Raw genomic sequence first — 57,406 nt, 5'->3', positions numbered from 1 at the left:
GCCCCGCCCACGATGAACATCATGGTGCCGAGCTGCATGGTGCGCGACTTGTTGCGGTCGGCCGTGGGTACGTCGACTTCGAGAATGGGGCACCCCGACCATCCGATCAGCCCCACACTCAGTGCCACAAGCGACGAAGCGACCCAGAACAGCAGCCGCACACCGCCCGTCAGCAGAGCAGGTCGCCAGCCCGAAGCGAGCAGCAGGCCGAGAACAACGGCGATCGAACCGACAGCGGCAGCGAACCACACTGTGCCGGTCTTCATGATGCGCTGAACGTTTTCTTCTGGAGACATCAGGTAGTGCTTTTCAACAGCCGTCTGTTGGGTGGTCACTGCTTCGGCTTTCTCTTGAGGCTTGTCGACAGGAGGCGAGTCGGCACTTGATGAAAGGTTGTACATACAAAATATATTCCGCCTCAGGCGTGCAGGCGTAGCATTGCGGAGGTGATGCGACCAGCCTTGACAACCGTCGGCGCCCTCCGTACAGGGGGGCATGTGCAGAAAACCCTGCGTGCAGAGATTCGTGACAACCTGCTCTCTGCGCTTCGCGAGGGGCGTGATACGTGGCCGGGCCTGCACGGGTTCGAGTCGACAGTGATACCCCAGGTCGAGCGGGCCCTGATAGCAGGGCACGACATCGTGCTGCTGGGTGAGCGCGGCCAGGGCAAGACGCGGTTGCTCCGCACGATGGTGGGGCTGCTCGACGAGTGGTCGCCGGTGATCGATGGGTCTGAGCTCGGTGAACACCCGTACGAACCCATCACGAGCGAGAGCCGGCGCCGGGCATCCGAACTCGGCGATGACCTGCCGGTGGCCTGGCGCGCGCGGGAAGAGCGGTATTTCGAGAAGCTCGCGACGCCCGACACGAGCGTGGCCGACCTGATCGGCGATGTCGACCCGATGAAGGTCGCCGAGGGGCGGAGCCTGGGTGATCCCGAGACCATTCACTTCGGTCTCATTCCGCGCAGCCACCGGGGCATCGTGGCGATCAACGAGTTGCCCGACCTGGCCGAGCGCATTCAGGTCGCGATGCTGAATGTGATGGAGGAGCGCGACATTCAGATTCGCGGGTACGTGCTGCGACTGCCGCTCGACGTGCTCGTGATGGCCAGTGCGAACCCCGAAGACTATACGAACCGCGGGCGTATCATCACGCCGCTGAAAGACCGGTTCGGCGCAGAGATTCGCACGCACTACCCCACCGAGCTGGCCGACGAGATCGCAGTGATCCGGCAGGAGGCCGACCTGGTCGCCGAGGTTCCCGACTACCTCGTCGAGATTCTCGCCCGGTTCACTCGGGCGCTGCGGGGTTCGAGCGCCGTCGACCAGCGGAGCGGCGTGAGCGCGCGCTTCGCCATCGCGGGCGCCGAGACGGTGGCCGCGGCGGCCATTCACCGGGCCACGCGGCAGGGCGAGGAGCAGGCCGTGGCGCGGCCGATCGACCTCGAGACGGCTGTCGACGTGCTCGGCGGCAAGATCGAGTTCGAGTCGGGCGAAGAAGACCGGGCCGACGAGATTCTCGACCACCTGCTGCGAACGGCCACGGCCGAGACGGTCAGGGAGCACTTCAGGGGAATCGACTTCAGTGTGCTGGTCGATGCCCTCGAGAGCGGTGCCATGGTCACGACCGGCGAGCAGGTCGCCGCCCGCGACTTTCTGGCGGGCCTGCCGGCCCTCGGTGAGTCGGAGCTGTACGACGAGATCGCTGGGCGGCTGGGCGCGAGTACCGAGGGTGAACGGGCCGGCGCGATCGAGCTGGCGCTCGAGGGTCTGTACCTCTCCCGCAAGGTGAGCAAGGAGAGCGGCGGGGGAGAGGCCATCTATGGCTAGAACGAACCGGCGGCTGTCTCGGGCCACCCGTTATGCGAGGTACGCCGGGGGCCCCGATCCGCTGGCGGCGCCCGTCGACCTCACCGAGGCCCTCGATGCCATCGGCGAAGACGTCATGGCGGGCTACTCGCCCGAGCAGGCGATGCGCGAGTTCCTGCGTCGCGGGAGCAAAGACCGCGCCGGGCTCGACGACCTGGCCCGCCGGGTGGCGGAGCGCCGGCAGGAGCTCGCTCAGAAGCACAACCTCGACGGCACGCTGCAGGAGATCAAGCAGTTGCTCGATTCGGCCGTGCTCGCCGAGCGCAAGCAACTCGCCCGCGATGCAGGGCTCGACGAGGGCGATCGGGCCCTGGCCGAGATGCAGCTCGACAACCTGCCGGCGTCGCCTGCCGCCGCCGTGAGTGAACTGAACGGCTACGACTGGCAGAGCGGCGCTGCCCGGGCCGACTTCGAGAAGATCAAAGACCTGCTCGGCCGCGAGATGCTCGACCAGCGTTTCGCCGGCATGAAGAACGCGCTCGAGAACGCGACAGATGACGACCGCGCGGCCATCGCCGAGATGCTGAACGACCTCAACGCGCTGCTCGACGCCCACACTCGCGGCACAGACACCCCCGAGCAGTTCGACGAGTTCATGCAGAAGCACGCCGACTACTTTCCGGAGAACCCGCAGACGATCGACGAGCTGCTCGACACGCTCGCCCAGCGCGCCGCGGCGGCCCAGCGCATGCGCAACTCGATGACCCAGGAGCAGCGCGACGAGCTCGACGCCCTCGCCCAGCAGGCCTTCGGCAGCCCCGAGCTGATGCAGTCGCTCGCTCAGCTCGACGAGAACCTGCAGTCGCTCCGCCCGGGCGAGAACTGGGGTGGCTCCGAGCGAATGGAAGGTCAAGAGGGCCTCGGGCTCGGTGACGGCACCGGCGTCTTCCAAGACCTCGCCGATCTCGACGAGCTGTCTGAGCAGCTGTCGCAGTCGTACAACGGCTCGCGGCTCGACGATCTCGACCTCGACAAGCTCACACGCCAGCTCGGCGATCAGGCCACCGTCGACGCCCGCGCCCTGCAGCAGCTCGAGAAGGCGCTGCACGAGTCGGGCACCATGAAACGCGGGTCTGACGGGCAGTACAAGCTGACCCCGAAGGCCATGCGTGCGCTCGGGAAAGCACTGCTGCGCGACGTGGCCGAGAAGCTCTCGGGACGCCAGGGCAACCGCGACCTGCGGCAGGCTGGGGCTGCGGGCGACCGTTCCGGTGCGACCCGCGAGTGGGCGTTCGGCGACACTGAACCGTGGGATGTGACGCGTACGATCACGAACGCCCTCACTCGCACGGCGGGGGAGGGGCGACCGACAGGTTCGGGCATCCGCATAGAAATCGGTGACGTCGAGGTTCACGAGACCGAGGCGCGAACGCAGGCGTGTGTCGCGCTGCTCGTCGACACGTCGTTCTCGATGGCGATGGATGGTCGGTGGGTGCCCATGAAGCGCACCGCGCTTGCTCTGCACACGCTCATCACGAGCCGGTTCCGCGGCGACGAACTGCAGCTGATCGGATTCGGGCGGGCGGCAGAGGTGATGCAGATCGAGCAGCTCATCGGCCTCGATGCCATGTGGGAGAAGGGCACGAACCTGCACCACGCCCTGCTGCTCGCCAATCGTCATTTTCGTAAACATCCCACTGCGCAGCCGGTGCTGCTGATCGTCACCGACGGTGAGCCCACGTCGCACCTCGAACCGAACGGCGAGGTGTACTTCAACTACCCGCCCGACCCGGTGACCGTGGCGTATGCGGTGCGCGAGCTCGACAACTCGATGCGGCTCGGAGCGCACACCTCGTTCTTCAGGCTGGGCGACGACCCGGGCTTGGCCCGGTTCATCGACTCGATGGCCCGGCGGGTGGGCGGCACGGTCGTCGCGCCCGAAGCCGACGATCTCGGTGCGGCGGTGGTCGGTTCGTACCTCGGTTCACGCAAACCGGGCGGCGGTTTCGGTGCCGCCGGCAGCGGGTTCGATGAGCTGTTCGGCCGTTCGGGCGGGCTCTGGGCGCGCTGAGCGTATCCGGCTCGGCTCGGGCGAACTGGGCCAGGTCAGAACAGTGGCCACGGCATCGCGGGCATCTGCCCCCGCGGCGCCGGAAACCGTGGGTTCGCGAGCAGCCGGTCGCACCGGCGGCCCAGAGCTAGCAACTCGACGGGGCTGATCAGCTCTGCGAGTCGTGCGCCGAGGTCACCGGCCAGACCCTCGCGCACCCGCTCGACCCCCGCGACCTCGTCAGGCTCGAGGTCGTCGCCCAGCCAGCCCCACAGCACCGTGCGCAGTTTGTGTTCGACGTGAAAAGTGAGGCCGTGGTCGACGCCGTGGCGGTGCCCGTCGGGCATCGCCAGAATGTGATACCCCTTGCGGTCGGCATTGTTCACGACGATGTCGAACACGGCCATGCGCCTGAGGGCGACTGAGTCTTCGTGAATGAGGGCAACGGGATGATCGTCTTCGTCTCGCCCCTCGAAGACGTGCCGCCACCCCACCTCTGGCACCGCGTCGAGTGCCACGAGGTCGACGGCCTCCTGCTCGGGGTCGGCCTCCTGCCACAGCTGAACCATGCCCTCACCGAACGGCCCGTCGCGCAGCCACGTGCGCGGCACCACGTTCCAGCCGAACGCCTCTGAGACGAGGTAGGCTGCCACCTCACGGTTCGCCAGGTTGCCGCTCGGGAAGTCCCAGAGCGGGCGCTCGCCGGAGATGGGCTTGTACACCACGTCGACATCGCCGAGCTGGGCGAGAAACGTTCCATTCGAGGCCGTCGTGATGCGACCGGTGATGTCGAGGGCACCGTCGAACACGTCGGCCTCGGGCATCAGACCTCGCCGGGAACCGGGCAGATGTGCCCGTCGCCGTCGATGGGATTGCCGCAGAGTGGGCAGAGTGGCCGGCCAGCCCCGACCACCTCGCGGGTGCGCTTCGCGAACGCCCGCGCGGTGCCGACGGGAATGCGAACCAGCAGCTTCTCGGCCGGCTCGTCGGTGTCGGGGTCGAAACCCTGGCCCTGATCGGTGTCGGTTTCGACCAGGGGGTATGCCTCGATGACGACCTGCGCGGTCGACGGATCCCAGCCGAGGCTCATCGCGCCGGTACGGAACTCCTGCTCGACCGGCTGGTCGAGCGGCTCATTGTCGACCAGTTCGATCGGGGTGATGGTGGGCACGCTGTAGGGGTTACCCTCGCCGGCCATCAGCTCATCGAGAATCTCGTCGACCTTCTCGGCGAGCAGCGCCGACTGCTCCTTCTCGAGGGCAACGCTGGCGATCTGGGCGCCGGTTCGCACCTGCAGGTAGAACGTGCGAGCGCCGGGGTGGCCGACAGTGCCGACGACGAGCCGGTCGGGCCAGGCGAACTCATGAACGATAGTGGGCATGAGAATATTTTATGAGCCAGAATCGCTGGATGGCGCCTCGTGGCCTGCTCCGCCGCCCACGTGCGCGTCGGTTGTCGCCGGGGTCGCCCGCAGCCACGAGAGGTCGCCCGAATCGGTGTTGGTGGCGATCACGTCGGGGCGGCTGGCCGAGTAACGCACGATCGAGACCGAGGCCGGCCCCACGTTGATGCGCTGAAAGAGGTCGAGGTGCATGCCGAGCGCGTCGGCGAGGATCGACTTGATGATGTCGCCGTGGCTCACGGCCACCCACACCGCGCCCGGGCCGTATTCGGCCTCAATGGCGGCGTCGTGGCGGCGGATCGCCGCCACCGAGCGGGCCTGCATGGCAGCCAGAGACTCGCCACCGGGAAAGACCGCGGCCGACGGCTGCGACTGCACCACAGACCAGAGTGGCTCTTTCGACAGCTCGCTGAGCGGCCTGCCCTGCCACTGCCCGTAGTCGCACTCGGTGATGCCGCGGTCGATGGGGGCCAGGGGCGAGCCGTTCTGGCGGTCGAGAATGAGCTTCGCCGTCTGGCGGCAGCGCTCCAGAGGGCTCGACACCACGGCCACCAACGGCACCGCAGCAAGTCGCTCGCCGGTGCGCTCGGCCTGGCCGACGCCCACCTTGTCAAGCCTGACCCCTGCGGTACGACCGGCCAGCACTCCGCTGGCGTTCGCTGTGGTGCGGCCGTGCCGCACGAGAATGACTGTAGCCATGACCCCAGCCTAGACAGGCCGCCCGGGCCGGCGATCACGGGGCAACGTCGCCACCACGATGTCGTACGAGTTGCCGATGAGGTCTTCGAGAAGCGTCTCGGTGGTCTCCTCGCCCGGGATGACCGAGATCCAGTGCCGCTTGTTCATGTGGTACCCCGGGGTGACGCTCGGGTGTTGCGCCACAAGCGCTTCGGCGTGCGGGGGTGCGCACTTGAGCGTCACGAGCGGCCGGTTGTCGCGGGATCCGACGATAGCGAACACCTTGCCCACGACCTTGAACACCTCGGTACCCTCGCCGAACGGTTGCCCCTGGGTGCTGGCGGGTAGTGCTGTGGCAATCTGCTCGGCCAGGAGGGTGAGTCGCAGTGCATCCATGCCTCAAGCATGCACCGGTGCCGGCCAGAACGGGAAGGGATGCTCTTCGCTCAGACGGGTGCGGCAATGGGCGACCGCCGGGCCAGCTGAATGACCCCGTACACCGCGAGGCCGCCGGCGATCACGAACACGATGCCTGCCCACCACGGGGCCGAGGCGGCCTCGCCGAGCACGATGATGCCGATCGTCACGCCCACCATGGGGTCGATGACGGTGAGCCCGGCCACCACGAGGTCGGGCGGCCCCGACGAGTAGGCCGTCTGAACGAAGTACGAACCGAACAGGGCTGCCACGATGACGCCGACGAGGCAGACGATGGTGAGGCCGTCACCGGCAACGAGGTGGAACCCATTGTTGATGATGGTGTGCACACGGTCGATCACGAGTTTCGCGAGGGTCGCCACGAAGCCGAACAGAATGCCGGCACCGAAGATGTAGAAGACGGTGTTCACGCGCTTACGAAAGAGCACGAAGGCCACGATGAGAAGGCTCACCACAACGGCCAGGATGATGAGCACGATGACGAGCTGGGTCGTGCCGATCGGAACAGAACTGGTGGTCAGCGCCGCCACGGTGACGAACAGCCCGATGCCGCCCACGCAGAACGCGATCGCGCGGATGGTCGACTTCGACAGCTTCTGCTTGTGTGTTCGAGCATTCACGATGGCGGTGATCACCAGGGCGAGCGCGCCCAGCGGCTGAACCACCGTGAGGGGGGCGAGAAAGAGGCTGGTCAGTTGGCAGACCACTGCGAGGCCGAGCATGAGGGTTCCGATGACCCATGAGGGGCGCCGCGCGAGCGCGAACAACTGCTGCACGTTCAGGCCGGTTCTGGCGCTGGTGGTGGTCGCGGCATCCACCTTGTTGACGCCGCGGTGTTGGAATTCTGTGCCGAGGGCGAGGAACACCGACCCCACCAGTGCGATGGGGATACCCAGCGACTGCATGGGCGACAGCGAGATCAGATCAACGGCCATGCTCAAACGTAACCGCTCGTACGCCGCCGCAGGCACACCGCCCCCCGACCTTGACACTCAGGTGCCGCTATGGGTAGTGGGGGCTACCCTGAGGTGGTGTTCTCGTTTCTGGCCGGGCCGCCCCGCTCCCCCCGTAACAGGGTGACCCGTGTGACGGTCGTGGGTGCCGCCCTCGCTGCGTTCGGGCTGGTGGCCCTCGTGTCGCTGGCGCCACCGCCCGTGACGCCGGCCGACGGCTACGTTCAGGCGAGCGCCGGCGGCAGCCTGCAGATCGTGCGGGTACCCGGCGACGCGTCGGGTGTCATCGTGACGCGCGACGACTACGCTTCGGCGTCTGCGGCCAAGAACCTCGCCGCCGGCACGACCAACCGCGACTGGGCAACGCTGGTGCTGGCGCTCGCCGGGTTTCCGCTCAGCGACACGAATATCACCGTGATGCTGCGCTGGATGCGCCAGGAGAACGGCACCGATGACTGGTGGAACCGCAACAACCCGCTCAACAACGGCTGGGGTTCGGGCGGCGGCAGCGGCTTCGGCAGCTACGACACCCTCGTGACCGCCGCCGCGAACTGCGCAGAAGCTCTGCACAGCGTCGGCGGGTACTCGGCGATCGTTGCCGGTTTCGCCGCCTCTGCCCCGACGAACGTCATCGAGCAGGCCATCTGGGCCTCCCCGTGGGCCTCGAGCCAATACGCGAACGGAGCGCACTGGTCGTACGTCGACGTGCCGATAGTGGCGTCACCCGCCGGCACCTGGTAGCTCTGCTCGGGCCGGTGGTTGCGGATGCCTGCTGCCGTGCATCCGGAGACCCGCGAGTTTGCATGCGTGGTTCATAGCACCGGCATGGTGAGCGCATAGAACTCCTTCGTAACGTCGGGTCAGACCCCACACGAAGGAGCCCCATGTTCGGCACGTACCTCAGGCGAGAGCTTGTCAATCGGCGAAAGCAGACCGTCATCATTTCGATCGGCATGGCCCTGGCCATTGGCCTGGTCATTCTGGTCAACTCGATCTCGGCGGGGGTGCAGGGCGCGCAGGCGTCGGTTCTGCAGTCGGTCTACGGGGTCGGCACTGACATTACGATCAGCCAGGCCGCTGTCGCACCCACGGCCGGAGCCGCGCCAGGGGCGTTCGCCTTCGGCTCGGGTTCTGGCGCGACGGCGGGCGGCACGACAACGCTGAACCAGTCGACGCTCACGACGAGTCGCACCGAGACGGTCTTCGATGCCACCCAGCTCGACACCGTGAAAGCCACGAGCGGCGTCTCTGCCGCAACGGCAACGCTGTCGCTCACGAACATGACGTTCAGCGGCCAGCTGCCCTCGCAGGCGACGGGCACATCGGGCACCACCGGTGGAACGGGCGGCGCACTGGGCGGCCAGGCCGGCTCCTCCACCACTCAGACGGCCCCGACCGGCGGCCCCGACGGTGCGGGCGGCAGCTCGTTCAGCGTCGACAACTTCACGGTTCTCGGGCTCGACCCCACCGGCGCCTCAGTGGGCCCGCTCTCAGCGGTGACCCTCGCCAGCGGTCGCCTGCTCACCGCGGCCGATGTGGGAACCGACAACGCCGTGCTCGACTCGAGCTACGCGACCTCGGCCTCGCTGGCCACGGGCGGCACCATCAGCATCGGCGGCACCACCTTCACCATCGTCGGCACCGTCTCGTCGTCGGGCTCTGACAGCGTCACGGCCTCGAACGTCTACATTCCCCTCGATGTCGCCCAGACCCTTTCGAGCAACGTGGGCAAGATCAGCAACATCTACGTGACCGCCTCCTCTTCGAGCGGCGTCGACCAGCTCGCCACCTCCCTGAAGAGCACGCTTCCCACGGCAACCGTGAGCACGCAGGCTGACCTCGCCTCGACCGTCTCCGGCTCGCTCTCGACCGCCTCCTCGCTCGTCTCGAACCTCGGCACGTGGCTCTCGATCCTCGTGCTGGCCGCGGCGTTCCTGATCGCCATCCTGTTCACGATCTCTGGTGTCACCCGCCGAACGCGTGAATTCGGAACCCTGAAGGCCGTCGGCTGGAGCAATCGCCGTATCGTCAGCCAGGTCGCCGGAGAATCGGTGGTGCAAGGCCTGATCGGCGGTGCCATCGGCATCGTGGTGGGTCTGGTGGGAGTACTCGTAGTGAACATCATTGCTCCGACTCTCAGCGGGTCAGCCGCCGCGACCACCGCAGCGACCGGCCCCGGCGGGGGTGGCGCAGGCGGTGGGTTCGGTGCCGCGGCGAAAGCCGTCGCGTCGACCACTGTGACGCTGCAAGCGCCGGTCACGCTCGGCATCATCCTGATCGCTGTCGGCCTCGCTGTGCTGGGCGGGCTGCTCGCCGGTGCGATCGGTGGCTGGCGTGCGGCCCGACTGCGGCCCGCCGAGGCTCTGCGTTCGGTCGGCTAGGGCCGGGCATCCGGCCACCGAGACCATCGACCCCACCACTGTGCGACTGAGGAGACAGACATGTACGAACTGAAGAACGTAACGAAGACCTACAACGCGTCGAAACGAAAGATCACGGCGCTCGACTCGGTGAATCTGAGCATTCCCGACGGCCAGATGGTTGCCATTCAGGGGCCCACCGGCGGCGGCAAGTCGACCCTGCTGCAGATGCTCGGCGCCCTCGACCGGCCGACCTCAGGCGAGGTGCAGCTGGGCTCGTCGATGCTCTCGAAGCTCGGCGACGGCAAACTGGCCGCCATCAGGGCAAAAGAGGTGGGGTTCGTCTTTCAGGGGTTCAACCTGATTCCCACACTCACTGCCCTCGAGAACGTCGAGACTGCCCTGGCGCCGCTGGGTGTCTCGGGTGCCGAGCGTCGGCAACGGTCTCAGGACGCCCTGGCCTCTGTGGGGCTCTCCGAACGGTTCAGCCACCTTCCGGCCGAGCTCTCGGGTGGGCAGCAGCAGCGGGTGGCCATCGCTCGCGCGCTGGTCAAGCGCCCCGACGTGCTGCTGGCCGACGAGCCGACTGGTGCCCTCGACGAAGATACCCGTGACGAGATCATGGAGCTGCTCGAGAGCTTCTGGCGCGACCAGGGGCTCACGCTCATCATCGTGACGCACGACTCAGCGGTGGCCCGCCGGGCCGAGCGGCGCCTGCACATCAAGGGCGGCAAGGTCACCGAGTTGGCGGCCCAGCCGGCCTGACCACTGCGGGCTCACTAGACTCGGCCCATGGATCATCGGCCCCGCGAGCGCGTGCCCGTTCTCGCCGATGTGGCGCGGGTGGCCGGGGTTTCGGTGCCGACTGTTTCACGGGTGCTGACCGGGGCGACGCCGGTGAGCGACAAGACACGCAAGCGTGTTGACGACGCCATTCTCGAGCTCGGGTACCGGCCGAACGAGGCCGCCCGTGCGCTTGTACGGGGGCGGCAGTCGATGGTGGGAATCATCGCAGGCAACACGACGCGGTTCGGCTACGCTGCCACCATTCAGGGCATCGAAGAAGCGGCGCGCGCCGCCGGCCTGCTGGTGGCGATCACGGTGGTGAACTCCGCTACCGAGGCTGACGTCAAGGCGGCGGTTGACCTGATGTTGGGGCAACCGCTCGCCGGGGTCATCGTTCTCGACTTTGATCTGCAGGGTGAGCGAGCGCTGTCGGCGCTGCCCGAGACGCTGCCGATTGCGGTGGTCACATCGACGAACGATGGGCGCGCCGCACGGCGCGTGCTGTTCGACGATCACAAGGGTGGTTACGAGGCCACCAAGTACCTTCTCTCGCTCGGTCATGAGACAGTTCACTATGTCGCAGTACCGAGTTCCGGTCGGCCGAGTGGGCGGCTCGTGGGCTGGCGAGAGGCGCTGCTCGAGGCGGGGCGAAAGGTGCCCGAGGTGGTGCTGGCCGACTGGTCGGCGCAGTCGGGCTTCGAGGCGGGCCTCATACTCGCCGGTCTCTCCGATGTGACGGCCGTTCTCTCGGGAAACGATGAGATCGCCTTCGGTGTGATGAAGGCGCTGCAACTGAACGGGTTGTCTGTGCCGGATGACGTGAGCGTGGTCGGCTTCGACGACCACCCCCATGCTGTGCTGTGGTCGCCGTCGCTCACCACGATGGCTCAGGATTTTGTACAGCTGGGCGCTTCGGCGCTGCATCTCCTTGTCGCTGAGCGTGAGGGCGCAGACGGGCCAGCCGACGCCTCGTCGCCCTCGCCGCATCTCATCGTGCGCGACAGCACGGCGCCGCCTCGGGCGGGCGGGGCCGGCCGCACTATTCGCTAGCTCGTGTCGGGCATGGATCCACCCGATGTCACAGATTTGTAACAACCCATGAAAACGTTGATCAAATCAGGTAGCATCATGTTCAGCCGAAAATGATCAACGTTTTCATGGCGTGAACCACCGTCTCGGTCCCGGCCGACGGCCTGTGCAAAGGAGCCCTGATGGATACGTCTATTCGCCGAAACACTATTCGATGGAACACAGAGACGATCTCGATCGTGATCGACTTCAGCGACAGCGCGCCGGCCCGTATCTCTGAGATAGCGCTCGCCACGCGCCGAGCGGGCCTCGATGACCGTACGGTGGTCGAACGGTTGCAGCCTCTCGTCGAAGTCATGGTGCTCGGCGACGGCCACGCTCTCTCGAACACTCGCTTCAGCCACACCGGTGTTGGCGCGAGGCTGCGGTACCGCGAGCACTCAGTGTCGACAGCGGGCGACGGACGCAATCGACTGTCGATCGTGCAGTTCGATGAACAGACGAATCTGGCGGTGACGAGTCTCTTTGAGGCATTCGATGGCGTCGCCGCCGTACAGACAAGCACCACCGTGACCAACGAGGGCGAGAACCCTCAGATCGTGCAGATGGTCAGCTCGTTCGCCACCGGCGCGTTTCTCGCCCGTGGTGAAGAGATGGCCGATGTCTCGCTGCTGCGCGGCCGGTCGGAATGGTGCGGAGAGAGCCGGTGGGCGTGGATTGAGCTCCACGGCCCTGATGGCCTGCCCGAAATCAACACGACTCTGCATGATCATGACGCTCGCGGAACGCTGACGACCGTCAGTAAGTCGACGTGGTCTTCCGGTGAATATCTGCCCACCGGGGTTCTTGAGAACAGAGAGACCGGGCGTGCGCTCGCGTGGCAGATCGAGCACAATGGGGCCTGGCGTTGGGAGGTCGACGGTCGTCGCGACGCGGAGAACGCAGTGTCGTTGGTCGTCTCGGGGCCGACAGACATCGACCATCAGTGGAACACGTCAATCGGTGCGGGCGGCCACTTCACCAGTGTTCCCGTCTCGTTTGCGGTGTCTGACGCCGGATACGAAGGCGCGATCGCGGGGCTGACAGCCCAGCGGCGTGCGATGCGACGCCGCAGCGTGCCAGATGCACATATGCCCGTCATCTTCAATGACTACATGAATGCCCTGATGGGCGATCCGACGACCGAGAAGCTGCTTCCCCTCATTGACGCGGCGGCCGCCGTCGGCGCCGAATACTTCTGCGTCGACGCGGGCTGGTACGACGACGGGGGCAACTGGTGGCCGAGTGTCGGCGAGTGGAAGCCCTCGACAGTGCGGTTTCCTGATGGCGGGCTCGAGAGGGTGCTTTCGTACATTCGGCAGAAGGGCATGCAGCCGGGGCTGTGGCTCGAGCCCGAAGTCGTGGGGGTCAAGAGTCCGATGGCCGGCGCTCTGCCTCCCGAGGCATTCATCCAGCGGTTCGGCGAACGAGTCGTGGAGCACGACCGGTACCTGCTCGACTTTCGGCACCCCGCCACTATCGCGCACCTCGACAGGGTTGTCGATCACCTCGTCATCGATGAGGGTGCACGCTATTTCAAACTCGACTACAACGTTACGCCGGGCTCGGGTACTGACCTCGATGCCCTGAGTGCCGGTGAGGGATTGCTCGATCACAATCGTGCGCACCTGGCCTGGCTCGACGGCATAATCGCGCGGCATCCGAATGTGATCTTCGAGAACTGTGCCTCGGGTGCCATGCGTATGGACTACGCCATGATGTCGCGGCTCGATCTCCAGTCCACGTCAGACCAGCAGGACTACCGGCTGTACGCCACCATTGCGGCTGCCGCGCCTGCGTCGCTCGTTCCCGAGCAAGCCGCAAACTGGTCGTATCCGCAGCCGAACGAATCAGATGAAGCGATCGCCTTCAATATGGTGAACGGGCTCGCAGGCAGGCTGTATCTCTCGGGTTTCCTCGACGGTATGAATGAGCATCAACTCGCGTTGGTCTCGCATGGCGTCGACGTTCACAAGGACATCCGAGCCGACGTCGCAGCGAGCGAGCCGTTCTGGCCGCTTGGGCTGCCGGGTTGGTACGACGACACGGTCGTGCTGGGTCTGCGCTCGGCAGAGAACACCTATCTTGCCGTTTGGTCACGGGATGACGGTCAACAGAGCATCGAACTCACATTGCCCTCTCTTGCAGCGGCCGGAGAATCGATCGAAGTCAGCACCCTGTATCCCGTGACGTTGGGCGACTGGCATCCCACCTGGAACGCTGGTTCGTCGTTGCTCACCGTCACGCCAGCCAGCGCCGGGCCGTCGGCGCGCCTGTTTCGTCTGGCCGCACGGGCGTAGCGACGACGCGTTCGACGCTAACTCAAGACTGAATGCCCTCGGGCATTGACCGAAGCGAAAATCAATCAATGATGAGGAGAAACGCACAAATGATCGGTAAAAGACTGGTGATGGCGGCAGCTGTCGCCGCGACGAGCGCTCTACTGCTCGCTGGTTGTTCAGCAGCCAACCCTGGCAGTTCGAGCAGCAGCGCTGAAGTGACGTGGAATGACCCGACTGCCAAGCTCGATGGGGTGACGCTGACCTACTGGACAGCCACTCAGACGGCGACGATGGCCGATCAGGTCATCGGCGCTTTCGAGAAGGCGACCGGGGCAAAGATCAACAAGGTCATCATTCCCGACGTGTACGAAACGAACGCTCCGACGAAGATCGCTTCAGGGTCGAAGCCAGACCTCGCCACATGGCAGCCGACGGCAAGTGTGCTGGCGCTTCTGCAGCCGAAGACGGGCCTGCAAGATCTCAGCAGCGCCCCGTGGATGAAGAACCTCAGCGCCGGAGTTCAAAAGCTCGGCCAGGTCGACGGCAAGACCTATGCAGCATTCGTCAACACGCCTTCTGTCATCGGCATGTTCTACAACAAAGATGTCTTCGCCAAAGCCGGCATCACCACCATGCCGGCCGGCTTCGATGAACTGCTGGCCGATGCGAAGACCATCAAATCGTCGACAAGCGCGGCTCCTTTCTTCGGCGCGGTCGGCGACAGCTGGCCCACACAGTGGTGGCCGCAGGTTCTTCTGGCCGAAGACGCACAGAAGGGGCTGTGGGACAACGTGAACTCGGGCAAAGACACGTTCTCCGGCCCCACAATCCAGAGCGCCATCACCGAGTACAAGAGCATTGTTGATGCCGGGCTGTTCAACTCCGACAATCTCACCTCGACCTACAACGAGTCGGGCCCCGCACTTCTGAACGGTGATGCCGCGATGGTTCTGCAGATCAGTTCGTTCACGTCACTTCTGCAGTCGACGGCCGACACCGCCACGATCAACTCGAAGATCGGCTGGTTTCCCATCTCCAAAGCGGGCAACGTCGGTACCATCATCCCCGGCGGTGACAGCGCACTCGTTGCGCCGAAGACCGGAGATGCCACGAAAGAAGCCGCCGCTCGCCAGTTTCTGAGATTCTGGATGGAGACCGACTACAAGAGCTACATCGATCAGGCTAACCAGATCTCGATCGAGCCCAGTGTGGCCACGCCCGACGGCGTGCCCCAGGTTGCCCTCGACGCGTCGAAGGCGCTCGATAACTCCGTCGGTTCAATGCAGCAGCTGGCTGTGGTCAACCCTGACTTCTACGTCTTTCTCGCCGACATGGTGCACGGTACCAAGACGCCCGAAGACGTTGGCAAGCTGACCCAGGCGCAGTTCACCCAGCTTGCCAAAGCACTGGGAATCGCGGGCTTCTAGCGTCACCGGTGGGGCCGCTCGGGTCATCCAGCGGCCCCACCCATCTTTTCACCCACTCCAGAGGAAGACGAAGCACCATGGCTTACCCCATCGTCGAGACACCCCGCCAACTTCAGCGGAACAGACTGCGCAGCTCAAGGCGACGCCAGACCACGACGCACCCCGCGTGGTTTCTGCTGCCCGCGTTCGCGGTGCTCGGAGTGTTCTTTTTTCTTCCCACCATCTTCAACTTCATCTACGCCTTCACCGACTGGTCGGCCTTCAAGAACGAAATCAATTTCATCGGTTTCGACAACTTCAGCAGTCTGCTGTCTGACGGATCGCTGTTCTCCGCCCTGCGGGTCACGCTGATCTATGCGGCGCTGGTGGGCATCTTGCAGAATCTGTTCGGTCTGGGCCTGGCTGTGTTGTTTGAGCGCGACACCCGGATCAACCGGTTTGCGCGCGTGATCTTCTTCATTCCGGTTCTCATGTCGGCCCTCGCCGTGGGCTACATCTTTCAGGCACTGTTGAAGCCATCGGGTGCCGTCAACGGCATCCTCGAGTTCTTCACGGGGCAGCACGTCGACATCGCCTGGCTCGGCGACACGACGTGGACCCTGTTGGTGGTCGCCTTCGTCAACTCGTGGAAGTGGATGGGTTTGGCGATGATCATCTTTCTCGCCGGGCTGAAGACGGTGCCCGAAGACGTGCTCGAGGCAGCGAAGATGGACGGCGCGGGGCCGTGGAAGACCTTCTTCAGAGTCAAATTTCCTCTTCTCGCTCCAGCTGTGACTTTCAACTTCGCAACCGCCCTGCTCGGATCGCTCAACGGGTTCGACACCGTACAGGCGACCACCGGTGGGGGGCCCGCGCAGACCACCGAAGTGCTCAACATCTACATCTTCCAGATCTTCGGATACGGGCTGTACGCGCAGGCCACAACGATGAGCCTCGTGCTCTTCTTCCTGGTTCTGGTTCTTGCGTTTCCCGTTGTCGGCTACCTGCGCAGAAGAGAGAACGTACTGTGACCACCGCCGTAGTTTCTTACAAACGCCACAAGAACCTCTGGGTGCGATTCGTTCAGCCCGTCGTTGTCATCGCGCTCTGCGTCATCGCCGTGGGTATTCCGCTCTGGCTCGCGCTCATCACCTCTGCGAAGAGCCAGGGGGAGGCGAACCTGCCTGACCTGTCGTTGCCCACATCGTGGCACATCGTCGACAACTACGTGCAGGCCTTCACCGACGGCGAAGTGTGGCGGGGGCTGCTCGGCAGCCTCTTGGTGATGGTTCCCTCGGTCATTGGCGTGATTCTGTTCGGCTCGCTTGCGGCCTGGATTCTGGCGCGTCGATCAAGCCGATGGGCATCCGTTCTCTACGCCGCAGCGATCAGTGGGCTCATTCTGCCCCCGGCGGTAGTCACGATCGTTCTGCTGCTGCGCCAGCTCGGGCTGGCCAGCAGCCCCGCGGGCATGATTTTCGTCTACATGGGTATGTACATGTCGATCGTCATCTTCTTCATCACGGGCTTCGTGCGAACGATTCCCATCGAGCTCGAAGAGGCTGCGCGCATCGACGGTGCGAAGCCCCTGAAGATCTTCTTCACGATCATCTTGCCCCTGCTGAGGCCAGTGATCGCCACGGCCACGATCCTGGTCTGCCTGTACATCTGGAACGACGTCTTCTACTCGTTCTTCGTGCTGGGTGGCGGGTCAACCACGACGCTGCAGCTGAATCTCTTCCAGATCGCGTCGAGCAACCTTTACCAGAACAACTGGAACCTCATTTTCGCGTACGTCGTGATCTCGAGCCTGCCGTTGCTGATCGTGTTCATCTTCGCTCAGCGTCGCATCATCTCCGGCATCACCGGGGGCGCGGTGAAGTAGTGTTGGTCGCGCTTTCTCCGACACCCCCGGCTCAGCGGCGCCGGCTCAGCGGCGACGAAGCGACGCGTCGAGCAGGGCCGGTGGGGTGTCGACTTTCTCGTCGGGCGCCAGGTCGAGGCCGGGGGCGACGATCTGGTCGATGGCGTCGAGAACATCGCCCGAGAGCACCGTGTCAGCCCCGGCCAGTTGCGAGGTGAGGTGCTCGAGGGTGCGCGGGCCGATGATGGCGCTGGTGACGGCCGGATGCGCGGTGACGAAACCGAGGGCGAGCTCAATCAGGGTGAGACCCGCCTCGTCTGCGACGACCACCAGTTTCTCAACGGCGTCGAGTTTGGCGCGGTTCGCGGCAATCGCGGTGTCGAATCGCTGGGGCATCAGCGTCGAACGGCTCGTGGTGACCTCTTTGCCCTCGCGGATGGCGCCCGACAGCCAGCCCGATGCCAGAGGGCTCCAGGCCAGCACGCCGAGGCCGTACTCTTCGGCCACAGGGAGCACGTGGCTCTCGATGCCGCGCTGCAGAATGGAGTAGCTGGGCTGCTCGGTGACATAGCGCCCGAGGTGGTTCTCGCGCGACGCCCACTGCGCCTCGACGATGCGGTAGGCAGGAAAGGTGGAGGAGCCGAAGTAGCGGATCTTGCCCGATCTCTGCAGATCGGTGAGGGCCGAGAGGGTCTCTTCGTCGCTGGTCGTGGCGTCCCAGCGGTGCACCTGGTAGAGGTCGACGTGGTCGACGCCGAGCCGCCTCAGGCTGTTCTCGAGCTCAGTGATGATCCAGCGGCGCGAGCTGCCGCGGTGGTTTCGCTCGTCGCCCATCGGGCCCCATACCTTGGTGGCCAGCACAATGTCATCGCGGCGACCGGCGATGGCCTTGCCCACGAGTTCTTCAGACTCACCGCCGCTGTACATGTCTGCGGTGTCGATGAAGTTGATGCCGCCCTCGAGCGCGGCGTCGACGATGGCGCTGACGTCGTCTTGGGTGGTGCGCCCGAGGGTGCCGAAGTTCATCGCGCCGAGTACGAGGGAGCTGACCGAGACGCCGGTGCGCCCGAGAGTGCGGTACTGCATGGAGACCTTCTTCTGTGAGGGGGAGCGATCATGAAACGGATCGCCGTTCCGCAACTATACGGAACAATGCTCCGATTGACAAGAAGTGCGCCCCGGCGACGGGCCGTTTGGGTGAGCGGGCCATGGGCATCGAGACGGTTATCGTTCGGGCTGGCGGTGGGCCTGTGATGCAGATTCCGGTCACGTACCGCTCGGCGCCCGTCGGTGACGCCGAGCGGTGGTTCATTGGCACCATGCAGCACTCGGTTCGGGGCACGCGATGGGTGTACGACGGTCTCGGCGACCCCGTCGACGGCGAGCTCGTCTTTCGGGCAGACCCTTGCGTGGCTTGGGCTCGACTGAGCTGAGTCTCTCGCCTCACTTGCGTCGAGCATCCGTTGTGCGACCGGCTGCGGCGCATGGTGCGACTCGATGGCGTGGTTCGCTCAGTCGGAATCGTACGCAGCCAGACGTTCTGAAGCGAGCTGCATGAGAGGTGAACGGCGCTCGCCCTCGACGATGGAAGCGCGTTTCACGACGGGCATCTTGATGAGGCGTTCACCCGGCGTCGCATCGGAGAGGAGCAGTTCGACTGCCGCGCGCCCCATCGCCTCGTGCGGCAGTCCGACCGTCGTGAGTCCAGGCCGGAGGTAGGCGGCCAGTTCGTCGTTGTCGAACGATGCGATCGAAATGTCGCGGCCGACGGTCAGACCGCGTTCCTGGCAGGCCTGGTAGGCGCCGAAAGCGAGGCGGTCGTTCATGCAGAGGAGGGCTCGGATATCGTCTCGCCGGTCGAGCAGCGAGGCAGCGAGTCTGTACCCGTCCTCGGGTTCCCACTCCCAGCACGACTCCTCGGCAACGAACCGCAGGCCGAAGTCGGCCAGTTCTGAACGCAGACCCTGCACCCGGCGCGCGACCGTTGCAGAGCGGAACAGGTCGCCCTCGACGTCATCGCTCTGGCCGATCAGTGCGATGTCGTCGGTGTGGCCGGCTGCGACCAGAAGGTCGACGGCTCGGCGCCCGCCCTGCTCTTCGTCGGGCAGAACGGAGAGTCCGAATTGTGCGCTCGTTGCGTTGAGGATGACCACACGGGTCGAGTCGGGAATGGGGGGTACGAAAAGTTCTCGCGCCCGCATTGTCGCGAAGATGATGCCATCGACCTGGCGATCGAGTACGGCGCCCACAGCTTCGACCTCGCGGTCGACGTCATCGCCGGTCTCGACGACGAGCAAGAGGTGGCCGGCAGTCTGCGCCTGCTCGAGGGCGCCACGAATGAGTCCGCTCGCGAAGCGGGTGGTGGCAACGACGTCGGAGATGAAACCGATGGTGAGAGATCGGTCGGTACGCAGTGCGCGGGCTCCCATGTTGGGCCGGTAGCCGAGTTGAGCCACTGCGTCGTGCACCCGGCGATGGGCGTCGGCCGAGAATCGGGTGTTGGGTTTGCCGTTGAGGATGAGTGACGCGGTGGTGGGAGAGAGGCCCGCCAGGCGCGCGACATCGGCCAGTGTTGCCCTTTTCGAAGCCACGGCGCCCCTTTCGGCTCTAGCGTAACCGCTGGTGGGAAGACCCCACGCACGAAGTCCTTGACAGGGTGATCGCTTTAAGTGACTATATTCCTAACCGAGGTAAATGCTTTTACCTATCGACCTGAACGCATTCCCAGCGCACCACGACAAAGGAGTCACAGCATGAAGATCAACAAGCGCGCCAGTCGCGCACTCGCGGTCACGGCAGGGGTCGCAGCAGCGCTTCTCGCCGTGACGGGTTGTGCACCCGGTAACAACACCGTTGCTGCTCAACCAACGGGCACTGTGAGCACGGCCGCCCCGACGGGCGACATCACGATCAAGATCATGGATGAGACCGGCTTTCCCGTCACATCCAATCTGACCGACGAGTTCACGAAGCAGTACCCGAACGTGAAATTCGACATCACCCGCGACAGCTTCCAGAACCTGCTAGCCAACACCCCTCGCCTGCTCGCGGGCGCAGATGCTCCTGACCTCATTCGTCAGTCGACCATCGGCACCACGGTGAAAGACGGACTGCTCACCAATCTCGACCCCTACTTCAACGCGTACGGGTGGAACAAGTTCTCTGCTGGCCAGCTTGCGGGCGGCCGCATCACTGCCGACGGCGTGCGCGGTGAGGGTTCGCTCTATCAATTCGGTATCGGCTTCAGCGTCACCGGCCTCTACATGAACAAGACCATCGCCGGGCAGGTTGGAATCACGGGGATGCCCGCCACGCTCGACGAGCTCGAAGCAGACCTCGCCAAGGCGAAGGCCGCGGGCGTACTGCCTATTCAGACCGGCATGCAAGACGGCGTCGGCACCTTCGTGCTGCAGGCTCTCATCAACCAGTACGGCGACAAGCAGAAACTCATCGACTGGATGTTCAACAAGCCGGGCGCGACGATCAACACGGATGCCGCGCTACAGGGTGCAACGAAGTTTCAGGACTGGGCCAAGGCAGGTTACCTCCCGCCCGACGTCAACGCCATCAACTACACGACGATGGTCTCGAACTTCACCTCGGGCCAGGGCCTGTTCATGTGGGACGGCAACTGGGATGCCGCCAACGTCGACAAGGGCCTCGGTACCGGCAATGCGGAATTCGTGCTGATGCCCCCGGCCACCGCCGGCGGCAAGCACGTTGCGATGGGCGCAGGAAACACCTTCACCATTCCGGCCAAGTCGAAGAACGCCGACGCAACCGCCTTCTTCCTGAACTGGATCGCGACCAACGACAAGGCCCGCCAGATTGTGGTCGACGTCACAGGGTCTTCGCCCGGTGGCGACCCGACAGCGGCTCTGCCCACCGTGGCGTCAGGAAGCCTGATTGAGGCTGCCCTCGCCAACTCGGCGAAGGTTGCTGCAGATGACGGCTTCGTCGACTTCATGGCCAACTCGACAGCGGGCATCTACCAGGGCTCGCTGCAGCCCAACGAGCAGCTGCTGCTGACCGACAAGATGACGCCGGCCGACTTTCTGACCGCGACGCAGGCGTTCTATGAGAAAGACCTCGCCGCAAAGTGACCACCACACCCCACACTGGCCCGGCTGAGACGAGGGCCATTGCCTTCGCCCCAGCCGGGCCGGCGGCCCCGGCGAACGCGCCGCGCCGCCGTAACCGCTCCGCCAGGCGCATCGCGATGGTGGGCTGGCTGATGGTGCTTCCCGCCCTGCTGGCATACCTCGCCTTTGTGATCTACCCGCTTCTCACCGCCGTGCAGTATTCGTTCTACAACTGGAACGGGATTGGGGCCTCGACCTGGGCCGGCTTCGACAATTACAGTGCGATCTTCACCGACCCCACCCTTCTCACCCCGATCTTCAACGCCCTCATTCTGATCATCTTCTTCACGATCATTCCGATCGTCGTCGGGCTCGTGCTGGCGAACCTCCTCCGCACGATGCGACAGGGGCCGTTCGCGGCGGTCTCGCGCACGATCCTGTTTCTTCCACAGATCGTTCCGCTCGTCGCGGCCGGTATCGCATGGTCCTGGATGTATGCCCAGGCGGGCACGATCAACACGATCCTGAACGCGGTTGGTCTCGGCTTTCTCTCCCGTTCCTGGCTCGCCGATTTCGATACGGCCCTGCCGGCAGTCGGCCTCATCGGGTCGTGGGTGCTGACCGGTCTCTGCACAGTGCTGTTGTTGACCGGCATGGGCAAGATCGACGGTTCGCTCTACGAGGCGGTGCGTCTCGACGGCGCGGGCTGGTTCCGTGAATTCTTCACCATCACGCTGCCAGGCCTGCGGCAGGAGGTCGCCGTACTGACCACCATCACGGTGATCGCCGCCCTCGGCACGTTCGACATCATCTACACCACCACCAAGGGTGGCCCGGGTACGACGACGCTCGTCCCCGGCATCGCGATCTTTCGGCTCGCCTTCGTGCAGAGCCAGGTCGGCCTTGCATCCGCGTTCGGCGTTGTGCTTCTGATCTTCGTGCTCATCGTCGTACTCCCCATCCAGCGCCTGTCGAGGGAGCGAGACTCATGATCGTCAACCGCACCGAACTCGTCGTCGGCAGAATCCTCCTGATCGCAGTCGTACTGCTCACCCTGTTGCCCTTCGCCAGCATGCTGACGGCGGCGCTTCAGTCGCCCGACCGCATACCGAACGGTTTCGCCTGGCCGACTGACCCGCACTGGGAGAACTTCGTCACCGCGTTCCAGCTCGGCAACATTGCCACGCTCATGCTCTCGAGCATCTCCATCGTGATTATCGTCGTTCCCGTCGCCCTGCTTTTCGCGACGCTTGCGGGTTACGCGCTCGGCAACCTGCGCATTCCGGGTGGCCGGGCCGTGCTGATCGGTATGGTGATCGGCTTGACCATTCCGTTCGAGGCCATCATCATTCCGCTCTACTATCAGTTCACCTCGTACGGCCTGATCAACACCCAGTGGGCGATCATCCTGCCCCTGATCGGGCTCTACATGCCGTTCAGTGTGTTCTGGATGCGCGCGCATTTCATCGGCGTGCCACGAGAACTCTCAGAGGCGGCCCGTGTCGACGGGGCCAACATCTGGCAGGAGTTCCGTCGCATTCAGCTGCCCTTGGCTTCTCCGGCGCTCTCTGCGCTCGCGATTCTGCTCTTCCTGTGGACGTGGAACCAGTTCCTCCTCCCACTGGTGATGGTCTCCGACCCCAGCAAACGCACGATGGCGGGCGCGCTCGGTGCGTTCCAGGGCCAGTACATCGACACCCTGCCACTGCTGTTCGCCGCGTCGCTCATCGTGATGCTGCCCACGGTAGCTGTCTACCTCGTTTTTCAACGCCAGTTCATCAAGGCGTTGCTCCAGGGCGCAGTGAAAGGCTGACCGATGACCTTCTCTCTGCCCCACCACTGGGTCTGGGACTTCTGGACGGTACTCGACGATGGCACCGTGCACCTGTTCTATCTGCACGCCCCGCACTCGCTCGGCGACCCCGAACTCCGCCACCGCAATGCTTCTATCGGCCATGCGACCTCGACCGACTTCATCAACTGGACCGACCGCGGTGTCGTTCTGGGTCACGGCGCAGAAGGCGACGCCGATGAGTCTGCCACCTGGACCGGCAGCGTTTTTCGGGGGCCCGACGGAGTCTGGCGCATGTACTACACCGGCTCACGATTTCTCTCCCCGACAGAGACGACCAACATCGAGACCGTTCTGCTCGCGACATCCACCGACCTTCACACCTGGTTGAAACAGCCCGAAACCGCTCTCAGCGCTTCTCTGCCGTGGTACGAGACCCTTGCCGACGGCACGTGGCGGGAGGAGGCCTGGCGCGACCCGTGGATCGAAGTCGACCCGGCCGGCAATGGATGGCACATGCTCATCACCGCGAGGGCCCGCGCGCTGCCCGCCGGGGCCGATTCGTTGGATCGCGGAGTAATCGGTCACGCCGTTTCGGGTGACCTCGCCACGTGGAGGGCCCGCGAGCCCCTCAGCAGCGCCGGCGCGGGATTCGCCCACCTCGAAGTGCTCCAGCTCGCCGTGGTCGAGGGGCGCGAGGTGCTGGTGTTCTCCTGCGATTCCGCTCATCTCGTCGGGCAGCGCGCTGGGTCGAAGGGCGGTATCTGGGCAGTACCGATCGTGAGTGGCTCGCTGTTCACCGGCGAGCTCGTCGACCTCGACAGGGCGCAACTGGTGGTGGGTGAGGAGCTCTACGCCGGTAGGATCGTGCAAACCGCCAACGGCGCCGCACTACTCGGGTTCGAGAACGAAGGGCTTGACGGGGCTTTCGTCGGCCGGCTCTCTGACCCTCGACCTCTGTACTTCACCCAGAATGGCCGCCTCCTCGCCACAGCACAGGAGAGAACCCGATGACAGATTCATCCGCATCTCCTCACGGTTTTGTCGAGGCAGGCTACGAATCGGTGGCTGAGGCGTTCGACCGCGCCATAGCCGATGACACCGGCACAGGAGCCGCGCTCTCGATCTGGCGTGACGGGCGGCTCGTGATCGACCTGGCGGGAGGCGTCGCAGACAGGGCGACGGGCCGTGCGTTCGGTCTCGACACCCCAAGCGTCATCTTCTCGAGCACGAAGGGTCTGGCATCCATTCTGCTCGCCCACCTCGTGCAGGAGGGGCGGCTCGACTACGACGCCCTCGTCACCGACTACTGGCCGGAATATGCGGCTGAGGGCAAGGGTGACACTCGCGTCAGCGCGGCCATTTCGCACCGCGCGGGCCTGTCGGCGCCACGCCGGGACTGGGCCTTCGATGACATTCTCGACTGGCAGCGGGCCACGGCGTTGCTCGCCGAGCAGCAGCCGTTGTTCGAGCCGGGAACAGCCTGGGCCTATCACGCCATCACGCACGGCTGGCTGACCGGGGAGCTCGTGCATCGGGTGACCGGCATGCTGCCGGGTGCCTACTTCGAACACTGTGTCACCAAGCCGCTCGGTGTCGAAGCGTGGATCGGGTTGCCGGTCGGTCGTCACGACAGGGTGGCGAGAATGATCGTCGGCGACAGCCTGGCCGCGCTCGTCGCTCAACAACAGGCCGAGCTCGACGCAGGCGGTGCTGTGTGGTCTGCACGCGCCATGACCCTCGGTGGCGCGCTGCCACTCTCGCTCGTCGGCCCCGATCTGGGTTTCAACCGTGCTGATGTGCAGGAGGCGCAGATTCCGGGGGCCGGCGGAGTGAGCACGGCGCATGCCCTCGCCAAAATCTGGTCGGCCGTGGTTGTCGAGACCGACGGGGTTCGCCTTCTGAACGACACGACGATCGCGCGGGCGACTCGGGTGCAGTCGCAGGGAGCACCCTTCTTCGACGTACCAGGGCCGTGGCCGCGGTGGGCTATGGGCTTCCAGCTCGACTCCGAAGCCCGCCGCTACCTCGGCGACACCAGTCTCGGCCACGATGGCGCAGGAGGTCAGGTCGCGTTCGGCGACGTGGAATCGAGAATCGGGTTCGCATTCCTCACGAACCGCATGGAGGCGGTGGACCGGCGCGGAACCGACATCATTGAGGCGCTTCGCCGCAGTATTGCCTAGCATCGTGGCGATGGTGCCGGTTTGTCGGTCGACGAGACATCCTTCGTCTTCAACACCTGGGGGCTGCCTGTAATTCAGACGCTGCGAGATGTCAGAGTCGACGTTGGACTTCAGGATTGCAACGATGCAAAAAGTCGCGTATCTTTACATCGACACAGCCCGCACTGGGCGCGCTCGACTATCAACGAAGATGAGGACAAGCCGATGACCCTGAGGAAAATGAGAAGAACACCCCCACGACCGCGTGCCCGTGCACTGAAGATTGTTCCTCTCGTGACCGCCGTCGTGAGCGTCATCGCTCTTTCTGGCTGCTCCGGCGGTTCGGATGCGTCGGCCACTGTCGCAGCGAGCCCGTCGTCGACGACCACGGCTTCGTGTAGTTCAGGTGCCACACAGTTGACATTCTGGGGTTGGCCGGCCGGGTACGACCTCGCCGTCGATGAGTTCAACAAGACGCACCCCAATATCTGTGTCGCACTTGAAAACGCAGGCGCATCGGCCCAGGAGTACACGAAACTCACCGACGCTCTCAAAGCCGGCAGTGGTACGCCTGACATTGCGACGATCGAGTACTTCGAGTTGCCGTCATTCGAGATCACGAATTCGCTCGTCGACCTCTCGGCCTTCGATCTTGCCTCGGTCAAAGCCACTGCGGCGCCGGTCGCGTGGTCGCAGGTTTCTCGCGGCCCCGCGGTGTACGCCATGCCCGTCGACCTTGGGCCACTTGCGCTTTTCTACAATCAGAAGCAATTTCAGGCGGCCGGTGTTCAGGTGCCGGCGACGTGGGATGATTTCGCCGCCGCGGCCGACACTCTGCACGCCAAAGACCCGACTGTCGCCATCACCAACTTCGATCCAACCAATGCGCAGGCGACGCTCGCTCTCATGCAGCAGAGCGGCGCTTTTCCCTTCACCTACAGCGGTGGCTCTGATCTCGGGATCAACTTCACGGGAGCGAAGCAGACGGCATTCGCCGCGTACTGGCAGAAGCTGATTTCAGCCAAAGAAGTCACCACGGCGGCTGATTTTTCTCCCGCTCAGTGGTCGAACCTCGACAGTGGCGCGAACGCGGCCCGCCTCAGCCCTGCCTGGGGACCAGTGGGCATGCAACTGAGCATCAAGAACACCATCGGCGATTGGAACACGGCCCCCTTGCCGCAGTCGACGGCCGGTCAGACGGCCTCCGGCAACTGGGGAGGCTCGAGCCTGGCCGTGGTGAAGGGCACACCCCATGCCGCAGAAGCGGCCGAGTTCGTCAAGTGGTTCGGTGGTTCTGATGCCTCGTGGAAAATTCTGAGCGGCGACGTCGGTGGCGCGTTCCCCAGCTACCTTCCCCTGCTCAACGACACCACGTTCCAGAACAAGACGCTCCCGATCACGGGATCGACGACACCGAACTCGACGTTCGCCACTGCCGCAAAGAGTGTCGAGAATCCGCAGTGGCCGCCGATCATGACGGCTGCGCTCACACAGTGGACCTCAACGTTCGCTGGAGTCGTCAACGGAGACCAGACGCTGCAGCAGGCATTCGCCACCTTCCAAGACCAGATGACGACGTACGCGAAGTCCCAGGGTTTCACCGTCACCGGATCGTGACGCACCAGTGACACAGACACTTCAGAACCCGGGGCGTGGCGCTTCACACGATGCGCCCGCCCCGGCCGCGCCCCCAGCCCGGCACATGCCGCGAAAGCGGCGGTCGCACGACCGGTCGGGAATCGCCTTCATCTCGCCCGGCATGCTCATGCTGGGCCTGTTCATGCTCGTTCCCACCGTTTACGCGATCTGGTCGAGTCTGTACTCCACCAGACTCATCGGCGGTCGCAGCTTCAGCGGGCTTGACAACTATCTGACGGTGTTCCAGTCGGCAGAGTTCTGGTCGGGAGTTCTGCGCGTTCTTGTTTTCGGCGCGATCCAGGTTCCGTTGACGTTGGCGCTCGCGTTTGCCTTCGCCGCCCTGTTCGACGCGGGGGTCATCAGGGGCAGCAAGTTCTTCCGCACGGTGTTCTTCATGCCCTTCGCGGTTCCCGGGGTTGTGGCGTCGGTGATGTGGTCGTTTCTGCTTCTGCCGCAGTTCGGCCCGTATGCCGAGATTCTCAGCGGTCTGGGTTTGAAAGGGGTGAATTTCTTTTCAAGCGGCATGATCGTACCGACCATCATGCTGATCGTGATCTGGGAGTGGACCGGGTACAACATGACAATCCTGTTCACTTCGCTGAAATCCATCCCTCGAGAGGTTTCCGAAGCGGCGATCATGGAGGGGGCGTCACTGTGGACCATCGTCACGAAGATCAAGCTGCCGATGGTGATGCCGACCATCGTCATGCTGGCGTTTCTGAACTCGGTGGGAGCTCTGCAGCTCTTCACCGAGCCCTCGATTCTCGCCGCCTTTCAGCCGCAGGCCGTGTCTTTCGGTTTCACTCCCTCGCTGTTCGTCTACAACACAGCGGTGGGAAGCGGTCAGTATGAGCTCGGCGCGGCCGCAGCGGTGATTCTTGCATTGATCATCGGCGCCATCTCAGTCGGCGGCTTCCTTGTGCGCCGGAGAAACGGAGAATTCCGATGACAAGCATCCGGCAGTCTGGCCCGTCACCGCAGACCCCCACGAAGCAACGGCGCAGAGCTTTGAAAGCGGCCGACCAGATCGATCCCCGCCTGTACGGCCTGCCGCGCGCGGCAACCCCGGTACTGACCATCCTGGCGGCTCTGTTCGCCGTTTTTGTTCTCGCACCCCTGCTGTGGCTGCTCATCAGTGCAACCAAATCGCAGGCCGACATCTACACCAGCTTCGGCTTCTGGTTCTCGGGGCCGTTCCGACTCTTCGACAACATCGCGTCGCTCGGGCAGAACATCAGCGGCGCCGGCGTTTTTGTGCAGTGGCTCGCCAATACGCTGCTCTACGCCGTCGCAGGAGCGGTGGGTGCCACCATTCTCTCTGCTCTCGCGGGCTACGGCTTCTCGCGCTATCGGTTCCGCGGATCGAATGCCTTGTTCTTCGGCGTGATGGCGACTCTTCTCGTTCCCATCACCTCGATCGCGCTGCCTCTGTTCCTGGTGTATTCGAAGGTGGGTCTCGTGAACTCGGTGTGGGGAATGATCCTCCCGAGCGTCGTATCGCCCGTTGGCATCTATCTGATGCGCACCTACATCGACGCTTCTGTTCCGAAAGACCTCATTGAGGCCGCCCGTCTCGACGGAGCAGGGGAGCTCGGCATTTTCGTACGCATTGCGCTCCCACTGTCGATGCCCGGATTGATGACTGTTCTCCTCATCACCGTCGTCGCGGTGTGGAACAACTACTTTCTACCGTTGGTCATCTTCAGCAAGAGCAGCCTGTACCCCCTGACGGTCGGCCTTTCTGCGCTTTCGCAGGCGTCGCAGAGCGGTTCGAAGGCTGAGTTGGTGCCCGTGCTCATCACCGGCGGCCTCGTGACAGTCGTTCCCTTGATAGCGCTCTTTCTTCTGCTCGAGCGATACTTTCGTGGGGGCCTGCTGCAAGGAAGCACGACAGGGCTGTGACAGGGCGCATTCCGAGCGCACACGACCTCGGGTGCGGGATACTACGGGGATGACCTTTCGGTGTCGCTGTAGGGCGGCCGAGCCCAACCATTGCGAGGTGCCAGCATGACCGGTTCAATGGCACCCGCCCGTCTTCGCGATGTTGCGGCACGAGCCGGCGTCTCGATTCGCACCGTGTCGAACGTCGTGAACGGCTATGCGGCCGTGTCAAACGAGAAACGCGCCCGCGTAGAAGAGGCGGTGAAGGCGCTCTCGTACCGGCCGAATGTGCTGGCCAGGGGCCTCAAGAGCGGGCGAAGCGGGCTCATCGCTTTGGTTGTTCCGGAACTCGATGTACCGTACTTCGCCGAACTGGCGCGAAGCGTCGTGACGGTCGCGCGCGAGTACGGGTACACCGTTGTCATCGATCAGACCGACGGCGAACCGGACCGAGAGAGAGAACTTCTTCATCGAGACGGTGGAGCCGCTCTGTTCGACGGAGTGATTCTGAGCCCCCTCGCTCTGACGCGCGACGACCTGCCCGCGTTCGACCCGGCCAGGCCGCTGGTTCTCCTCGGTGAGCGCGTGGCCGACAGTACGCACGATCACGTGTCGATCGACAACGTCGAAGCTGCTCGCCTCGCGACAGAGCACCTGTTCTCGATCGGCCGTACGCGGTTGGCCGCAATCGGTGATCAACCCTATGAGACGGGTGAGACGGCTCAACTCCGAACCGCCGGGTTCGTGTTGGCCCATCGAAACCGTGGTCTTGAGCCCGATCCGGCACGGGTCATCCCTCGGCAGAAATTTCACTTCTCAGACGGCGCCGAGGCCATGAAACAGCTGCTCGAGCAGCCCGGAGGGCCACCGGATGGAGTCTTCTGCTTCAACGACCTCGTTGCGATGGGTGCCATTCGCACCATTCTCGATGCCGGACTTCGAGTGCCGGAAGACATAGCGGTGGTCGGCTTCGACGATATAGAGGCTGGTCGTTACCAGACACCGTCGCTCACGACCATTGCGCCTGACCGGGCACGCATTGCACGCCTCGCTGTCGAGAGCATCATGCGGCACCTCGGGGAAGCAGGGAAAGACGGAGGGCCTGCTGCGGCCGTAGAGCTGCAGGCAGGCCACTCGTTGGTCATTCGCGAGAGCACTGTGGGCCGGGCGACCTAGCGCACGACATCAATGAGGCCTCGGCCCACCTCCGCGCCCTCTGATCGCAGAATGACGTGCAGGCGTCTGGCGTTGCCCGGGTCGGGGAGGGCGGTCTCGATGGTGACGGCGTCACTGAGGATGAACGGCTGAGCTACCACGCGACCCGACCGCAGCTCGGTCGACTCTGCTTCGAGTCCGAAGACAGGCCCCCAGGCAATGAAGACGTCGACGTCGAGGTCGTCGGCACCGTGATGTGAAACCGCGACGCCGAACGTCACACGCCCGTCGGGGGCGACGATGTCGCGGCCCGGCGCCACGGGCACGATGTCGAAGACGGGGGTGGTTTCGGCATTCGCGTAACGCGCAGGCCTGCCGCCGTCATCTTTCAGAGTTCTCGACGCATCGACGATGCCCGCCGACTCGTGCTCGATGTCGTTCAATTCGGTCCAGACCCAGCCTGCGATGCTGTCGTGGCGGCGAAGCTCCTGAGTCTGCCAGTGCAGATTCCAGCCGCGGTCAAGCGATGTCCAGCCGCCGCCGAACTCACTGTTCAGAAAGGGAACGTCTCGCGGCACCGATCGCCCGATCATCAGAGCCTTGTCGACCGTCACGTCGACCGCCACGGCCACCGGAAATGTCGGGTCGTCGCTCTCGACGAGCTCGCGCACTTTTCTCGCCCAGCCGCTGGGGTGCTCGTCGTACATGTGCCAGTCAACGAGGTCTGTCTCGAGGTGTGTCCACCCTGAGTTGTCGACGATCGGGCGCGATGAATCCAGCCCTGACAACTCATCGAATGCCGCTCGCACCACCGCCTGTTTTTCGGGGTCGTTGGGCAGATCCCAATCCAAACCCCATTCCTCGTTGTAGAGGCCCCACACGACGATGCTGGGATGGCTGCCAAGTGACTCGGCCATCGGCCGGATCTGGGCCGCGAAAGATCGTGCCGCCGCCGCCGAGAACCGACCCGTCGACGCGGGTTCGGCCCAGACGAGCATGCCCGCCAGATCCGCGTGGTGGTAGAACCGAGGGTCTTCGAGCTTCAAGTGCTTGCGAACCATCGTGAAGCCTGCGTCTCGAGCGATCTCGAGGTCACGAACGAAGGCCGCATCTGTCGGTGCTGTCATGCCGGTCTCGGGCCAGTACCCCTGATCGAGAACGCCACGCAGGGAAATTCGCCGCCCATTGAGGTAGATACCGTTTCCTCGTGTCTCGATGCGGCGCAGACCCGCGTTGCTCACAACACGGTCGACTCCCGAGTCGGATGCCACGTCGACACGAACGCGGTACAGGTAGGGGTCGCTGGGGCTCCACAGCCGCGGCTGTGTCACGGTGATCACGTAGCCCTCCTCCAGCGCAGCGGCGCTGATCGAGACAGGCGTCGAGGCCGTATCGGTGTCGACCGAGTCGATCGAGATCTCAACCACGGCGGTGGCACTGTGCTCGCCGCGAACGCGCCCTGTTACCTGCAGGCCTGTTAGATCTGCGGTGGGGGTGAGCACGAGTGCGTCCAAGAACGTTTCAGGCCTGCACTCCAACCAGACGGGCTGCCAGATGCCGCTCGAGGGAGTGAAGGCGCAACTGTCGTAGTCGTCGCGGGGCATGCTGCGTTGTTTGCCGTGAACAATATTTCTCTTGTCGACAGGCGCGTAGACCTCAACCCTCACCTCATGGTCGATATCGCCCGACAATGCGTTCGTGATGTCGATCTCGAAGTGCGTGGAGCCCCCGACATGCGTGCCGACGAGCACTCCGTCAACACTGACGCTCGCCTCGTGGTGCACCGCGCCAAAGTGGAGCACCACCCGTTCGTCTTGCCATTCGGATGGCACCGCGAATCGTCGGCGATACACGGCACGTTCAAGCCAATGGGCTTCGATTCCCGATGCCGGTGTCTCCCAGGCAAAAGGAACAACAATCGTGGCGTCGAACACGTGCCCGGTTCCCCTCGCAAACTCCCACTCACCGTTGAGTGAGCGCCAACTGTGCGCTCGATCGAACTGGGGGCGGGGGTATTCGCCTCTGGGCACTGTGTCGGTCGGCCCGTCGGCGAGGCCAATGGCGGGAGAAATGGTCGTCATGAAGTTCCTCTTGTAGAAATAGCGGACAGCGGGACAGTATCACGTGGTTTGCATCGTTGCAATAATCTCTTCCCTTCTGGTGGTCGAGGCCCTATCATCAAAATGAGCAAGCTTTGCAACGATGCAAAAACTGCTGCTCGAGTTTCGCAACGACGCGATGAAGGAGACACATGATGGGCACACGTACCCTGCGAGTCAATCGGCGGATGGTGGCGGCTACCGCCGTGCTTCTGGCGCTGGCCGCCGGTGGGCTGTCGGCATACGCCGCCGACGCGGCTACAACCTCGAGCGGCACGCTCTATCACCCGAGCACAGCGAGTGGTTCGACCGAAGATGCGAGCTACCCACGCGTCATTCGCCTTCAGCACAATGGGTCGGCCAATGGCACTCTGCTGTCAACGTTTTCGCACTCGGGCACCGGTGTGCCCAAAGCGAACTTCCCCGTCTACCGCTCGACGGACAATGGGATCACCTGGACATCGACGCCGATCAGCACGGTGACCGACACGGTGCACGGGTGGGACCTCGACGGCCCCACTCTGTACGAACTGCCGCAGGCCGAAGGCACTCTGCCTGCCGGAACTCTTCTGGCTTCTGGCACTGCGTGGAACCATGGCGACTACACGCAACAGGCCATCGAGGTGTTCGTCTCGACCAACCAGGGCGCCACCTGGAGCTATCGCAGTTCGTGCGCGAGCGAGACCGGGCAGCCGAACACGATCAAGCACGGCATCTGGGAGCCCGAATTCGACGTCGCTGCCAATGGCCACCTCGTCTGCTACTTTTCAGACGAACGCCCCTCGTCGAACAACTACAACCAGGTACTCGCTCACGTCTCCTCAACCGACGGAGGCGCCACCTGGGGCACCGAAGTGTATGACGTGGCCGTGCAAGACAACGTTCAACGCCCCGGCATGGCCACCATCGTGAATCTGCCCAACGGCAGCTACGCCATGTCGTATGAAGACTGCAAAGACGGATTCGACCCCGACCAGGCCTGCGACGTGTACATCAAGACCTCGTCGAACGCGGAGTCGTGGAATGCAGCCAGTCTCGGCACAAAAATTCAGACCAGCGACAATCGTTTTCTGCTGCACACCCCGTATCTGTCGTGGTCGCCGGCAGGCGGAACGAACGGCGCTCTGATTGTCTCGGGCCAACGTGTCGTCGCGGGCACCGACGGCTCTCTGGCGGTGCAACCTGAGTCAGGTCACGTCTTGTTCGTCAATAAGAATCTGGGCGTCGGTGCCTGGCAGGAGATCACCACTGCGGTAACCACCGACCCGACCGGGGGTTACGACGCCGGCGAGACGGCCTGTGCCGGATACAGCTCGCCGCTGCTCGCCGCGGTCTCGGGCTCGAGCTTTCTCATGATGGCCGGCGTGCACGTTGCAACGGGCAAGTGCGAGACGGACTTCGCTTCGGCGAATCTCCCCAGCGCGACGGGGCAGATCACCGGCCCCGGCACCATCGCGAAGTGCATTGATGTGAACACCAACACGTCGGCAGCGGGAAACGCTGTGCAGCTCTACACCTGTGGAGCCGCCAGCGGTCAACAGTGGTCTCTTGAGACAGACGGTACCATCAGGGCATTCGACAAGTGCCTCGACATCGTCGGCAACGCCACGGGCAATTCCGCCAAAGTCGAGCTCTACGGTTGCAACGGCGTGGGCGGCCAACAGTGGCAGGTTCGCGCCGACCACTCCCTCTACAACCCGCAATCGGGGCGGTGCCTCGACGACCCCCAGGCGATCACGGCCGATGGCACCCAGCTGCAGATCTACGACTGCAATGGTCTCTCGACCCAGCAATGGCAGACGCCCACGGCCTGACAATGTGCGACGCCCGGCCGGCCTGCGGTCGGTCGGCCGGTCGATCGCTAACTGTCGGCTGAGGGCCCGCTCGGCACGCGAAACGCGGCCCCCGGATGCTCAGCCGGCAGTCGACGGTGCCCGACCCCGAACAGCCTCTCCCTGAGCGTGCTGCCCGCGTGGTCGGTGTTCATCAACCCTCGTTCGCGCAGCACGGGAACCACCATGTCGATGAAGTCGTCGTGCGCCCCCGTGGGGTCGGGCTGAACGAGAAAACCGTCGGCGCCCGTCTGCTCGATCAGCAGCTGCGCCTGGTCGACGGCCTGCTCTGGCGTACCGATGAACGGCCGGCCCATGACGCCGTTGCTGCGGAACTCTTCGAGAATCTCGCGAACAGTCGGCGCGGGTGCGCCGTTCTCGCCAGAGAACCGTTCGACGTTCGTGCGACCCTGCTCGGTCTTGACGGTGGCGAGCGGCTTGTCGAGATCCATTGAGAGCAGGTCGAGCCCGGTGAAGAAGGCGTAGGCGGCCGCGGCGGTTTCGAGGGTGCCGAAACCGACCATGGTGTCGCGGAGCGCGTGCGCCTCGGCTTCGGTCTCGGCCACGATGAACGAACCGGCGACCAAGAACTTGATGGCGTCAGGGCCGCGGCCGTGGGCGGCTGCGCGAGCCCGGACATCTGCAATCTGGGCTTTCACGAGCTTGGGCTCGCTGGCAAGAAACACGGCCTCGGCATACGTGGCGGCGAGCTCGCGCCCCGTCGACGAGGTGCCGGCCTGAAAAAGCAGTGGTGTTCGCTGCGGAGAGGGCGGCACGGTGAGCATGCCGTGGGCCGAGAAGTAGGGGCCGTTGTGCTCGATCTCGTGCACTTTCGACGCGTCGGCGTACACGCCGTTCACGCGGTCGACCTGCAGGGCGTCGTCTTGCCACGAGCCCTCCCACAGCTTCAGCGACAGGTTCAGGTGGTCTTCGGCGATCGCGTAGCGCTCGGCGTGCGGCAGCATCGTGTCGCCGAAGAGCTTGGCCGACGAGTTCTGGCCGGCGCCGGTCACGACATTCCAACCGAAGCGGCCCTGGGTGAGGTGGTCGAGCGTGGCGAATCGGCGGGCGAGTGACTGCGGGCGCTCGATGGTGGTCGACGACGTGGCGACGAGCCCCAGGTTCGTGGTGGCGAGGGCGAGGGCCGAGAGGATGACCAGCGGGTCTGCGCGCGGAAACTGGATGGCTTTCTCAATGGCGGTGTCGATCACCGCGCCGTTCAGGATGGGGTACGCGTAGTCGTCGGCGAAGAAGAGAAAGTCGATCCCTGCCTCGTCGAGGCGTTTGGCCATCGTGACCCAGTGGTCGAGGTTCAGAAAGTCGACCGAGGTGTTGCCGGGCAAGCGCCACTGGCCGCCGAGCCCGAGGCTCTGGAACATGCCGAGCATGAGGGGTTGTGGCACGAGGGGCTCCTTCGGTGAACGGCACACGGTTCGAAAGTGAACTGATTGGTTCACTCGCTGGTGGTTCCACCGTACGACGCCCGGGTTTCACGCAGATTTCGGCCCGGTCAACAGTTGCGCCAACACAACCAGACACACATCGACACAACCTGTCACGCGGCCCCACGGGCCCCGGCAGCCCGCTAGATTCGACATCACCGCACAGCCCACTGGCCCCTCACAGAGAGACATCGACCATGACCGCTCGTATCGACAACCGCACTGCCGCGTTGTCGACGGCGGCTGGGTTCGGTCGAATGCCTGCGGTAGCCGATGCACGGGCGGTCAACGCCCGATGTCTCTGTCGCACCCGCTGAGTTCTCTTTCTCCAGCGCAGCGCACGCTGCCCGTAACCTCTCTCGTCTGAGCGCGGTCTTCCCGCCGGCTGTTCGTTCCGCTCACTGAGCGTTCGTCGCCCGACCGTCTGTTCGGGCTCTGCCGTCGACGGTTCATTCCGTGGCGCCCGCCTGCTCTGATTCGCGCACCTCCCACACCTCCCACCCCTCCTGATTCGCTCATTCACCTCGTCAAGGAGTCTCACCATGACCGTCGAATTCATCAGTGCCATCAACGTCAACCGTTCGAACGAACTGAACGGGCTCGCCGACCCGACGCTCGACCCGTCGTATCTGAAGCGCTACGCCCGCGTTCTCGAAGACGGCGGTTTCGACTACACACTGGTGCCCTACGGCTCGCCGGGGCACGACCCGTTCATCATCGCCGCGGCCGTCACGCAGCACACCGAGAAGTTGAAGCCCATCGTGGCGCTGCGGCCGAACACGATCTACCCGACGGTGGCCGCGAAGGCCCTCGCCACACTCGATCAGCTGTCGGGCGGCCGAGCGGTGGTGCACTTCATTGCGGGCGGCAGCGACGCCGAGCAGGCCAGGGAGGGCGACCGCCTGAACAAGGTCGAACGGTACGCGCGGCAGGAGGAGTACATCCAGATTCTCCGAAAGGTGTGGGCGAACACCGAACCGTTCAGCCACACGGGCACCTACTACTCGTTCGAAGACTTCGTCTCGGTGGTGCGGCCGACGAATGGCACGATTCCCATCTCGGTGGGCGGCTCGTCAGACGACGCGTACCGGGTGGGCGGCGCGCTCGGCGACATCTTCGGTCTCTGGGGCGAGCCGCTGAAAGAGACGCAGGAGCAGATCGACCGCGTCGCTGCCCAGTCCCGTCTCGCCGGCCGCAGTGACACGCCTCGCACGTGGGTGACGTTTCGGCCCATCATCGCCCCCACCGAGGAGCTGGCGTGGGAGAAGGCGCACCACGTTCTGTCGACCCTGCAGGAGCGCTCAGGGGCCGCGACGCTCTGGCGCCAGCGCAAGAACAACGGCCAGGCCCCGGCGAACGTGGGCTCGCAGCGCCTGCTCGACATCGCGGCTGGCGGCGACCTGCACGACCGTGCCCTGTGGACCCCGACGGCAACCGCCACGGGGGCGGCGGGGGCATCCACTGCCCTGGTCGGAACACCCGAGACGGTGGCGGCCGCGATTCTCGACTACGTCGACCTCGGCGCCGACCTCATCTCGATCAGGGGCTACGACAACTTCAACGACGCCGTCGACTACGGCGGGTACGTCATTCCGCTGGTGCGTGAAGAGCTCGCGCACCGCGAACGCACCGGTCAGAAGGGCTTGCTGCAGGCCGAGCACCTCGGCGCCTACGCCGAGAACAGCATCGGCCGGGTCTCGGCATGACCGACACCATCGTGCAGCGAGTGGATGCTGTCGGCCGGGCTGGCGAGGTCAGGCCCGGCGAGGCCAGGCCCGGCGAGGCCAGGCCCGGCGAGGCCAGGCCCGGCGAGGCCAGGCCCGGCGAGGCCAGGCCCGGCGAGGTAGGGCCTGGCGACAGCCCGCCCACCTTTCACCCGCCCGCCTTCCGCCTGCCTGTCGCCGACCTCTCTGATGCGGCACTCGCCGCGGTGACGGCGCGGCTCGCGCTGACCGCCGAAAAGTACGACCGTTCGGCCGAGTTCCCCTGGGACGGCATTCGGGTTCTGCACGAAGCGGGGCTGCTGACCGTCGGCGTGGCCGCGCGGTATGGCGGAGACCCGCCGTCGAGCACCGACCTGGTTCGCCTGTTCGAGGCGCTCGGCAAGGGCGATCCGTCGGTGGCGCTGATCGCCGCGATGACCATCTTTCAGCACGTGCACCAAGCGGCGGCGCCGTGGTGGCCCGAGGAGCTCTACGAGAAAGTGGTCGCTGATTCGGCGACCAACGCTGTGCTGCTGAACGCCATCCGGGCCGAACCCGAGTGGGGTGCGCCGGCGCGCGGCGGCATTCCGGCCACCAAGATTCGCCGCACCGAATCGGGCTGGGTGATCAATGGACACAAGGGGTTCGCGACGGGCTCCGAGGGTCTGGCGTACCACCTGGTCTGGGTCGCGACCGAAGACGACGACCCGCTGCTCGCGCACGCCATCGTGCCCGGTACCGCGCGGGGTGTCGAGATCGTTCGAACCTGGGATCACCTCGGCCAGCGGGCGACCAGCACGCATGACGTGATCTACACCGATGTGCACATTCCGTTCGAGAATTTTCGGGGCACGCCGAAGTCGAAACTGTCGCCTGAGGCGGGGGCGGGGGCGGGAGGCGCGAGCGGTCTCGCGGTGAGCGCGCTCTACGTCGGTGTGGCCCGTGCCGCGCAGGAGTTCTTCACGAAGTTCGCGTCCGAGCGCATCCCCACCTCTCTCGGCCGGCCGATCGCAACCACCGAACGCATCCAGAGTGTCGCGGGCGAGATCGAGACGCAACTGGTTCAGGCCGAGGAGGTGCTGTTCGGGCTCGCCCGGCGCATCGATGAGGGCGATCAGCAGGCCAGTGCACGGGCCCTTGTGGCGAAGCTCCTCGCGACCCGCTCGGCGATCACCGCGGTCGAGGCCGCAGTCGCCGCCATCGGCAACCCGGGGCTCACCCGGCACAATCCGCTCGAACGCCACCTGCGTGATGTGCTGTCGTCGCGCGTGCACCCGCCGCAAGACGATGCGGCGCTGCTCATCGCGGGGCGCCGGGTGCTGGCGACGTACGCCGCTGATCGCTGATCGGCCCCACCCCTCACACGAATGCACACCCGCCGACGGCACACCCACACGACTGCCCACTCACACGCCTACATTCACCCGACTTCACCAGAGGAACACCGCAATGACGAACCACAGACACTTTCGGCACCGAGCCGCCGCTCTTGCAGGGGCCGGCGTCGCCCTGGCGCTGGTCGTGACGGGCTGCGCCGGTGCGGCATCCGGAACCCCGGGCGCGAGTACCGACTCCGCGACCCCCGTTTCGGGCGGCACCCTGAAGGTGGCGTTCTGGGATGACCAGCAGGGCTGCATCGATCCGAACCAGGTGTACTGGATCGAGTCGCGCTCGATCGACCGCCAGATCGCCGACTCGCTGACCGACCAAGATCCCGACAGCGGAAAGATCGTGCCGTGGCTGGCGACGGCGTGGAGCATCAATGCCGATTCGACCCAGTACACCTTCACCCTGCGCGACGGCGTGACGTTCAGCAACGGCGAGAAGTTCGACGCCACCGCGGTGAAGACAGCCCTCGATGGCACTTTCGCGCTCGGCCCGAAGTCGATTCTGGGGCTCACGTACCTCGCGGGCTACGGCTCGACGACGGTCGTCGACCCCACCCACGTGCAGGTCGACTTCACGAAGCCGAACGCGGCGTTCCTGCAGGCGACCTCGACGACCACCCTTGCCATCGAGGCGCCGGCGACCTACCAGCAGACCCCCGAGGCGCGCTGCGCCGGGGCCGTCGTCGGGTCGGGCGCGTTCACGCTCGACAACTACACCGCCGCGAAGTCGGCGCACCTGACGAAGCGGGCCGACTACGCCTGGCCGTCGGGCCTGGTGACGAACCAGGGCGCCGCCTACCTCGACGCGATCGACGTCACGTACATCAAAGAAGACAGCGTTCGAAACGGTGAGCTCACCGCGGGAACGATCGACGTGGCGTGGCCACGCCAGCCCATCAGCGACGCCGACCAGCAGGTGATCACGGCCGCCGGCGACGTGATCGAGTCTCGTGCGCTGCCCGGTATCTCGAGCATCCTCGTGCCGAATGTGACGAAGGGTGGGCCGCTCGCCGACGCGGACGTGCGGAATGCGCTGCAGAAGTCGATCGATCGAACAACCTACGCGTCGACGATCTTCTGGGCCGACTACCCGGTCGTGACGAGCGTGGTCGACTCGACGACGCCGTTCGCCACCGACGAGTCGAAGCTGCTGGCCTACGATCCCGACGGCGCGAAGAAGCTGCTCGACACCGCCGGCTGGGCCGTGGGCGCCGACGGCTTCCGCTACAAGGCCGGCCAGGAGCTGACCCTGCACTACCCGCTCACGGTGAGTGGCGCGGGTGAACAGTTGCTGCAAGACCAGCTGAAGCAGGTGGGCATCAACCTCTCACTCGACGTGGTGACGGCGGCGCAGAACACGCAGAAGCTCGCCGCGGGCGACTACGACCTGACGGGCACCTACCTGACCCGCGCCGACCCGAGTGTGCTCGGTTCGTCGCTCGACCAGTCGAGTTCGAAGCAGGCGTCGGCCGTGAACAGCCAAGACGCTGCAACGGGGGCGAGTATCAGCGCGCTGTTCGCCACGGGTCTCGAGACACCGGATGACACGGCCAGGGGTACGGCGTACGCCGCCCTCCAGTCGAAGCTCATCTCGACGGGTTCTGCGTTCCCGATCTTCGAGCGGGTTCAGATCGCCGGGGTCTCGAACACAGTGCACGGATTCGCGTTCACGTCGGAGGCCTTCCTCCGCGCGAACGACATCTGGCTCGAGCAGTAAGGAAGGGTGACCGTGTTCGCTCGATACATCTCAGGCCGGGTTCTGCAGGCGGTGCTCGTACTGTGGGCGGCGTACACGGTCACCTTCGTTGTGCTCTACCTGCTGCCCAGCGACCCGGTGCAGCTGCTGCTGGCGGCGGGCAACATCGATGTCACTCAGATCTCGCCCGACCAGCTGGCCGCGCTGAAACACCAGTACGGCCTCGACCAGCCGGTGTACCTGCAGTACGTCAACCAACTGTTCGAGTTCGTGCGGGGCAACTTCGGTGAGTCGATCACGAAGAACGTTCCGGTGGCGCAGCTGTTGGCCCAACGGCTGCCGTCGACGCTGGTGCTGGGGGCCTCGGCCGTTCTGCTGACCATCGTGCTCGGCGTGGGCACGGCCTCGCTCGCGGTGTTCGCGAAGGTGGGGTGGCTGCGCACCGTGCTCTCCCGGCTGCCCGCCATCGGGGTGTCACTGCCGCCGTTCTTCGTGGGGCTGCTGCTGATTCAGGTCTTTGCGTTTCAGCTGAAGTGGTTTCCTGCGAGCGGCGACAGTGGTGCGGCCTCGGTGGTGCTTCCGGCGGTGATGATGGCGATTCCCACGGCAGCCCTGCTGGCGCAGGTGCTGACGCGCAGCCTCGAAGATGCGCTCGACGAACCGTACGTGGTGACGGCGCGGGCGAAGGGGCTCTCTCGTTCGGGCATCCAGTGGCGGCACGCCTTCCGAAACGCGGCACTGCCGGCCATCACCCTGCTCGGGCTGCTGCTCGGGTCGGCGCTCGCCGAGGCGGTGGTGGCCGAGACGATCTTCACCCGCAACGGCATCGGCAAACTCGCCCAGGAGTCGGTGCTGCAGCAAGACGTGCCGGTGGTGCAGGCGATCGTCGTCATCGCGGCGGCCCTGTTCGTGAGTATCAACCTCATCATCGACCTCATCTATCCATTGCTCGACCCGCGCATCGTGCGCGGTCACAGCGTGATCTGACCGCACGACATTCAGGAGAAGACCATGGCGATCGACACCGCACTGAGCTCCAGCCTCGAGCAGGCCGAGCTCGAGACATTCGCGCCCGCGCACCGGGGCCGACCGGGCGACCCGGGCGAATCGGGCGAGAACCGCGAGCAGGATGACCGGCGCCCGCCCCTTCAGAACGCACGCCGTGAGCGGCTGCGGTACGGCGCCCGCCGTGTGCTCCGCCGCCCGGGGCTGGTCGTCGCGATTCTGCTCGTGCTGTTCGTCATCGTGTCGGCGGCCTTCCCCGCGCTCTTCACGCACTTCGACCCGTACGCCACGGCTCCGGCCGACAAGCTGAAGGCGCCGAGCCTCACCCACCTGTTCGGCACCGACGAGATCGGCCGCGACCTGTTCACCCGGGTGCTCTATGGCTCGACGCTCACCATTCAGGCGACGCTGGCCGCCGTGGCCATCGCGGTCGTGGTGGGCCTCGCGCTCGGCGTCGTCACCGGGTTTCTGGGCGGCTGGGTCGACCTGGTTCTGATGCGGCTGGTCGACGTGATGCTGGCGATTCCGCGTCTGCTGCTCGCGCTCGTGATCGTGACGGCCCTCGGGTTCGGCACCGTTCCCATCTCGATCGCCGTCGCCGTGGGCATCATTCCGGGCTTTGCCCGCATCACCCGGGCCGAAGTGCTGAAGGTGAAGAACCTGCCCTACATCGAGGCCGCGCGCACCGGCGGAGCGTCGTGGGCGCGCGTACTGTTGCGGCACATCCTGCCGAACTCCTGGGGCCCGGTCTTCGTGCTCGCGGTGCTCGACTTCGGGGTCGCCATTCTCGCCATCTCCGCGCTCAGCTTTCTCGGTTTCGGTGCCGCGCCACCAGCAGCGGAGTGGGGCACGCTCATCTCGAACGGTCGCAACTTTCTCATCACCTCACCGTGGTTGAGCCTCCTGCCCGGCCTGTTCGTGGGCCTCGTCGTGTTCAGCCTCAACCACATTTCGAAATCGCTCGAGGAGCTGCAACGATGACCACCCCCCTTGTTGAGATCACCTCTCTCTCGGTGACGTACAGCCGCGAGGGGCGGAGCTCTGCCGCCGTCACCGACCTGTCGCTTCGCATCGCCCCCGGTGAGACGGTGGCGATCGTGGGGGAGTCGGGTTCGGGCAAGAGCACCACAGCGAACGCCCTGCTCGGGCTGCTTGCGGCGGGCGGGCGGGTGACGGGCGGCACGATCCGCGTGGGTGGCGTCGACACCACTCGTGCGTCGCAAAGGGTGCTGCGGGGCATCCGGGGCCGCGTGATCGGGCTGGTGCCGCAAGACCCGATGGTGGCGCTGAACCCCACGCTGCGGGTCGGGCCGCAGGTCGCCGAGGCGGTGCGGCGGCGCGGCGGCGTGCCCAAACGGTCGGTGAACGCCGAGGTGCTCGAAGCGCTCGAGGCGGCGGGGCTCGACAACGTGGTGCTGCGGGCCAGGCAGTATCCGCACGAGCTGTCAGGCGGGATGCGCCAGCGGGTGCTGATCGCCAGTGCGCTCGCGGGGCGTCCGCAGCTCATCGTGGCCGACGAGCCCACCACCGCCCTCGATGTGACCGTGCAGAAGCGCATTCTCGACCACCTCGCGTCGCTGGTGGCCTCCCGGGGAATCTCTCTGCTGATCATCACGCACGACCTCGGGGTGGCGGCCGACCGGGCCGACCGGGTGCTCGTCATGCAGGGCGGGCGGGTGGTGGAGCAGGGGCGGCCCGCCGACATTCTGGTGTCGCCGGCGGAGGAGTACACGCGGCGGCTGATCGCTGCGGCGCCGGGGTTGGCGCCGGATGGGCGGGTGAAGGTTCGGCACGCGGCGGGGAGTGCTGCGCCGGTCGGGTCTGCTGCGCGGCGGGGGGCTGCCGTGCCGTTGGAGGCTGCTGCCTCGCCGGCGCCGATCCTGTCGATCGTGAGCGTCTCGAAGGACTACCGGCTGCCTCGCTCGCCCGACGGGGAGCGCACGTTTCGGGCGATCGACTCTGTGACGCTCGACGTGCCGACGGGCCAGACCCTCGCTCTGGTGGGGGAGTCGGGTTCGGGCAAGACCACCACGCTGCGGGTGGCGCTCGGCCTCGAGAAGCCCACTGCGGGCCGAGTGCTGTTCGACGGCACCGACATCACCGACACTCGCTGGAGCGAGCTGCGGCCCCTGCGGCAGCGCTTTCAGCTGGTGCATCAGAACCCGTACTCGTCGCTCGATCCGAAATTCACGGTGGGCCAGTCGATCATCGAGCCGCTGGTCTCGTTCGGCATCGGCGACCGGGTCTCGCGGCGGGCCCGGCTGCGGGAGCTGCTCGACCAGGTTGCACTGCCGGCGGCGTTCGCCGATCGGCGACCCTTCGAACTCTCGGGCGGGCAGAGGCAGCGCGTCGCCATTGCTCGGGCGCTCTCGGTGAAACCCGACCTCGTGTTTCTCGACGAGCCCGTCTCGGCGCTCGACGTCTCGGTGCAGGAGCAGATTCTGACCCTGCTCGCCTCGCTGCAGAACGAGCTCGGCGTGAGCTACCTCTTCATTTCGCACGACCTCGCCGTGGTGGCGCAGATCGCCCACCGGGTCGCCGTGCTCAATCGCGGCGCCGTAGTCGAGCAGGGTGCGACGGCTGACGTGTTCACCTCACCGCAGAGCCCCTACACTCGTGCGCTCCTCGACGCCATCCCCGGTCGCGCCCGCCACGTCCCCACCTCTCCACCTCCTCACTTCAGGATCGAGTCGGCGAAGTTTGCGGGTGCGAGCGGCCGCCACCCACAAACTTCGCCGAGTGGATTCCGCGGTTAGAGCTGCAGGCGGTCGGTGAGGCCGGCAGCGGTGAAGGCGGCGATGGTGGCTGCGGTGCCTTCGGTGAAGTGCGCCCAGCCGTCGACGTGCGCCAGAACGATGCGGCGGGCATCCAGGATCTGTGCCGCCTCTGCCGCATCGGCGGCGTCGAGGGTGAGAAGGGCGCCGTCGAGCACCGGGCGGCGCACGGCCCCGGCGAAGAGCACGGCGGTGTCGATGGGCCCTGCGCGATGGGCGATCTCGCGCACGAGGTCGAGGGAGGCGTTGTCGCCGCTGATGTAGACGGTGGGCAGGGCGTCGCCGGCGAGGAGGAAGCCGGTGACCTCGCCGACGACCAGGTCGGCTCCGGGAGGGCCGTGCAGGGCGGGCGCGGCCGTGACCGTGACGGTGCCGCCGGCGGGGCGCGGGAGTTCGACTGACTGCCACGGGCTCAATCCCTGTGCCGTCACCGATGAGGAGGTCGGGGTGTCCGCGCCGAGAGGGGATGAGGGGGTGCCGAGTCGTTCCGCCGCGGAGGGAGTGGTGAGGGTGACCGGCACCCGGGGCAGGAACGCGAGGCCGGCCAGGTCGAGGTTGTCGATGTGTTCATCGTGTGACAGCAGCACTGCGTCGATGTGCCCGAGAGCATCCGGAGCCCGCGTTGACGCCGTCGTTTTGGTGAAGTCACCCGGATACGACTGGGGTGGGTCGAAGGTGGGGTCGGTCAGAAAGCGGAGCCCGCCGTACTCGATCAGAACGGTTGGACCGCCGAGTACCGTGATGCGGACGGTTTCGGGCGTGGTCTGAGCGCGAGAGGTCATGGTGTCGGCAACGACGGGTTAGGGGTGGCTATTCCGGTGTTGCGAACAACGACTGGCGGCAGCGGGGGAGCAGCCCGGCGAGAGGTGCCTGCAGACATGCTGGCGACACAGATGGTCACAACAGGAATGCCGGGGCCCGACCGGGGTTGACTGTGGAGTGCGGCGACGGTTTGCGCACCCATTCGCGCACCGATGCGCGTACAACGACCCACCAGAACGACCGACCCAGAAAGCAGTGACCCGATGTCTCACTACCTCGACCCGAACGACAAGCAGTTCACCCGCGTGTACAAGCAGGAGACGCCCGACATGTTGAAGACGTTCAACGACTTCAACGCCGCCGTGTTCGCGCCCGAGGGCCCCGAGCTGTCGCTGAAGGTGCGCGAGCTCATTGCCGTCGCGGTGGGCATCACCACGCAGTGCGTCTACTGCATCGAAGCTCACTCGAAGAATGCCGCCGCAGCAGGCGCCACGGAGAAGGAACTCGCCGAGGCCGCATGGGTCGCCACCGCAATCAGGGCTGGCGGCGGGTTCGCGCACGGCCGTCTGGCGTTCAAATTCACTGAGGAGCAGGCCGCCGGCCACACACACTGAGCAGCGCACGCCTCAGCGGCACTCAGTGGCGCCTGCCTCAGGAGCACTCCGTGGCGCCCACCTCAGGGGCACTGAGTGGCGCCCGCCTCAGAGACGGTGAGCAGCGCGCGCCTCAGCGGCTCACGCCGTTCGGGTGCCGCACGAGCACGTTCGAGCCGCGGTTGAAGACGTAGCCGACGCCGTGCACCGTGCGCACCAGGTCGGCCTCGGTTCCGAGTTTGACCCGCAGTCGCCGAACGTGAACGTCGATGGTTCGAAAGTTGGGGCTGTCGTCGGTGTCGCTGGAGGAGAGCTCGTGTACGAGCGCGCGACGGCCCACGGGCTGCCCTTCGTTCTCGACGAGCGTGCGCAGCAGATCGAATTCCGAGGCCGTGAGGGTGGTCACCTGGGTGCCGATGACGATGCGTCGCCGTGACAGGTCGATGACGGTGGTCGACTGCTCGCCTGCGCTGCGGCTGCTGCCGAGGCCCGGCGCCCCGCGGCCGACGCCGCCCGCGCCGCCGCCCGCGCCGCCGGCGACCGGCGACTCGTCGACGTGCCGCGTCGCGCTCTTGACCACGTCGAGGTCGCGCCCGCCGGCATCGCTCGGCGCCACGGCGATCGACGCGAAGGTCTCGGCGCTCGGCGCGATGCGGTGCACGAGTGCTTTCAGCTCGGCCGCCATCTCGACCAGCGTGGTGCCGTCGGCGAGGGCTCTGAACTCGTCGATACCGACGTAGACCGCGAAACCGCGTGTCTCGGGTTGTTCGTTCGGTGGGCTATTTTCGTCTGCGTTCGTCACCGTTCTCCTCCCCTGAGTGGGCGCGTAGTGCCGAGTGTGGGCCCTCGCTGCGGCGCACGGGCCGAAAATGACGCACCGTGTCGATATGTGCAGCTGTGTGACCACGTGTTGAGCTGTGTGGCCGGGCATCCCGCTTCGCCGCCGCACCCTGTGAGAGCATCGGGTCACCCCAGAAACACCTTCTTCACACGAGAAAGCTGCTGCCGTGTCTGTACTGATCACTGCCGACGATCTGAAGACGCTCATCGATTCGGGTTCGCCCCTCACCGTGCTCGACGTACGCTGGAAGCTGGGTGGCCCGGCCGGCAAGCCGCTCTATCTCGAGGGTCACATCCCCACGGCGGTCTATGTCGATCTCGACTCCGAGCTGGCCGGTCACGGCGAGAAGGCGGAGGGCCGGCATCCGGTGCCCGCCATCGCCGATCTTCAGGCCGCCGCCCGCTCGTGGGGCATCGACCCCGGCGACACCGTCGTGGTCTACGACGATCTCAAGAACTTTTCATCGGCCAGGGCGTGGTGGCTGCTCCGCAACGCGGGGCTGGCCGACGTGCGCCTGCTCGACGGCTCGCTGCGGGCCTGGACCGGCACCGGTTTCGCGCTCGAACAGGGCGAAGTGGCCGTCTCGCCGGGCAGCGTGACCCTGGAGTACGGCTCGCTGCCGACGCTCGACATCGACCAGGCCGCGGCGTTCTCTGAAACGGGTGTGCTGCTGGATGCCCGTGCCCCCGAACGTTTTCGGGGCGAGGTCGAGCCCATCGACCCGCGGGCGGGCCACATTCCGGGTGCCCTCAATGCTCCGGCCACCGCCAATGTCGACGCGTCGGGGCGGTTCTTGCCGGCGGATCAGTTGCGGGCCCACTTCGAGTCGATCGGGGTGCGACCGGACGCCCCCGTGGGCGTCTACTGCGGCTCGGGCGTCACCGCCGCGGCCGATGCCGTCGCCCTCACCCTCGCGGGTTTCTCGCCCGCCCTCTACCCCGGATCGTGGTCTGCGTGGTCGAACACTCCCGGCCGCCCGGTCGCGACAGGCGAGTGAGCGGCGCTGCAGCACCGGCGGGCATCGTCAGCGGGGTCACTCCCACCGAACCCGCTGCCTGGCTCGCCGAGCTGACCGCCGGCGTCGCAACCTGGTCGACCACCGACGAACACACCGCAGCGGCCGGCGCCGACCGCTCGGGCACCCGACAGGCGGGCCTGCCCTCTGTCGTCGTCTACGCTCACACCGTTGCCGACGTCGTGCACACCCTCACCGTGGCTCACCGCCACCGCGTGCCCGTCGTCACCCGCGGCGCCGGCTCCGGCCTCGCCGGTGGCGCGACCGCCGGCAGCACCGCGATCGTGCTCGACCTCGCCTCGATGAACCGCATCGTCGAGATCAGCCCGGTCGACGGCCTCGCCCGCGTCGAGCCCGGCGTCATCACAGCAGACCTCGACCGCGCGGCCGCCGGTCACGGCCTCTTCTACGCCCCCGACCCGGGCAGCGTGGCGATCAGCACGATCGGCGGCAACATCGCCACCAACGCGGGCGGCCTGCGCGGCGCGAAGTACGGCGTCACCCGCGATGCGGTGCTGGCGCTCGACGTGGTGCTCGCCGACGGAACCGTCGTGCACACCGGCCGCGACACGGTGAAGGGCGTCACGGGGTACGACCTCACTGCGCTGTTCGTGGGATCGGAGGGAACGCTCGGCGTGGTGGTGGGGGCGACCGTGCGACTGCTTCCGCGCCCGAAGGGGCAGGCCACAGCGGCGGCATACTTCTCGTCGGTTGATGCGGCGGCCAGGGCATCCGTTCTCCTCGCCACTCTCGGGGTGCGCCCGGCCGTCGTCGAACTGGTCGACGGGCGCACGCTTGCGGCGATCGACGACCTGCGCGGCACCGACCACGCCACCCGCGGAGCCGCTTTTCTACTGGTGCAGACCGACGGTTTCGGAGCAATTGCCGAGATCGAGGTGGTGGCCGAGTCGCTTCGGCAGAGCGCGCTCTCGGTCGAAGTCAGCGCCGATGCAGCACTCGCTCTGGCGCTCGCCGCAGCTCGGCGCGACGCCCTGCCGGCGATCGAGGCGCGTGGGCGCGTGCTGATCGAAGACATCGCGGTGCCGCGCTCGCGGCTGGCCGAGGCGTTCGAGGCGGTCACCGAGATCTCGGAGCGCACGGGCATCGAGATCTACCAGTTCGCGCACGCCGGCGACGGCAACCTACACCCGATCATCGTCATTCCGCCGGGGTTCGCGGCCACCGAGATTCCCGCTCACGTGCAGGCCGCGGCCGACGAGATCTTCGCGCTGGCCCTGCGGCTCGGCGGAACCCTCACCGCCGAGCACGGAATCGGCCGTCTCAAGGCGGCGTGGGTCGAGCGCGAGGTGGGCCCAGAGGCGCACCGGCTGATGCGCGGCATCAGGGCGCTGTTCGACCCGCGCGGCATTCTGAACCCCGGCACGTCGGTGTAGGCGAAGCTCAGAACGCGGTGCTCGGCAGGTCTTTCTCGTCGGCCAGAATGGCGGCCACGATGCGGTCGGCGACGGCATCGGGGTCGAGCCCCGGGGCGAAGGCGGGTGCGGCACCGGCAAGCGGATGCGCCGAGAGGGTTGTCTCGGTGTGCCCCGGTCGGGCATCCAGCAGCCGGATGCCCGACCGCCGCAGCTCGCGCGACGCCGCCTGCACGAACGCCCACAGGCCGGCTTTCGACGCCGAGTAGGCCGCCATGCCGCTGGTGGGCGATTCGGCGACCACGCCGCTGAGCGTCACGATGAAAGGGGATCGGCCCGCCGCCGCCGACTCTGCCAGGCGCGGTATCGCCCCGCGGATGAGCCGGATGGGCGCGGTGGTGTTCACAGCGAAGAGTGCGTCGATGGTGTCGTCGGCCAGTTCATCGATCGGCCCGAAGGCCACGGCGCCGGCCGCGATGACGAGCCCGTCGAGGTGTTCGGGATGCGCGGCGGCCGCTGCGAGCAGCAGCGACGCCGCCCCGCCGGGTACGGCCAGGTCGGCGAGGTAGGCGTCGGGCCCCGAGAGGGTGGCGGGGTTGCGGGCCGCTCGAATGACGGTTGCGCCCGCGGCTTCGAGCCGTTCGGCGACTCGTGCCCCGAGCCCTCCCGACGCGCCCACGACCAACACGACTGCACCCTCGACGCTTCTCATGTTCGGAAGACTATCCGCGCACGTTCTGCGGCGGCAGGGCTTGCCGAACCGCCGGGAGAGCAACGTAAATCAGCGGGATCGCGGGTTCGCGTGTTTGCGTGTTCAGAGGGTCGCCGGGTCAGCGGTTGGCATTCACGGGAATACGGCGATCGAGCACGGTCAGCAGCAGGCTGGCGAGCCCGATGGCCCCGAGTACCCAGGCGAGGGCGTGAAACCCCGCGTCGGTGGCGGAGGCGCCGAACACGATTCCGATCAGGCTCGACGAGAAGATGGCGCCGATGTATGAGAACGTTCGGTACAGGCCCGACGCCACGGCGATGTCGGCGGCCGTCGTCTGCACATACAGGGCGGCCTGGTTGGCGAAACCGCTGAAGCCGTTGGCGCAGCCGAGCAGCAGCGTCATGCCGATGAGCACGGGCACCGTCGACTGGCTGGTGATGAGCAGCATCACGCCGCCGGTGAGCAGCAGGGCCGCCGCGGTGACGAGCAGGGGGACCCGCACCCAGCCGCGGCCCGAGACCACCCGTGCGATGACGATACTGAGCCCCGAGAGCGGGAGCAGGATGAGCCCCACGGCGGTGGGTGTCAGGTGCGCGCTCTGCTCCATCCATTGGCTGGTGCCGTACAGCGACGAGTAGATGCCGAGCCCCACGAGCATCTGCCGCAGGTAGGTGCGTTGCAGGGGCCGGTTGGCGCCGAGCATGCGAACGTCGATGAGCGGGCTCGGGCTGCGGCGCTCCCACAGCACGAGCAGCGCGCCGAGCGCCGCGCCCACCGGCAGCAGCCACCAGGGCGGCGCGGCCAGGTTCGACAGAAACAGCAGCAGGCTCGTGATGGTGCCGGCGAACAGCAGGATACCCACCCCATCGACCGCCGTGAACAAGCGCATTCGCGGCCGCGCCGCCGACGGCGTGTCTTTCGCCACCCCGACATACGTGGCGACCAGTGTGACAAGGGCGAGCGGAATGTTCACGAAGAACAGCGCTCGCCAGCCGAACGCCCCGGTGAGCACACCGCCAAGCGGCAGCCCCACCACGGTGGTCACCTGGCTGGCTATTGAGAAGTTGCCCAAGACGCGGCTCGGCACCCCCATGCCCATCGATTCGGCCCGACTGCGCACGAGCGACATGGCGGTGGGGTAGGCGGCCGAGGTGCCGATGCCGATGAGGGCACGCGACACGACCAGAAAACCGAAGCTCGGCGCGGCCGTGCCGACGACGCCGGCGGCCAGCAGAATGAGGATGCCCGCCAGAAACACGCGCCGCGGCCCGAAGAGCGTCGAGAGCTTGCCCATCGTGGGTTGCATGACCGCGCTGCAGAGGTAGAGCACCGAGATGAGGGTGGCTGTCTGGCCGGGGCCGGTGTGGAAGTCGACACCGATGCCCACCAGGCCGGTCGCGAGCATCGAGCTGTTGATCGGGTTAAGGCTCGAACCGAGCAGCAGCGGGCTGAGAAAGCGCCACCCGAACGGCTTGCTGCCAACTGACGAGCTGCCCAGTCCAGCAGGAGCGCCGGGGCCAACCCGACTGCCCGGGCCGCCGGCAGCGCCGGCGCCCCCCAGTGAAACGGTGCCGGGCTCGGTCACGCCCGCGCGGCTTCGAGCAACGCCAGAACTTCGGCAGTGCTGCCGGTCTCTGCGATGCGGGGAAAGCTGGTGGCGATGCTGTGCTGGTGGGCATCCGGGCTCGCATCGGTCATGGCGTCGACCGGCAGCGTGACGCTGTAGCCGTATTCGTGGCCGTGCCGGGCGGTCGATTCGACGCCGCTACTGGTGGCGATGCCGACGATGACGAGCTGCGTCACACCGAGTTCGTGCAGCTTCTCGTCGAGCCCGGTGTTGGTGAAGGCGCTGCGGGCGTGCTTGACGACGAGGATGTCGCTGGGCTGAATGTCGAGTTCGGCGATGGGGTCTGCCCATCCTGCAGGGAAGGAAGGGGCGGCGCCGCTGGCTGCGCTCAGGTCGGTTCGCCCGGAGGGCACGCCCTCGACCGTGACGATGACCACCGGCAGCTCGTGGCTGCGGAACGCACCCAGGAGCTTCACGCACGAAGCAATGACGTCGGCCGTGGGGTGAGCGAGCTCGCGCCGGGCAACGCCCTCTTGAAGGTCGATGACGATGAGCGCGGTGCGGGGGTCGAGCGTGGTGATCGGCACGGGATACCTGTTTCTCTGGGTGACGCGGTGGTCAAAAAAGCGTGGCGGAAGCGCGCGAGAGGTGCGGGTCAGGAGGCCCGCAGCAGCCGCCGCAGCAGCACGATCGACGATGCGAGCTGCTGCTGTTCTGTGGCTGTCAGTTCAGTCTGCATCGCATGGAACAGCCAGTCTTCGCGCGCCAGCCGACCTGTGGTGAACTGCTGAACAGCGCTCTCTGTGAGCGACAAGACCGTCTTTCGACCGTCGCGCGGGTCGGTCGAGCCTGAGACGAGCCCGGCCGCATCGAGCACAGCAACCGTCGCGCCCATCGACTGGGGCCGCACGCCCTCGAGGCGCGCCAGCGTGCTCATCGTCGAGGGCCCGCCGACCTCGAGGCGCCGCAGCACCGCCTTCTGCGATGGGGTGAGGTCACCCACCGTGCCCACCTCGCGCACCTGCCGAATGAGTTGCCCCAGAACCACCCGCAGTTCCGACGCAAGCGTAAGCGTCGCGGCGGTATCGAAAGCAGCCGCCGTGTCGGCGGGGGGTTCCGGATGCTCGATCATCCCTCCACCGTACCAACTAGTAAGGCAACTGTACAACTACCTGCAGAAACTACGCCGTAGCGCGCGTGGCCTTCGTCAGGTTCTCGATGAGCTCCTGCTTGTTCTGGCGCACCACATACGCCGGCTGGTCGCGCTCGACACGCCAGCTCTCGGAGAGCGGCCCAACGTTCACGGTGTCGAACCCGATGGCGTCGTAGAAGCCGTTCACGAACTCGGCGGCCTCCTCGAAGTCGCTCGAGGTGGCAAGCGCGCGGCGGTTCTCGCTGCCCGCCGGAGCCCCGTCGGTGGTGATGTCGTCGGATTTGATGTGGTTGAAGCCCTTGGCCACCTTGCTGTTCACCAGGTGCCGCTGCAGCATGCTGCTCACGGTGTCGAGGCCGTTGTCGAGGGCGGCGATGTGGCCGTCGCGCTCGAAATAGTAGTTGTTCGTGTCGATCACGATCTTGCCGGCCAGAGGCTCGACCGGAACGGCGTCGTATGCCTTCAGCGGCACGGTCACGACGGCGATGTCGGCGGCTTCGGCGGCCTCTACCGCTGTGGCCGCGCGGGCCTTCGGGCCGAGGTCTGCGACGAGATCAGCGAGGGTCTCGGGGCCCCGAGAGTTGCTGATCACGACGTCATAGCCTGCCGCGATGGCTGCCCGAGCGACTTGGCTGCCGATGTTACCTGCTCCGATGATTCCAAATGTTGTCATGTGTGAAGTAACGGCAGGGGAAGCGAGGTTATTCCGCTGCCCACGCTTCTGCGAGCAGCCGGTACGACTCCTGCTTGTCGGCAGGGTCGTAGGCGCTCGTGGTGATCACCAATTCGTCGGCCCCGGTGGCCCGGGCGAGGGCTCGGAGGCGTGCCACGACGGTCGACGGCGACCCCACGATGCGCGCCGCCACGCGGTCGGCCACGATGGCCTCGCGTTCGTCGTTCCACGGGAAAGCCGCGGCACTGGCGGGGCTCAGGTACGGCCGCGCCGCGTACTCGAGGCGTGAGCTGTACATCCACGGCCGAAACCCGGCCCCGAGTTCTTCGGCGAGTTCGTCGGTCGCGGCCACGAGCACGTCGGCCGACACCGCGACGTACGGTTCGGCCAGCTCAGCCGAGGGCACGAACGCCGCACGGTAGGCCGCCACCGTCTCGAGCACGAGCTGAGGAAAGTTGTGGTAGTTCGCCCCGAACCGGAGCCCTCGTCGCCCCGCGACCTCAGCGCTGATACCGGGGGTGCTGCCGTGCACCCACAGCTCCACGTCGGCACCGCGAGCCGGTGCGACATCGAGGGTGTCGCCCTCGAGCGGCTGGTAGCTGCCGTCGAGAAACCCCAGAACGTCGTCGACCTGCCCACCGAAGTCGGCCGGGTCACCGGGCGTGCGCGAGAGCAGCCGGTCGTTGAGCTCGGCGCGATCGGCATTGAACGGGGCGGTCACGAACGGCGGAATCGTGACCCCGTCGACCTCCCTGAACTCACTCGTCGGGCCGGCCGTCAGTTCGCCGCTCGCAAGCTTCGCCGAGGTGATTCGGCCCTTCGCGACCTGCTCTGCCGAGGGGCCGCCACGACCGATGCCGAGGTCGAAACCCCGCCCGGTGAGAGCCGCGCAGGTTCCCGCGATCTCAGCCACGTGCACGGGCGAGTAGTTGTCGATGACGAGCACAGCGGTACCCACCCGAATGGCCTTCGTGCGCTCGGCAATGAGCGGAGCCAGTATGTAGGATGCTGCACCGGCGCCGTCCGCGTAGAAGTGGTGTTCCGCCAGCCAGTACCGCCGGTAGCCCAGGGCGTCGGTCACCCGGGCCAGCTCGAGGCTGTTCGCGAGGGTCTCTGCGGGAGTGTCGCCCTCCGAGGTGAGCACGAGGTCGAGAACCGAGAGTGCCACCGTCATCTGTTACTACCCTTCACACGCGTGCCAGAACCATCAATACTGCCACGCGCCCAACTCGATTACGCTGAGTGACTATGACATCGCCTGCTCTGCACCGTGTGCACCTGGGCGCGTTCTACCCGAACGACCACTACTACACGCTGTGGAGCAAGGCGCCGCTCGGCAGCCAGGTCGAATTCGTGGCCTTTCGGCACTTCGCCCAGAGCGCCGAACGCGGCCTGTTCGACTTCGTCTTTCTCGCCGAGGCGAACTGGCTGCAGGAGCACCGAGGCCGCGTGGTGGAGCACGCCATCATGGACAAGCCCGACTCCCTCACCGTGCTCGCCGCCCTCGCCGCCGAGACCACGCGGGTGGGTCTCGTGGCCACCATCGGCACCACCTTCTCCGACCCCTATACCGTCGCCCGCCAGCTCGAGACCCTGCAGGCGCTCTCGGGCCACCGCGCCGGCTGGAACGTCGTGACCAGCCACACGACGTTCGGCGTCGGGGCCTCGACCAACTTCCGCCCTGGGCGCATGGTGGCGCACGCCGACCGTTACCGGGCCGCCGCAGCCTTCCTCGAAGGCACCTGGGGCTTCTGGGGCGACCACGAGAAGCCGGTGATCGTTCAGGCCGGCGGCTCCGACGAGGGCCGCGCCCTGGCCGCCGCCCACGCCGACGTGATCTTCACCGGCCGCCGCAGCCTGCCAGAGTCGCGCGAGTTTCTGACCGACCTCGCCGCGCGGGCGGCGACCCACGGCAGGCCGGCGCCGAAGGTGCTGCCGAGCACCGCGTTCGTGCTGGGCGACAGCCAGGCCGACGCCGACGAGCGTGCCCGCGAGTGGGCGCAGCTCGAGATGACCCCGGCCGTGGCCCGGTTCATCCTCGAAGAAGTGTGGGGCGGCGACCTCACCGACTTCGACGTCGACGGCCCGCTGCCCGGCTTCGACCCCGACTGGAAGGTCGCCGACGCCTACACGCGCGGCGGTGTCGACGGTGAGCGGGATGCCCGCACCCTCATCGCCCGGTGGCGCGACCTCAGCGAACGAGAGCACCTCTCGGTGCGGCAACTGTTCGGCACCGTGCTGGCGCGGCGCGACTTCGTCGGAACCCCGCTGGCCGTCGCCGAACAGATCAACCACTGGGTGCAGAGCCGCGCCTCCGACGGGTTCGTGGTGAACCCCTCTGTGGTGCCCGGCGTGCCCGGGCAGCCCGGGGGGCTCGACGAATTCGTCGACCGGGTGGTGCCAGAACTGCAGAACATGGGAGTGTATCCGGCGGAGTATGCCGGTGAGAGCCTGCGCGAACACATTACGGGCGGCGACGCCCGGCACGACGAACCAGAGCAACACGACGACGGAGACACCTGATGACCGACGAGACAGCCGCCCGGGCATCCGGGTACCCGAAGATCGAACTGCATGTGCACCTCGAGGGGGCCATTCGGCCGGCCACGCTGCTGGCGCTGGCGAAGAAGAACAACGCGGTGCTGCCGGTGTCGACCCTCGCCGAGCTCGAGGCGTTCTACGAGTTCGACGACTTCGAGCACTTCATCGACGTGTGGACGGTCACGACCGACGTACTCGACGACGCCGACGACTTTCGGCGCGTGGTCGTCGACTACGCGAAGGAGGCCGCGTCGTTCGGGTCCGTGTACCTCGAGGGCATCGTCTCGCCGTCGCAGTACTACTTGCGCGGCATAGAGGGGCGCGAACTGTTCGAAGGGTTCACCGACGGTATTCAGGAGGCGTGGGAGCAGACCGGTGTGCGCGTGCGGCTGACGCCCGACATCGACCGCGGGCGGCCGGTCGAACTCAGCCGGCAGGTCATCGACGACGCGATTCTCTTTCGCGACCGCGGCATCGTGGGCATCGGGCTCGGCGGGCGCGAGCGGGCGGCCCCGGCGAGCACGTACACCGAGCTGTTCCAGGTGGTGCGGGATGCCGGGCTGGCGTCGGTTCCGCACGCGGGTGAAGACGACGGGCCGCAATCGGTGCGTGACGCGATCGACCTGCTCGGGGCTTCGCGGGTGCGGCACGGAATTCGCGCGGCCGATGACCCGGCGCTCATGCAGGAGCTCGTCGAGCGCGGCATCGTGCTCGACGTGAGTATCACCTCGAACCTGCGCACCAAGGTGACGGCAGACGTGGCGTCGCACCCCCTGCCGCGGCTGCTCGCCGCCGGTGTGGGCGTGACCATCAACACCGACGACCCGGCCATGTTCGGTACCGACCTCGGGCACGAACATGAGCTTGCGCTGGGGCTCGGGGCGACGCCGCGCGACATGTTCCTCGCGGGCGTGGCGGGGCAGGTCGGCGGGGCCGAGATCGGCGCGTGGCTCGAGGGGGTGGGGGCAGAGGCCTGGCCGGCGGGGGCTGCGGGTGCTCCTGCCGCTTCTGCTGCTCATGACGCGGCTCCGGATGCTCGATGACCGGTAGCCCGCGGCCGTTCCTGCTCGGTGTGCGCCTCGCGGCGCCGCTGCTCGAGGGTGCGCCTGCCGCTGAGTCAGACGAGCATGCTGGGCCTGACGGGTTCGCTGGGCCTGACGCGTTCGGTGGGCTTGACGGGTTCGTGCGGGCGGCGCGGCTGGCTGACGAATCCGGGCTCTCGTACGTGGCCGTGGCTGAAGGAGGGTTCGCCTCGATGGCGGGGCCCGAGCTCGCCGCGTACCTGGCGCGGAAGACGGTTCAGACGGGCATCCTGTCATCGGCCGAATCGCACTATGCCGAACCGTTTCACGTGGCCAAGGCCGCGGCGACGCTCGACTTCGTCAGCGGTGGGCGGGCCGGGCTCGAGGTGCGCGCGGCACGATCGCCGCAGCTCGACGCCGCCTTCCCGGCCGCTCTGCCGCTCGAACTCGACGAGCTCGCCGAGCAGGGTGCTGAGTTCGTCGCCGTCGTGCGTGAGCTCTGGGATTCATGGGAAGACGGCGCGGAACTCCGCGACGCCCCCTCCGGGCGCTACCTCGACAGCGCCAAACTGCACCACATCGCGCACGCCGGGCCCTACTTCACCGTGCGTGGCCCGCTCATCACGCCGCGGCCGCCGCAGGGCCAGCCGCCCATCGTCGTCAGCGTCACTGCCGCCGACATGTTCGCTGCCGGGCCCGCCCGGCTCGCCTTCCTGCTCTCGGCCGATGCCCTGCTGCTGCCCGACCTTCCGCAGACGTCGGCCGGCTCTGCCGTCGTCGCCGCGTCGAGCGTCGCTGCCTTCGCTGCGCGCCTGGCTGCTGCCTCCGCTGCCGCTGCCGCCGCCTCCTCTGCCGCCGCAGTTGTCGACTCTGGATACCGGATGCCCGCCCTGCTCATTCAGCTCGCCGACGATGCCGTGGGCGCTTCCGCCGACCCTCGCACCACCGGCCTCCACGATGCCGAGGACGCTGCAGCCGACCCTCGCACCGACGGCCTCCACGATGCCTCAGCCCGGCCCGCGTCGCACGCTGTCGCCCGCGCACTCGCCCTCCTCGACGAAGGCACCGTCACCGGTGTCGAGTTCGCCAGTGCTGCCCAGCTCGCCGCTGCCCTCACCCACCCCGACTGGCCCGCACTCGCTGCCGCTGTTACGGCTACCGCCGCTCCCGCTCCCGCTCCCGCTGAACCAAGCACCGCGGCCGCGACTCTTGGTGGGCCTCAGACTCTCAGGGAGCGCTTTGCCCTCGGCCGCCCCGCCAGCCGCTACTCCCGCTGACTCCACTCACTCGGCCCCAAACCCGCTCCGTCCCGAATCCATTCGGTAAAAGTTGCGGGTGTAACGCCCCGCCACCCGCAAACTTTGCCGAGTCGATTGGCGGAGGGGCTGTCTCTTATACACATCT

General features: G+C 66.1%; 51 protein-coding genes (1 of these 51 cut by a window edge). 33 read left to right on the top strand and 18 right to left on the bottom strand.

All coding sequences use genetic code 11. From position 1 onward, the window contains the following. Window positions 1–335 carry the 5' portion of a hypothetical protein gene (locus QN358_RS10215; RefSeq protein WP_323512276.1) on the bottom strand. The gene continues 40 nt to the left of window position 1, outside the view, so only the first 335 of its 375 coding nucleotides appear in the window; the start codon lies at window positions 333–335; its stop codon lies beyond the left edge, outside the window. A 114-nt stretch (window positions 336–449) separates the two neighbouring features. Here QN358_RS10215 and QN358_RS10210 point away from each other — a divergent pair, with 114 nt between their 5' ends. Both QN358_RS10210 and QN358_RS10205 read left to right on the top strand, forming a co-directional pair. Continuing rightward, window positions 450–1,832 carry a magnesium chelatase gene (locus QN358_RS10210; protein ID WP_323512278.1) on the top strand — a complete coding sequence of 461 codons (1,383 nt, stop codon included), beginning with the start codon at window positions 450–452 and terminating at the stop codon, window positions 1,830–1,832. Further along, complete coding sequence (locus QN358_RS10205) at window positions 1,825–3,882, top strand: VWA domain-containing protein (RefSeq protein WP_323512275.1); 2,058 nt, start codon at window positions 1,825–1,827, stop codon at window positions 3,880–3,882. Before QN358_RS10210 ends, QN358_RS10205 begins: the two co-directional genes overlap by 8 nt. Window positions 3,883–3,917: 35 nt before the next feature. Here QN358_RS10205 and QN358_RS10200 read toward each other — a convergent pair whose 3' ends face one another. Genes QN358_RS10200 through QN358_RS10180 form a run of 5 tightly spaced genes read right to left on the bottom strand, consistent with a single transcriptional unit; the run spans window position 3,918 to window position 7,314 of the window. Continuing rightward, window positions 3,918–4,685, bottom strand: a complete 768-nt coding sequence (locus QN358_RS10200; protein WP_323512273.1) for an SCO1664 family protein — start codon at window positions 4,683–4,685, stop codon at window positions 3,918–3,920. Next, window positions 4,685–5,242, bottom strand: a complete 558-nt coding sequence (locus QN358_RS10195) for a DUF3090 domain-containing protein (protein WP_323512272.1) — start codon at window positions 5,240–5,242, stop codon at window positions 4,685–4,687. The genes QN358_RS10200 and QN358_RS10195 overlap by 1 nt, the downstream gene beginning before the upstream one ends. A gap of 9 nt (window positions 5,243–5,251) precedes the next feature. Further along, window positions 5,252–5,962 carry a histidine phosphatase family protein gene (locus tag QN358_RS10190; RefSeq protein WP_323512271.1) on the bottom strand — a complete coding sequence of 237 codons (711 nt, stop codon included), beginning with the start codon at window positions 5,960–5,962 and terminating at the stop codon, window positions 5,252–5,254. 9 nt (window positions 5,963–5,971) lie between these two features. Continuing rightward, complete coding sequence (locus QN358_RS10185) at window positions 5,972–6,337, bottom strand: MmcQ/YjbR family DNA-binding protein (RefSeq protein WP_136642574.1); 366 nt, start codon at window positions 6,335–6,337, stop codon at window positions 5,972–5,974. A gap of 50 nt (window positions 6,338–6,387) precedes the next feature. After that, window positions 6,388–7,314, bottom strand: coding sequence for a DMT family transporter (locus QN358_RS10180; RefSeq protein WP_136642573.1), 927 nt, complete (start codon window positions 7,312–7,314; stop codon window positions 6,388–6,390). Between the two features lie 141 nt (window positions 7,315–7,455). Between QN358_RS10180 and QN358_RS10175 the strand changes: the two genes are divergently transcribed. From QN358_RS10175 to QN358_RS10140, 8 genes are all read left to right on the top strand, one after another. Beyond that, complete coding sequence (locus QN358_RS10175; RefSeq protein ID WP_323512270.1) at window positions 7,456–8,073, top strand: hypothetical protein; 618 nt, start codon at window positions 7,456–7,458, stop codon at window positions 8,071–8,073. Between the two features lie 143 nt (window positions 8,074–8,216). Next, window positions 8,217–9,713: an ABC transporter permease gene (locus QN358_RS10170; RefSeq protein WP_323512269.1), complete on the top strand. Its 1,497-nt coding sequence runs from the start codon at window positions 8,217–8,219 to the stop codon at window positions 9,711–9,713. A 60-nt stretch (window positions 9,714–9,773) separates the two neighbouring features. Then, window positions 9,774–10,457, top strand: coding sequence for an ABC transporter ATP-binding protein (locus tag QN358_RS10165; RefSeq protein WP_323512268.1), 684 nt, complete (start codon window positions 9,774–9,776; stop codon window positions 10,455–10,457). Window positions 10,458–10,484: 27 nt separating this feature from the next. Then, window positions 10,485–11,528 carry a LacI family DNA-binding transcriptional regulator gene (locus tag QN358_RS10160; RefSeq protein WP_323512267.1) on the top strand — a complete coding sequence of 348 codons (1,044 nt, stop codon included), beginning with the start codon at window positions 10,485–10,487 and terminating at the stop codon, window positions 11,526–11,528. A 161-nt stretch (window positions 11,529–11,689) separates the two neighbouring features. Then, window positions 11,690–13,846, top strand: coding sequence for a glycoside hydrolase family 36 protein (locus QN358_RS10155; protein WP_323512266.1), 2,157 nt, complete (start codon window positions 11,690–11,692; stop codon window positions 13,844–13,846). Window positions 13,847–13,935: 89 nt separating this feature from the next. After that, complete coding sequence (locus QN358_RS10150) at window positions 13,936–15,255, top strand: ABC transporter substrate-binding protein (protein WP_136642567.1); 1,320 nt, start codon at window positions 13,936–13,938, stop codon at window positions 15,253–15,255. Between the two features lie 77 nt (window positions 15,256–15,332). Next, window positions 15,333–16,265 carry a sugar ABC transporter permease gene (locus QN358_RS10145; RefSeq protein WP_323512265.1) on the top strand — a complete coding sequence of 311 codons (933 nt, stop codon included), beginning with the start codon at window positions 15,333–15,335 and terminating at the stop codon, window positions 16,263–16,265. Beyond that, window positions 16,262–17,119 carry a carbohydrate ABC transporter permease gene (locus tag QN358_RS10140; RefSeq protein WP_323512264.1) on the top strand — a complete coding sequence of 286 codons (858 nt, stop codon included), beginning with the start codon at window positions 16,262–16,264 and terminating at the stop codon, window positions 17,117–17,119. Before QN358_RS10145 ends, QN358_RS10140 begins: the two co-directional genes overlap by 4 nt. Before the next feature lie 45 nt (window positions 17,120–17,164). On the opposite strand, the gene QN358_RS10135 is transcribed toward QN358_RS10140, so the two are convergent. Then, complete coding sequence (locus QN358_RS10135) at window positions 17,165–18,184, bottom strand: aldo/keto reductase (RefSeq protein WP_323512263.1); 1,020 nt, start codon at window positions 18,182–18,184, stop codon at window positions 17,165–17,167. 122 nt (window positions 18,185–18,306) lie between these two features. On the opposite strand from QN358_RS10135, the gene QN358_RS10130 reads away from it, so the two are divergent. Further along, window positions 18,307–18,531: a maltokinase N-terminal cap-like domain-containing protein gene (locus QN358_RS10130; protein ID WP_323512262.1), complete on the top strand. Its 225-nt coding sequence runs from the start codon at window positions 18,307–18,309 to the stop codon at window positions 18,529–18,531. A gap of 78 nt (window positions 18,532–18,609) precedes the next feature. Here QN358_RS10130 and QN358_RS10125 read toward each other — a convergent pair whose 3' ends face one another. Beyond that, window positions 18,610–19,689 (bottom strand): LacI family DNA-binding transcriptional regulator, encoded by a 1,080-nt coding sequence (locus QN358_RS10125; RefSeq protein ID WP_136642564.1) that lies wholly within the window; start codon window positions 19,687–19,689, stop codon window positions 18,610–18,612. A gap of 162 nt (window positions 19,690–19,851) precedes the next feature. On the opposite strand from QN358_RS10125, the gene QN358_RS10120 reads away from it, so the two are divergent. The 9 genes from QN358_RS10120 (at window position 19,852) to QN358_RS10080 (ending at window position 29,832) form a co-directional block, all read left to right on the top strand. Beyond that, a complete protein-coding gene (locus tag QN358_RS10120; protein ID WP_323512261.1) occupies window positions 19,852–21,201 on the top strand; it encodes an ABC transporter substrate-binding protein in 1,350 nt (449 codons plus the stop codon). Beyond that, on the top strand, window positions 21,198–22,172 hold the full coding sequence (locus QN358_RS10115) for a sugar ABC transporter permease (protein WP_323512260.1): 975 nt from the start codon (window positions 21,198–21,200) through the stop codon (window positions 22,170–22,172). The genes QN358_RS10120 and QN358_RS10115 overlap by 4 nt, the downstream gene beginning before the upstream one ends. Continuing rightward, window positions 22,169–22,993 carry a carbohydrate ABC transporter permease gene (locus tag QN358_RS10110; protein WP_323512259.1) on the top strand — a complete coding sequence of 275 codons (825 nt, stop codon included), beginning with the start codon at window positions 22,169–22,171 and terminating at the stop codon, window positions 22,991–22,993. Before QN358_RS10115 ends, QN358_RS10110 begins: the two co-directional genes overlap by 4 nt. Before the next feature lie 3 nt (window positions 22,994–22,996). Further along, window positions 22,997–23,986: a glycosyl hydrolase family 32 gene (locus QN358_RS10105; protein WP_323512258.1), complete on the top strand. Its 990-nt coding sequence runs from the start codon at window positions 22,997–22,999 to the stop codon at window positions 23,984–23,986. Further along, window positions 23,983–25,158: a serine hydrolase domain-containing protein gene (locus QN358_RS10100; protein WP_323512257.1), complete on the top strand. Its 1,176-nt coding sequence runs from the start codon at window positions 23,983–23,985 to the stop codon at window positions 25,156–25,158. The genes QN358_RS10105 and QN358_RS10100 overlap by 4 nt, the downstream gene beginning before the upstream one ends. A 273-nt stretch (window positions 25,159–25,431) precedes the next feature. After that, window positions 25,432–26,754 (top strand): ABC transporter substrate-binding protein, encoded by a 1,323-nt coding sequence (locus QN358_RS10095; protein ID WP_201799306.1) that lies wholly within the window; start codon window positions 25,432–25,434, stop codon window positions 26,752–26,754. A 7-nt stretch (window positions 26,755–26,761) separates the two neighbouring features. Then, complete coding sequence (locus QN358_RS10090; protein ID WP_201799305.1) at window positions 26,762–27,724, top strand: carbohydrate ABC transporter permease; 963 nt, start codon at window positions 26,762–26,764, stop codon at window positions 27,722–27,724. Beyond that, window positions 27,721–28,677 carry a carbohydrate ABC transporter permease gene (locus QN358_RS10085; RefSeq protein WP_323512256.1) on the top strand — a complete coding sequence of 319 codons (957 nt, stop codon included), beginning with the start codon at window positions 27,721–27,723 and terminating at the stop codon, window positions 28,675–28,677. The genes QN358_RS10090 and QN358_RS10085 overlap by 4 nt, the downstream gene beginning before the upstream one ends. 105 nt (window positions 28,678–28,782) lie before the next feature. Beyond that, window positions 28,783–29,832: a LacI family DNA-binding transcriptional regulator gene (locus tag QN358_RS10080; protein WP_323512255.1), complete on the top strand. Its 1,050-nt coding sequence runs from the start codon at window positions 28,783–28,785 to the stop codon at window positions 29,830–29,832. Here the strand turns inward: QN358_RS10080 and QN358_RS10075 are convergent. Beyond that, window positions 29,829–31,892 (bottom strand): glycoside hydrolase family 2 protein, encoded by a 2,064-nt coding sequence (locus QN358_RS10075; protein WP_323512254.1) that lies wholly within the window; start codon window positions 31,890–31,892, stop codon window positions 29,829–29,831. The genes QN358_RS10080 and QN358_RS10075 overlap by 4 nt on opposite strands. A gap of 170 nt (window positions 31,893–32,062) precedes the next feature. Between QN358_RS10075 and QN358_RS10070 the strand changes: the two genes are divergently transcribed. Further along, entirely contained in the window at window positions 32,063–33,724 is a 1,662-nt protein-coding gene (locus tag QN358_RS10070) for a ricin-type beta-trefoil lectin domain protein (protein ID WP_323512253.1), read from the top strand. Window positions 33,725–33,771: 47 nt separating this feature from the next. On the opposite strand, the gene QN358_RS10065 is transcribed toward QN358_RS10070, so the two are convergent. Further along, entirely contained in the window at window positions 33,772–35,145 is a 1,374-nt protein-coding gene (locus tag QN358_RS10065; protein ID WP_323512252.1) for an NtaA/DmoA family FMN-dependent monooxygenase, read from the bottom strand. Window positions 35,146–35,726: 581 nt separating this feature from the next. Between QN358_RS10065 and QN358_RS10060 the strand changes: the two genes are divergently transcribed. The 6 genes from QN358_RS10060 (at window position 35,727) to QN358_RS10035 (ending at window position 43,732) form a co-directional block, all read left to right on the top strand. Continuing rightward, window positions 35,727–36,890, top strand: a complete 1,164-nt coding sequence (locus QN358_RS10060; RefSeq protein WP_323512251.1) for an LLM class flavin-dependent oxidoreductase — start codon at window positions 35,727–35,729, stop codon at window positions 36,888–36,890. After that, on the top strand, window positions 36,887–38,233 hold the full coding sequence (locus QN358_RS10055) for an acyl-CoA dehydrogenase family protein (RefSeq protein ID WP_323512250.1): 1,347 nt from the start codon (window positions 36,887–36,889) through the stop codon (window positions 38,231–38,233). Before QN358_RS10060 ends, QN358_RS10055 begins: the two co-directional genes overlap by 4 nt. A 103-nt stretch (window positions 38,234–38,336) precedes the next feature. Next, window positions 38,337–39,992, top strand: a complete 1,656-nt coding sequence (locus QN358_RS10050; protein WP_323512249.1) for an ABC transporter substrate-binding protein — start codon at window positions 38,337–38,339, stop codon at window positions 39,990–39,992. 12 nt (window positions 39,993–40,004) lie between these two features. After that, a complete protein-coding gene (locus tag QN358_RS10045; protein WP_323512248.1) occupies window positions 40,005–40,958 on the top strand; it encodes an ABC transporter permease in 954 nt (317 codons plus the stop codon). A 24-nt stretch (window positions 40,959–40,982) separates the two neighbouring features. After that, the gene (locus tag QN358_RS10040) at window positions 40,983–41,957 is read left to right on the top strand and encodes an ABC transporter permease (protein ID WP_323512247.1); all 975 of its coding nucleotides are present in this window, start codon (window positions 40,983–40,985) and stop codon (window positions 41,955–41,957) included. Beyond that, the gene (locus QN358_RS10035) at window positions 41,954–43,732 is read left to right on the top strand and encodes an ABC transporter ATP-binding protein (RefSeq protein ID WP_323512246.1); all 1,779 of its coding nucleotides are present in this window, start codon (window positions 41,954–41,956) and stop codon (window positions 43,730–43,732) included. Before QN358_RS10040 ends, QN358_RS10035 begins: the two co-directional genes overlap by 4 nt. On the opposite strand, the gene QN358_RS10030 is transcribed toward QN358_RS10035, so the two are convergent. Next, the gene (locus QN358_RS10030; protein ID WP_323512245.1) at window positions 43,729–44,532 is read right to left on the bottom strand and encodes an MBL fold metallo-hydrolase; all 804 of its coding nucleotides are present in this window, start codon (window positions 44,530–44,532) and stop codon (window positions 43,729–43,731) included. The genes QN358_RS10035 and QN358_RS10030 overlap by 4 nt on opposite strands. Window positions 44,533–44,775: 243 nt before the next feature. Here QN358_RS10030 and QN358_RS10025 point away from each other — a divergent pair, with 243 nt between their 5' ends. Continuing rightward, on the top strand, window positions 44,776–45,126 hold the full coding sequence (locus QN358_RS10025) for a carboxymuconolactone decarboxylase family protein (RefSeq protein ID WP_136642547.1): 351 nt from the start codon (window positions 44,776–44,778) through the stop codon (window positions 45,124–45,126). Window positions 45,127–45,238: 112 nt separating this feature from the next. On the opposite strand, the gene QN358_RS10020 is transcribed toward QN358_RS10025, so the two are convergent. Beyond that, a complete protein-coding gene (locus QN358_RS10020) occupies window positions 45,239–45,907 on the bottom strand; it encodes a winged helix-turn-helix domain-containing protein (protein WP_136642546.1) in 669 nt (222 codons plus the stop codon). Between the two features lie 214 nt (window positions 45,908–46,121). Here QN358_RS10020 and QN358_RS10015 point away from each other — a divergent pair, with 214 nt between their 5' ends. Then, window positions 46,122–46,943, top strand: a complete 822-nt coding sequence (locus QN358_RS10015; RefSeq protein ID WP_237280403.1) for a sulfurtransferase — start codon at window positions 46,122–46,124, stop codon at window positions 46,941–46,943. Further along, window positions 46,901–48,355, top strand: a complete 1,455-nt coding sequence (locus QN358_RS10010; RefSeq protein ID WP_201799302.1) for an FAD-binding oxidoreductase — start codon at window positions 46,901–46,903, stop codon at window positions 48,353–48,355. Before QN358_RS10015 ends, QN358_RS10010 begins: the two co-directional genes overlap by 43 nt. A 7-nt stretch (window positions 48,356–48,362) precedes the next feature. Here QN358_RS10010 and QN358_RS10005 read toward each other — a convergent pair whose 3' ends face one another. From QN358_RS10005 to QN358_RS09980, 6 genes are all read right to left on the bottom strand, one after another. Next, window positions 48,363–49,046, bottom strand: coding sequence for an SDR family NAD(P)-dependent oxidoreductase (locus tag QN358_RS10005; protein ID WP_136642544.1), 684 nt, complete (start codon window positions 49,044–49,046; stop codon window positions 48,363–48,365). Window positions 49,047–49,164: 118 nt separating this feature from the next. Then, window positions 49,165–50,631 carry an MFS transporter gene (locus tag QN358_RS10000; protein WP_323512244.1) on the bottom strand — a complete coding sequence of 489 codons (1,467 nt, stop codon included), beginning with the start codon at window positions 50,629–50,631 and terminating at the stop codon, window positions 49,165–49,167. After that, on the bottom strand, window positions 50,628–51,200 hold the full coding sequence (locus QN358_RS09995; RefSeq protein ID WP_136642543.1) for a cysteine hydrolase family protein: 573 nt from the start codon (window positions 51,198–51,200) through the stop codon (window positions 50,628–50,630). Before QN358_RS09995 ends, QN358_RS10000 begins: the two co-directional genes overlap by 4 nt. Before the next feature lie 68 nt (window positions 51,201–51,268). Continuing rightward, the gene (locus tag QN358_RS09990) at window positions 51,269–51,745 is read right to left on the bottom strand and encodes a MarR family winged helix-turn-helix transcriptional regulator (protein ID WP_136642542.1); all 477 of its coding nucleotides are present in this window, start codon (window positions 51,743–51,745) and stop codon (window positions 51,269–51,271) included. A 49-nt stretch (window positions 51,746–51,794) separates the two neighbouring features. Next, window positions 51,795–52,439, bottom strand: a complete 645-nt coding sequence (locus QN358_RS09985) for an NADPH-dependent F420 reductase (RefSeq protein ID WP_136642541.1) — start codon at window positions 52,437–52,439, stop codon at window positions 51,795–51,797. Between the two features lie 28 nt (window positions 52,440–52,467). Beyond that, on the bottom strand, window positions 52,468–53,613 hold the full coding sequence (locus QN358_RS09980; protein ID WP_136642540.1) for an LLM class flavin-dependent oxidoreductase: 1,146 nt from the start codon (window positions 53,611–53,613) through the stop codon (window positions 52,468–52,470). Between the two features lie 74 nt (window positions 53,614–53,687). Here QN358_RS09980 and QN358_RS09975 point away from each other — a divergent pair, with 74 nt between their 5' ends. The 3 genes from QN358_RS09975 to QN358_RS09965 are packed head-to-tail and all read left to right on the top strand — an operon-like array spanning window position 53,688 to window position 57,279. After that, on the top strand, window positions 53,688–54,962 hold the full coding sequence (locus QN358_RS09975) for an LLM class flavin-dependent oxidoreductase (protein WP_323512243.1): 1,275 nt from the start codon (window positions 53,688–53,690) through the stop codon (window positions 54,960–54,962). Beyond that, complete coding sequence (add, locus tag QN358_RS09970) at window positions 54,962–56,023, top strand: adenosine deaminase (protein ID WP_323512242.1); 1,062 nt, start codon at window positions 54,962–54,964, stop codon at window positions 56,021–56,023. The genes QN358_RS09975 and add overlap by 1 nt, the downstream gene beginning before the upstream one ends. Beyond that, window positions 56,020–57,279 carry an LLM class flavin-dependent oxidoreductase gene (locus QN358_RS09965; protein ID WP_323512241.1) on the top strand — a complete coding sequence of 420 codons (1,260 nt, stop codon included), beginning with the start codon at window positions 56,020–56,022 and terminating at the stop codon, window positions 57,277–57,279. Before add ends, QN358_RS09965 begins: the two co-directional genes overlap by 4 nt. Window positions 57,280–57,406 lie beyond the last annotated feature (127 nt).

The sequence above is a fragment of the Subtercola sp. RTI3 genome (assembly GCF_035018625.1).
Lineage (GTDB): Bacteria > Actinomycetota > Actinomycetes > Actinomycetales > Microbacteriaceae > Subtercola > Subtercola vilae.
This window is presented reverse-complemented; position numbering and strand designations above follow the sequence as displayed.

Bases quoted from the DNA above. Each gene is read 5' to 3' on its own strand.
- QN358_RS10185 (WP_136642574.1), bottom strand. From the start codon at position 6,337: ATGGATGCACTGCGACTCACCCTCCTGGCCGAGCAGATTGCCACAGCA.
- QN358_RS10130 (WP_323512262.1), top strand. From the start codon at position 18,307: ATGGGCATCGAGACGGTTATCGTTCGGGCTGGCGGTGGGCCTGTGATG.
- QN358_RS09965 (WP_323512241.1), top strand. From the start codon at position 56,020: ATGACCGGTAGCCCGCGGCCGTTCCTGCTCGGTGTGCGCCTCGCGGCG.
- QN358_RS10075 (WP_323512254.1), bottom strand. From the start codon at position 31,892: ATGACGACCATTTCTCCCGCCATTGGCCTCGCCGACGGGCCGACCGAC.
- QN358_RS10195 (WP_323512272.1), bottom strand. From the start codon at position 5,242: ATGCCCACTATCGTTCATGAGTTCGCCTGGCCCGACCGGCTCGTCGTC.
- QN358_RS10055 (WP_323512250.1), top strand. From the start codon at position 36,887: ATGACCGACACCATCGTGCAGCGAGTGGATGCTGTCGGCCGGGCTGGC.
- QN358_RS10070 (WP_323512253.1), top strand. From the start codon at position 32,063: ATGATGGGCACACGTACCCTGCGAGTCAATCGGCGGATGGTGGCGGCT.
- add (WP_323512242.1), top strand. From the start codon at position 54,962: ATGACCGACGAGACAGCCGCCCGGGCATCCGGGTACCCGAAGATCGAA.
- QN358_RS10120 (WP_323512261.1), top strand. From the start codon at position 19,852: ATGAAGATCAACAAGCGCGCCAGTCGCGCACTCGCGGTCACGGCAGGG.
- QN358_RS10110 (WP_323512259.1), top strand. From the start codon at position 22,169: ATGATCGTCAACCGCACCGAACTCGTCGTCGGCAGAATCCTCCTGATC.
- QN358_RS10005 (WP_136642544.1), bottom strand. From the start codon at position 49,046: ATGAGAAGCGTCGAGGGTGCAGTCGTGTTGGTCGTGGGCGCGTCGGGA.
- QN358_RS10080 (WP_323512255.1), top strand. From the start codon at position 28,783: ATGACCGGTTCAATGGCACCCGCCCGTCTTCGCGATGTTGCGGCACGA.
- QN358_RS10060 (WP_323512251.1), top strand. From the start codon at position 35,727: ATGACCGTCGAATTCATCAGTGCCATCAACGTCAACCGTTCGAACGAA.
- QN358_RS09990 (WP_136642542.1), bottom strand. From the start codon at position 51,745: ATGATCGAGCATCCGGAACCCCCCGCCGACACGGCGGCTGCTTTCGAT.
- QN358_RS10145 (WP_323512265.1), top strand. From the start codon at position 15,333: ATGGCTTACCCCATCGTCGAGACACCCCGCCAACTTCAGCGGAACAGA.
- QN358_RS10190 (WP_323512271.1), bottom strand. From the start codon at position 5,962: ATGGCTACAGTCATTCTCGTGCGGCACGGCCGCACCACAGCGAACGCC.
- QN358_RS10030 (WP_323512245.1), bottom strand. From the start codon at position 44,532: ATGACCTCTCGCGCTCAGACCACGCCCGAAACCGTCCGCATCACGGTA.
- QN358_RS10085 (WP_323512256.1), top strand. From the start codon at position 27,721: ATGACAAGCATCCGGCAGTCTGGCCCGTCACCGCAGACCCCCACGAAG.
- QN358_RS10170 (WP_323512269.1), top strand. From the start codon at position 8,217: ATGTTCGGCACGTACCTCAGGCGAGAGCTTGTCAATCGGCGAAAGCAG.
- QN358_RS10135 (WP_323512263.1), bottom strand. From the start codon at position 18,184: ATGCAGTACCGCACTCTCGGGCGCACCGGCGTCTCGGTCAGCTCCCTC.
- QN358_RS10040 (WP_323512247.1), top strand. From the start codon at position 40,983: ATGGCGATCGACACCGCACTGAGCTCCAGCCTCGAGCAGGCCGAGCTC.
- QN358_RS10100 (WP_323512257.1), top strand. From the start codon at position 23,983: ATGACAGATTCATCCGCATCTCCTCACGGTTTTGTCGAGGCAGGCTAC.
- QN358_RS10105 (WP_323512258.1), top strand. From the start codon at position 22,997: ATGACCTTCTCTCTGCCCCACCACTGGGTCTGGGACTTCTGGACGGTA.
- QN358_RS10025 (WP_136642547.1), top strand. From the start codon at position 44,776: ATGTCTCACTACCTCGACCCGAACGACAAGCAGTTCACCCGCGTGTAC.
- QN358_RS10165 (WP_323512268.1), top strand. From the start codon at position 9,774: ATGTACGAACTGAAGAACGTAACGAAGACCTACAACGCGTCGAAACGA.
- QN358_RS10150 (WP_136642567.1), top strand. From the start codon at position 13,936: ATGATCGGTAAAAGACTGGTGATGGCGGCAGCTGTCGCCGCGACGAGC.
- QN358_RS10035 (WP_323512246.1), top strand. From the start codon at position 41,954: ATGACCACCCCCCTTGTTGAGATCACCTCTCTCTCGGTGACGTACAGC.
- QN358_RS09975 (WP_323512243.1), top strand. From the start codon at position 53,688: ATGACATCGCCTGCTCTGCACCGTGTGCACCTGGGCGCGTTCTACCCG.
- QN358_RS10180 (WP_136642573.1), bottom strand. From the start codon at position 7,314: ATGGCCGTTGATCTGATCTCGCTGTCGCCCATGCAGTCGCTGGGTATC.
- QN358_RS09980 (WP_136642540.1), bottom strand. From the start codon at position 53,613: ATGACGGTGGCACTCTCGGTTCTCGACCTCGTGCTCACCTCGGAGGGC.
- QN358_RS10160 (WP_323512267.1), top strand. From the start codon at position 10,485: ATGGATCATCGGCCCCGCGAGCGCGTGCCCGTTCTCGCCGATGTGGCG.
- QN358_RS10050 (WP_323512249.1), top strand. From the start codon at position 38,337: ATGACGAACCACAGACACTTTCGGCACCGAGCCGCCGCTCTTGCAGGG.
- QN358_RS09985 (WP_136642541.1), bottom strand. From the start codon at position 52,439: ATGACAACATTTGGAATCATCGGAGCAGGTAACATCGGCAGCCAAGTC.
- QN358_RS10155 (WP_323512266.1), top strand. From the start codon at position 11,690: ATGGATACGTCTATTCGCCGAAACACTATTCGATGGAACACAGAGACG.
- QN358_RS10205 (WP_323512275.1), top strand. From the start codon at position 1,825: ATGGCTAGAACGAACCGGCGGCTGTCTCGGGCCACCCGTTATGCGAGG.
- QN358_RS10210 (WP_323512278.1), top strand. From the start codon at position 450: ATGCGACCAGCCTTGACAACCGTCGGCGCCCTCCGTACAGGGGGGCAT.
- QN358_RS10200 (WP_323512273.1), bottom strand. From the start codon at position 4,685: ATGCCCGAGGCCGACGTGTTCGACGGTGCCCTCGACATCACCGGTCGC.